The organism is Nitrincola schmidtii (assembly GCF_008973715.1).
In the GTDB taxonomy this organism is placed as follows: Bacteria; Pseudomonadota; Gammaproteobacteria; order Pseudomonadales; family Balneatricaceae; genus Nitrincola; species Nitrincola schmidtii.
The window spans coordinates 115,343-173,013 of the sequence record NZ_WBOL01000004.1 but is presented as its reverse complement, the minus strand read 5'-3'; the positions used below and the strand labels follow the sequence as shown (position 1 = coordinate 173,013).

General features: G+C 46.2%; 56 protein-coding genes and 1 riboswitch (2 of these 57 running past the window's edge). Of the genes, 26 read left to right on the top strand and 30 right to left on the bottom strand.

The window, feature by feature from the left end; genetic code table 11:
• Positions 1-577 carry the 3' portion of a TetR/AcrR family transcriptional regulator gene (locus F7R24_RS05330; protein ID WP_151670217.1) on the top strand. 80 nt of this gene lie to the left of the window's left edge, so 577 of the gene's 657 nt are visible here — the last part of the coding sequence; its start codon lies off the left edge, out of view; its stop codon occupies positions 575-577.
• A 57-nt stretch (positions 578-634) separates the two neighbouring features.
• Here the strand turns inward: F7R24_RS05330 and F7R24_RS05325 are convergent, their stop codons facing one another.
• From F7R24_RS05325 to xdhA, 7 genes are read right to left on the bottom strand one after another with little or no spacing between them, the layout of a single operon-like run.
• Complete coding sequence (locus F7R24_RS05325; protein ID WP_151670216.1) at positions 635-1,828, bottom strand: urate hydroxylase PuuD; 1,194 nt, start codon at positions 1,826-1,828, stop codon at positions 635-637.
• 5 nt (positions 1,829-1,833) lie between these two features.
• Positions 1,834-3,135: a guanine deaminase gene (gene guaD / locus F7R24_RS05320; RefSeq protein ID WP_151670215.1), complete on the bottom strand. Its 1,302-nt coding sequence runs from the start codon at positions 3,133-3,135 to the stop codon at positions 1,834-1,836.
• 3 nt (positions 3,136-3,138) lie between these two features.
• Positions 3,139-3,480, bottom strand: coding sequence for a hydroxyisourate hydrolase (gene uraH / locus F7R24_RS05315; protein ID WP_151670214.1), 342 nt, complete (start codon positions 3,478-3,480; stop codon positions 3,139-3,141).
• Positions 3,481-3,489: 9 nt separating this feature from the next.
• Positions 3,490-4,008 carry a 2-oxo-4-hydroxy-4-carboxy-5-ureidoimidazoline decarboxylase gene (gene uraD, locus F7R24_RS05310; protein WP_151670213.1) on the bottom strand — a complete coding sequence of 173 codons (519 nt, stop codon included), beginning with the start codon at positions 4,006-4,008 and terminating at the stop codon, positions 3,490-3,492.
• Positions 3,995-4,852: a xanthine dehydrogenase accessory protein XdhC gene (xdhC, locus tag F7R24_RS05305; protein WP_151670212.1), complete on the bottom strand. Its 858-nt coding sequence runs from the start codon at positions 4,850-4,852 to the stop codon at positions 3,995-3,997. Before xdhC ends, uraD begins: the two co-directional genes overlap by 14 nt.
• Positions 4,849-7,236, bottom strand: a complete 2,388-nt coding sequence (gene xdhB, locus F7R24_RS05300) for a xanthine dehydrogenase molybdopterin binding subunit (RefSeq protein WP_151670211.1) — start codon at positions 7,234-7,236, stop codon at positions 4,849-4,851. Before xdhB ends, xdhC begins: the two co-directional genes overlap by 4 nt.
• The gene (gene xdhA, locus F7R24_RS05295) at positions 7,220-8,692 is read right to left on the bottom strand and encodes a xanthine dehydrogenase small subunit (RefSeq protein ID WP_151670210.1); all 1,473 of its coding nucleotides are present in this window, start codon (positions 8,690-8,692) and stop codon (positions 7,220-7,222) included. Before xdhA ends, xdhB begins: the two co-directional genes overlap by 17 nt.
• A gap of 180 nt (positions 8,693-8,872) precedes the next feature.
• Here xdhA and F7R24_RS05290 point away from each other — a divergent pair, with 180 nt between their 5' ends.
• The 4 genes from F7R24_RS05290 to F7R24_RS05275 are packed head-to-tail and all read left to right on the top strand — an operon-like array spanning position 8,873 to position 13,508.
• Positions 8,873-10,399 carry an ABC transporter ATP-binding protein gene (locus tag F7R24_RS05290; RefSeq protein WP_151670209.1) on the top strand — a complete coding sequence of 509 codons (1,527 nt, stop codon included), beginning with the start codon at positions 8,873-8,875 and terminating at the stop codon, positions 10,397-10,399.
• On the top strand, positions 10,396-11,481 hold the full coding sequence (locus tag F7R24_RS05285; protein ID WP_151670208.1) for an ABC transporter permease: 1,086 nt from the start codon (positions 10,396-10,398) through the stop codon (positions 11,479-11,481). The genes F7R24_RS05290 and F7R24_RS05285 overlap by 4 nt, the downstream gene beginning before the upstream one ends.
• A complete protein-coding gene (locus tag F7R24_RS05280) occupies positions 11,478-12,410 on the top strand; it encodes an ABC transporter permease subunit (protein WP_151670207.1) in 933 nt (310 codons plus the stop codon). The genes F7R24_RS05285 and F7R24_RS05280 overlap by 4 nt, the downstream gene beginning before the upstream one ends.
• 33 nt (positions 12,411-12,443) lie before the next feature.
• Positions 12,444-13,508 carry a BMP family ABC transporter substrate-binding protein gene (locus F7R24_RS05275; RefSeq protein ID WP_151670206.1) on the top strand — a complete coding sequence of 355 codons (1,065 nt, stop codon included), beginning with the start codon at positions 12,444-12,446 and terminating at the stop codon, positions 13,506-13,508.
• Positions 13,509-13,673: 165 nt separating this feature from the next.
• Here the strand turns inward: F7R24_RS05275 and F7R24_RS05270 are convergent, their stop codons facing one another.
• Positions 13,674-15,848 (bottom strand): glutamine synthetase III family protein, encoded by a 2,175-nt coding sequence (locus tag F7R24_RS05270; protein ID WP_151670205.1) that lies wholly within the window; start codon positions 15,846-15,848, stop codon positions 13,674-13,676.
• Positions 15,849-16,113: 265 nt separating this feature from the next.
• On the opposite strand from F7R24_RS05270, the gene gpt reads away from it, so the two are divergent.
• Positions 16,114-16,623, top strand: coding sequence for a xanthine phosphoribosyltransferase (gpt, locus tag F7R24_RS05265; RefSeq protein ID WP_151670204.1), 510 nt, complete (start codon positions 16,114-16,116; stop codon positions 16,621-16,623).
• Between the two features lie 19 nt (positions 16,624-16,642).
• Here gpt and F7R24_RS05260 read toward each other — a convergent pair whose 3' ends face one another.
• Both F7R24_RS05260 and F7R24_RS05255 read right to left on the bottom strand, forming a co-directional pair.
• Complete coding sequence (locus F7R24_RS05260; protein ID WP_151670203.1) at positions 16,643-16,798, bottom strand: DUF3096 domain-containing protein; 156 nt, start codon at positions 16,796-16,798, stop codon at positions 16,643-16,645.
• Positions 16,799-16,827: 29 nt separating this feature from the next.
• Entirely contained in the window at positions 16,828-17,067 is a 240-nt protein-coding gene (locus F7R24_RS05255; protein WP_151670202.1) for a prenyltransferase, read from the bottom strand.
• Positions 17,068-17,282: 215 nt separating this feature from the next.
• On the opposite strand from F7R24_RS05255, the gene F7R24_RS05250 reads away from it, so the two are divergent.
• The 5 genes from F7R24_RS05250 (at position 17,283) to F7R24_RS05230 (ending at position 22,205) form a co-directional block, all read left to right on the top strand.
• Positions 17,283-17,822, top strand: coding sequence for a DUF3087 family protein (locus F7R24_RS05250; protein WP_151670201.1), 540 nt, complete (start codon positions 17,283-17,285; stop codon positions 17,820-17,822).
• Positions 17,823-17,940: 118 nt separating this feature from the next.
• The gene (locus F7R24_RS05245) at positions 17,941-18,930 is read left to right on the top strand and encodes a serine/threonine protein kinase (protein WP_151670200.1); all 990 of its coding nucleotides are present in this window, start codon (positions 17,941-17,943) and stop codon (positions 18,928-18,930) included.
• 16 nt (positions 18,931-18,946) lie between these two features.
• On the top strand, positions 18,947-19,561 hold the full coding sequence (locus F7R24_RS05240) for an IMPACT family protein (RefSeq protein WP_151670199.1): 615 nt from the start codon (positions 18,947-18,949) through the stop codon (positions 19,559-19,561).
• A 16-nt stretch (positions 19,562-19,577) separates the two neighbouring features.
• Positions 19,578-20,042: a methyltransferase family protein gene (locus F7R24_RS05235; RefSeq protein ID WP_151670198.1), complete on the top strand. Its 465-nt coding sequence runs from the start codon at positions 19,578-19,580 to the stop codon at positions 20,040-20,042.
• 144 nt (positions 20,043-20,186) lie between these two features.
• A complete protein-coding gene (locus F7R24_RS05230) occupies positions 20,187-22,205 on the top strand; it encodes a TonB-dependent copper receptor (RefSeq protein WP_151670197.1) in 2,019 nt (672 codons plus the stop codon).
• 47 nt (positions 22,206-22,252) lie between these two features.
• On the opposite strand, the gene F7R24_RS05225 is transcribed toward F7R24_RS05230, so the two are convergent.
• Positions 22,253-23,557 (bottom strand): lytic murein transglycosylase, encoded by a 1,305-nt coding sequence (locus F7R24_RS05225; RefSeq protein WP_240775995.1) that lies wholly within the window; start codon positions 23,555-23,557, stop codon positions 22,253-22,255.
• A 174-nt stretch (positions 23,558-23,731) separates the two neighbouring features.
• Between F7R24_RS05225 and F7R24_RS05220 the strand changes: the two genes are divergently transcribed.
• The 5 genes from F7R24_RS05220 to F7R24_RS05200 all read left to right on the top strand — a co-directional run bounded on the left by F7R24_RS05220 (position 23,732) and on the right by F7R24_RS05200 (position 27,818).
• On the top strand, positions 23,732-24,577 hold the full coding sequence (locus tag F7R24_RS05220; RefSeq protein WP_151670196.1) for a MurR/RpiR family transcriptional regulator: 846 nt from the start codon (positions 23,732-23,734) through the stop codon (positions 24,575-24,577).
• 20 nt (positions 24,578-24,597) lie between these two features.
• Positions 24,598-25,599: an allantoicase gene (gene alc / locus F7R24_RS05215; RefSeq protein ID WP_151670195.1), complete on the top strand. Its 1,002-nt coding sequence runs from the start codon at positions 24,598-24,600 to the stop codon at positions 25,597-25,599.
• Positions 25,600-25,601: 2 nt separating this feature from the next.
• Positions 25,602-26,108 (top strand): ureidoglycolate lyase, encoded by a 507-nt coding sequence (locus F7R24_RS05210; RefSeq protein WP_151670194.1) that lies wholly within the window; start codon positions 25,602-25,604, stop codon positions 26,106-26,108.
• An 11-nt stretch (positions 26,109-26,119) separates the two neighbouring features.
• On the top strand, positions 26,120-27,049 hold the full coding sequence (gene puuE / locus F7R24_RS05205) for an allantoinase PuuE (protein ID WP_151670193.1): 930 nt from the start codon (positions 26,120-26,122) through the stop codon (positions 27,047-27,049).
• Positions 27,050-27,140: 91 nt separating this feature from the next.
• A complete protein-coding gene (locus F7R24_RS05200) occupies positions 27,141-27,818 on the top strand; it encodes a flavin reductase family protein (RefSeq protein ID WP_151670192.1) in 678 nt (225 codons plus the stop codon).
• A gap of 37 nt (positions 27,819-27,855) precedes the next feature.
• Here F7R24_RS05200 and F7R24_RS05195 read toward each other — a convergent pair whose 3' ends face one another.
• A complete protein-coding gene (locus F7R24_RS05195) occupies positions 27,856-28,581 on the bottom strand; it encodes an aspartate/glutamate racemase family protein (protein ID WP_151670191.1) in 726 nt (241 codons plus the stop codon).
• A 340-nt stretch (positions 28,582-28,921) separates the two neighbouring features.
• On the opposite strand from F7R24_RS05195, the gene F7R24_RS05190 reads away from it, so the two are divergent.
• From F7R24_RS05190 to F7R24_RS05165, 6 genes are all read left to right on the top strand, one after another.
• On the top strand, positions 28,922-30,562 hold the full coding sequence (locus tag F7R24_RS05190; RefSeq protein ID WP_151670190.1) for an ABC transporter substrate-binding protein: 1,641 nt from the start codon (positions 28,922-28,924) through the stop codon (positions 30,560-30,562).
• 66 nt (positions 30,563-30,628) lie between these two features.
• On the top strand, positions 30,629-31,582 hold the full coding sequence (locus tag F7R24_RS05185) for an ABC transporter permease (protein ID WP_151670189.1): 954 nt from the start codon (positions 30,629-30,631) through the stop codon (positions 31,580-31,582).
• A gap of 4 nt (positions 31,583-31,586) precedes the next feature.
• Complete coding sequence (locus tag F7R24_RS05180) at positions 31,587-32,492, top strand: ABC transporter permease (protein ID WP_151670188.1); 906 nt, start codon at positions 31,587-31,589, stop codon at positions 32,490-32,492.
• A 5-nt stretch (positions 32,493-32,497) separates the two neighbouring features.
• Complete coding sequence (locus F7R24_RS05175; RefSeq protein ID WP_151670187.1) at positions 32,498-33,514, top strand: ABC transporter ATP-binding protein; 1,017 nt, start codon at positions 32,498-32,500, stop codon at positions 33,512-33,514.
• Positions 33,511-34,488, top strand: coding sequence for an ABC transporter ATP-binding protein (locus F7R24_RS05170; protein ID WP_151670186.1), 978 nt, complete (start codon positions 33,511-33,513; stop codon positions 34,486-34,488). The genes F7R24_RS05175 and F7R24_RS05170 overlap by 4 nt, the downstream gene beginning before the upstream one ends.
• Positions 34,489-34,662: 174 nt before the next feature.
• The gene (locus tag F7R24_RS05165) at positions 34,663-35,175 is read left to right on the top strand and encodes a hypothetical protein (RefSeq protein ID WP_151670185.1); all 513 of its coding nucleotides are present in this window, start codon (positions 34,663-34,665) and stop codon (positions 35,173-35,175) included.
• Between the two features lie 9 nt (positions 35,176-35,184).
• Here F7R24_RS05165 and F7R24_RS05160 read toward each other — a convergent pair whose 3' ends face one another.
• A complete protein-coding gene (locus F7R24_RS05160; protein ID WP_338087088.1) occupies positions 35,185-36,423 on the bottom strand; it encodes a benzoate/H(+) symporter BenE family transporter in 1,239 nt (412 codons plus the stop codon).
• Between the two features lie 27 nt (positions 36,424-36,450).
• Between F7R24_RS05160 and F7R24_RS05155 the strand changes: the two genes are divergently transcribed.
• Both F7R24_RS05155 and F7R24_RS05150 read left to right on the top strand, forming a co-directional pair.
• Positions 36,451-36,999, top strand: coding sequence for a helix-turn-helix domain-containing protein (locus tag F7R24_RS05155; protein ID WP_151670183.1), 549 nt, complete (start codon positions 36,451-36,453; stop codon positions 36,997-36,999).
• 100 nt (positions 37,000-37,099) lie between these two features.
• Positions 37,100-37,795 carry a GntR family transcriptional regulator gene (locus F7R24_RS05150; RefSeq protein ID WP_206057476.1) on the top strand — a complete coding sequence of 232 codons (696 nt, stop codon included), beginning with the start codon at positions 37,100-37,102 and terminating at the stop codon, positions 37,793-37,795.
• Positions 37,796-37,842: 47 nt separating this feature from the next.
• On the opposite strand, the gene F7R24_RS05145 is transcribed toward F7R24_RS05150, so the two are convergent.
• The 9 genes from F7R24_RS05145 to F7R24_RS05105 form a co-directional block, all read right to left on the bottom strand.
• Positions 37,843-38,706, bottom strand: a complete 864-nt coding sequence (locus tag F7R24_RS05145) for an urease accessory protein UreD (RefSeq protein ID WP_151670182.1) — start codon at positions 38,704-38,706, stop codon at positions 37,843-37,845.
• Between the two features lie 9 nt (positions 38,707-38,715).
• Complete coding sequence (gene ureG, locus F7R24_RS05140; protein WP_151670181.1) at positions 38,716-39,336, bottom strand: urease accessory protein UreG; 621 nt, start codon at positions 39,334-39,336, stop codon at positions 38,716-38,718.
• 21 nt (positions 39,337-39,357) lie between these two features.
• The gene (locus tag F7R24_RS05135; RefSeq protein WP_151670180.1) at positions 39,358-40,023 is read right to left on the bottom strand and encodes an urease accessory protein UreF; all 666 of its coding nucleotides are present in this window, start codon (positions 40,021-40,023) and stop codon (positions 39,358-39,360) included.
• A gap of 15 nt (positions 40,024-40,038) precedes the next feature.
• The gene (locus tag F7R24_RS05130) at positions 40,039-40,602 is read right to left on the bottom strand and encodes a HupE/UreJ family protein (protein WP_151670179.1); all 564 of its coding nucleotides are present in this window, start codon (positions 40,600-40,602) and stop codon (positions 40,039-40,041) included.
• A gap of 78 nt (positions 40,603-40,680) precedes the next feature.
• A complete protein-coding gene (ureE, locus tag F7R24_RS05125) occupies positions 40,681-41,166 on the bottom strand; it encodes an urease accessory protein UreE (protein WP_151670178.1) in 486 nt (161 codons plus the stop codon).
• A gap of 84 nt (positions 41,167-41,250) precedes the next feature.
• Entirely contained in the window at positions 41,251-42,954 is a 1,704-nt protein-coding gene (gene ureC / locus F7R24_RS05120) for an urease subunit alpha (protein WP_151670177.1), read from the bottom strand.
• Between the two features lie 17 nt (positions 42,955-42,971).
• Positions 42,972-43,277, bottom strand: a complete 306-nt coding sequence (locus tag F7R24_RS05115) for an urease subunit beta (protein WP_151670176.1) — start codon at positions 43,275-43,277, stop codon at positions 42,972-42,974.
• A gap of 10 nt (positions 43,278-43,287) precedes the next feature.
• Entirely contained in the window at positions 43,288-43,590 is a 303-nt protein-coding gene (gene ureA / locus F7R24_RS05110; protein ID WP_151670175.1) for an urease subunit gamma, read from the bottom strand.
• A 425-nt stretch (positions 43,591-44,015) separates the two neighbouring features.
• Positions 44,016-47,156 carry a DEAD/DEAH box helicase gene (locus tag F7R24_RS05105; protein WP_151670174.1) on the bottom strand — a complete coding sequence of 1,047 codons (3,141 nt, stop codon included), beginning with the start codon at positions 47,154-47,156 and terminating at the stop codon, positions 44,016-44,018.
• A 321-nt stretch (positions 47,157-47,477) separates the two neighbouring features.
• On the opposite strand from F7R24_RS05105, the gene F7R24_RS05100 reads away from it, so the two are divergent.
• Positions 47,478-48,794: an ATP-binding protein gene (locus F7R24_RS05100; protein ID WP_151670173.1), complete on the top strand. Its 1,317-nt coding sequence runs from the start codon at positions 47,478-47,480 to the stop codon at positions 48,792-48,794.
• On the opposite strand, the gene urtE is transcribed toward F7R24_RS05100, so the two are convergent.
• From urtE to F7R24_RS05060, 8 genes are all read right to left on the bottom strand, one after another.
• Positions 48,791-49,492 (bottom strand): urea ABC transporter ATP-binding subunit UrtE, encoded by a 702-nt coding sequence (gene urtE, locus F7R24_RS05095; RefSeq protein ID WP_151670172.1) that lies wholly within the window; start codon positions 49,490-49,492, stop codon positions 48,791-48,793. The genes F7R24_RS05100 and urtE overlap by 4 nt on opposite strands.
• A gap of 2 nt (positions 49,493-49,494) precedes the next feature.
• Positions 49,495-50,334 carry an urea ABC transporter ATP-binding protein UrtD gene (urtD, locus tag F7R24_RS05090; protein WP_151670171.1) on the bottom strand — a complete coding sequence of 280 codons (840 nt, stop codon included), beginning with the start codon at positions 50,332-50,334 and terminating at the stop codon, positions 49,495-49,497.
• Positions 50,331-51,416, bottom strand: a complete 1,086-nt coding sequence (gene urtC / locus F7R24_RS05085) for an urea ABC transporter permease subunit UrtC (RefSeq protein ID WP_151670170.1) — start codon at positions 51,414-51,416, stop codon at positions 50,331-50,333. The genes urtD and urtC overlap by 4 nt, the downstream gene beginning before the upstream one ends.
• A 3-nt stretch (positions 51,417-51,419) precedes the next feature.
• Complete coding sequence (gene urtB / locus F7R24_RS05080) at positions 51,420-53,048, bottom strand: urea ABC transporter permease subunit UrtB (protein ID WP_151670169.1); 1,629 nt, start codon at positions 53,046-53,048, stop codon at positions 51,420-51,422.
• A gap of 71 nt (positions 53,049-53,119) precedes the next feature.
• Positions 53,120-54,409 (bottom strand): urea ABC transporter substrate-binding protein, encoded by a 1,290-nt coding sequence (urtA, locus tag F7R24_RS05075; RefSeq protein ID WP_151670168.1) that lies wholly within the window; start codon positions 54,407-54,409, stop codon positions 53,120-53,122.
• 198 nt (positions 54,410-54,607) lie between these two features.
• Positions 54,608-55,093 carry a DUF192 domain-containing protein gene (locus F7R24_RS05070; RefSeq protein ID WP_151670167.1) on the bottom strand — a complete coding sequence of 162 codons (486 nt, stop codon included), beginning with the start codon at positions 55,091-55,093 and terminating at the stop codon, positions 54,608-54,610.
• 3 nt (positions 55,094-55,096) lie between these two features.
• On the bottom strand, positions 55,097-56,080 hold the full coding sequence (gene trhO / locus F7R24_RS05065; protein WP_151670166.1) for an oxygen-dependent tRNA uridine(34) hydroxylase TrhO: 984 nt from the start codon (positions 56,078-56,080) through the stop codon (positions 55,097-55,099).
• 99 nt (positions 56,081-56,179) lie between these two features.
• Positions 56,180-56,974 (bottom strand): phosphotransferase, encoded by a 795-nt coding sequence (locus F7R24_RS05060; RefSeq protein ID WP_151670165.1) that lies wholly within the window; start codon positions 56,972-56,974, stop codon positions 56,180-56,182.
• Between the two features lie 12 nt (positions 56,975-56,986).
• A riboswitch (TPP riboswitch) is annotated at positions 56,987-57,075 on the top strand.
• Positions 57,076-57,118: 43 nt separating this feature from the next.
• Between F7R24_RS05060 and thiB the strand changes: the two genes are divergently transcribed.
• Positions 57,119-57,671: the 5' portion of a thiamine ABC transporter substrate binding subunit gene (gene thiB / locus F7R24_RS05055; protein WP_240775993.1), read on the top strand. The gene runs 455 nt beyond the window's last position; 553 of the gene's 1,008 nt are visible here — the first part of the coding sequence; its start codon is at positions 57,119-57,121; the stop codon falls past the right edge of the window.

Below are 57,671 nucleotides of genomic sequence, written 5' to 3'. Positions count from 1 at the left end.
CCTTCGTGCTGCAGAGGCAGAGTTTGCTGAAAAAGGTTTTGCCGGTGCAAGTATCAATGCCATCGCTAACCGAGCAGGCTTGCCAAAAGCAAATATTCACTACTACTTTAAAAACAAGATGGGTTTATATGTTGCTGTATTGAGCAACATCATTGATCTTTGGGATGAAACGCTGGGAAGTATTTCGGTGGACGATGATCCTGCTGATGTGCTGCCAAACTACATTCGCCGTAAGATCGCTTTTTCTCAAGAATACCCTATGGCATCACGTATCTTTGCCTCTGAAATCATCAGTGGCGCACATAACATGAAGGCGTATTTTAGCGATGATTACCATGGTTGGTTTTCTGGACGTGTCGCTGTATTCCAGCAATGGATGGATGAAGGCAAGCTAGATGCTGAGATTACACCGGAACACTTGCTCTTTATGATCTGGTCTACGACTCAACATTATGCTGATTTTTCCGTTCAGATAGCAGCGGCACTGAATAAGCCGTGTCCTGAAGCTGATGATTTTAAAGCAGCAGAAGATACGCTGATTCATATCATCTTAAAGGGATGCGGTGTTTCGAGGTAAAATACCTATTCAAAACACCGCATCAAAACACCTATTCAAAACACCGCACGTTAAGTTTTACGATTGTCTGCGATGTTGAATCCAGCTCGCCAGTAAGCTTCGCTCCTCTAACGTCATTTCAGTTTTATTCAAGAATGGCATGTCATGGGTGAGTAACGTTCTGGCTTCTATTCTATCCAGTTGTCGAAGAATGTCAGATCCTGTTTCTAAGTAAACACCACCCGGAGAGACTCTAAAAATGTCATCGGTGGGTTGGCGGCTATGACAGGTTGCACAGCGCTCCATAACGATACCGAAGGCTTCATTGTCACTGATTAAACGCTGACTGCTATCAAAGGCGGGCAGTGGTTGAGGTTTAGCGACAATGATCAGAAGAATAAACGCAGCAAAGGCACTGACCAAAATTGAGGGTTTTACAATTCCCTTATGTTTAAGATTGAAAAAGTGTCTTGCCCAAGCGCCGATTAAGATCAAGGCGGCTAAAATTGCCCAGCCATACTCATGGCTATAGGTCATAGGGGAATGATTACTCAGCATAATAAAGACCACGGGAATGGTGGCATAGTTATTATGCGTCGAGCGGCGTTTAGCGTTTAAACCATAGATAGGATCGGGTGCTTCTCCCTTTTCAACCGCTGCGACCAATGCCCGTTGCGAGGGCATGATGGTGGTAAAGACATTCGCCGCCATGCAGGTACCGATTAACGCGCCTATGTGAATATACGCAGCACGGTTACCAATAAATTGACTCAGCATCCAAGCTAAAAAAGTAACAATAGCGACCAGTAAGAGTCCAAAGATAAGCTCTTTATCGACGAGTGGGGTGCGACAGAGGCCTTCATAAATCAAAAAGCCGATTACGATGGTACCTAATCCAATCGAAATCGCTTGCCATGCGGTTAAATCCGCTTTAGCCGGATCGATCATAAAGCTGTGCGCACCGACGTAATAAATCAATATCAGCAGGAACATCCCGGTAATCCAGGTCGAGTAGGCTTCCCACTTGAACCAATGCAGATGTTTCGGCATCTTCTCTGGGCCTAATTGGTATTTAGCGACTTCGTAAAAGCCACCCCCATGAATAGACCAAAGATCTCCTTTAATGCCTTTATCTTTTTTCCATTGCGGAGGATCCTCTAATGAGTTATCTAACCAGACAAAGTAGAAGGATGCTCCTATCCATGCGATGGCGGTAATGACGTGCAGTAGTCTTACCAGCATCTGTATCCAATCGTAAAAATACGGATCCATAACGATTATTGCTCCTGACGGTAAACCAGGTTACCGAGTACATAAGTGGCTGAAATGAGTCGATCGTCTCCTAGAATGGCGAACACAAAGAGCTTTTCTGTGATGTCTTGGCAGTGTTCCATTCGAAAACGCATCAAAGGTGTGGTTGAGGGGTCAAGGACAATAAAGTCGGCTTCTTTGCCCGGTAGAAAATTACCTATGCAGTGATCCAGCGAAAGCGCTTTGGCGCCCCCAAGTGTTGCAAGGTAAAAGGCTCTATCTGGGTGTAAAGAAAGATCTTGTAGTTGTTGTATTTTGTAGGCTTCCGCCATGGTGCTGAACAAAGAGAAACTGGTTCCTCCGCCTATATCTGTTCCTAATGCGAAACGCACTCCTTGATCCGTTAGGCGCGACATTTCGAATAATCCCGAACCTAAAAATAGGTTAGAAGTAGGGCAATGAGCTAACACGGTGCCGGTCTCTGCAAGTCGTTGACAGGCAGAATCACTTAAATGAATGCCATGAGCATAGATACTCTGTGGTCCCAGTAATCCTGCCTGTTCATAGGCATCTAAATAATCACGAGCATTGGGAAATAGAGCAGCAACCCACTCCAGTTCCTGTTTGTTTTCAGCGAGATGACTCTGAAGATAAACACCCGAATATTCTTGTAATAAGCGTCCTGCAAAGTTTAGCTGTTCAGGTGAACTAGTCGGCGCAAAGCGGGGCGTAACGGCGTAAGACAGTCGTCCTTTTCCATGCCATTGCTCAATAAGTTCAGCCGAATCTTCGTAGCTGCTGGCGGCAGTATCGGTTAAATAGTCTGGTGCATTCCGATCCATCATTACCTTGCCAGCAATCATGCGAAGATCTAAAGCATTAGCAGTTTCAAAGAATGCATCGGTCGAATCAGGATGAACAGTGGAAAAAACCATGGCTGTGGTGGTGCCATTGCGAAGCAGTTCTTGAATAAAAAATTCTGAAACTTCTCGTGCATAGGAGGCGTCTGAAAACTTTTTTTCAGTAGGAAAAGTATAGTTATTTAACCAATCCAAAAGTTGACGCCCATAAGCAGCAACTATCTCTGTTTGTGGATAATGGGTATGAAGATCAATGAACCCCGGCATAATGATTTTGCCTGAGTAATCGATACGGGTTGCTTCTTTAGGTAAGCTGGCAATCAGAGCAGAGAAAGGTCCCACCGCATGGATATGACCATCGTTGATCACTAATAAACCATCCTCGATAAAAGCGCGAGAGGTTTCTGGATGAGTGTAAGGATCCTCCAGGTAGTGCAAAATTGAACCACGGTAGGCCTGCATACTCATTCGTTATGACCCCCGATAAGTAGAATAGCCAAATGGACTGATCAGCAAGGGTATATGGTAATGATCGTCTTCAGCTTTTAATTGACACTCTATCTCTACTTGAGGGTAGAAGCAGGGTTGCTGCTGCTGTGCAAAATACTCTTCTAAACTAAAACGCAAACGGTAACGTGCCGTTTCAAGTTTAAGGGCTTCACTAAGAAAATTACCTACACGACCATCGTTATCGGTAGTGCCTTGATTTAGCTCTAACCATTCATTACCTTGATATATATAGAGTTGTATCCGAATGCCAGCGGCAGGTTTTCCAAGAGTTGTGTCGAGTACATGAGATGAAATGCGCTGCATATTAGGCTCCTAAGCGGCTTCATTCGGTTGTAGAAGTTTTTCTAAACGGAGTCGAGTGATTTTTTGCTGCTCAGCGGCAGCAATATTTATTTCAAACTCGGGATCGTTATTGAGTCTTGATTTGAGTAAAGACAGCATCTCTTGCGCCGATTTTCCGGTAGCGCAGACAATAAAAATGTAACCAAAACGCTGCTCATAGGCGGTATTACCTGCTGCCAGTGCATGAAGTGTGTCTTCATCCGCTTGCTTGACGGAGGATTGTTCACCCTCGGCCAGAGCTTTGGTGTTAGCATATTTGGCACGTAAACTACTGACATCGCCGATTTTGGGATGGCCTTCAAAGGCCTGCTTAAAGTCACTGGGCGCTAAGCCTAGCCAGACTCGGTCGGCTGCTGTATAGAGTGCTTGAGACGAGTCAAAAGGCATGGCATCGAGCATTCCCGCGATCCACGCCTCGCTGACACAGCATTGGCGAAAATGATTTGCAGCCATTTCTTTATCCAGCTGATTGAGTTCAGTTAAGGTCATCAGGTTTTCTCGTTAATTGTTTAGAGATATCTGTGAAATCTTGCGACGAAAGGGTGGCTTTTTCAGGCAGTGCGGCAAGGCTAGCTTGATAGCACTGAATGACCCGAGCAGCAATGGATACGGCGACTTCCATCGGTCGTTTGCCACCGATTTCGCTTAATCCTACCGGGCTTTCAATAGCGTCAATTGCCGTTTGACACAGTCCAGCATGACGCAGCCTGTGTCTAAATCGAGCGGCTTTAGTTTTGGAGCCGATCAGTCCAATAAAACCCTGGTGCTGCTGAGTCAATGCCTGTTCACAAATTTGATAATCTTGATCATGGGAATGCGTCATGATCAGCAGTAGTGCATTCGAATTTATTTGTGTGAACACGTCGGTGGGATCATCTGGATGGTGGCACTGAATTGCAGCGTTGATATCGCTGGGGAATTGATCAGCACGAGTATCCACCCAATGCACATTCAGTGGGAGTTCACTGAGGATGTTGATTAAAGCGCTGCCGACATGCCCCGCACCAAATAACCATAAGGTTTGGCTGGTCTGGCAAAAACTTTCAAACAATAGCGTGGCATGGCCACCACAGCATTGACCTAAGGCAGCCGCTAAGGGAAATTTGACTAAGTTTTGTCCGGTCACCTGTTCTTTGATCAGCTGCCTTGCTTGCTCTACCGCATGAAGTTCCAGATTACCGCCGCCGATGGTGTCAAACAGTTCCTCAGCCGTCACCAGCATTTTAGTACCACTGTTGCGGGGCACGGATCCGGCAGTGCCGATCACCGTCACCAGAACATGTGCAGTGTCAGATCGTTGACATTGAGCGAGTGCATCACTCCATCTAATCATTTGGTTAGCCTTAGGTCTGCTTGTAGTTTTTCGATGGCCATTAACACTCTTTCAGGTGTGGCAGGGGTATCTAAATCAGGACTGATGCGATAATGACTCAGGCTGCTGATCGCATCTCTTAATGCCGACCATACCGAAATCGCCAACATTAAGGGCGGCTCGCCCACGGCTTTAGAGTGATAAATCGTTTCTTCAGTATTCGCCTGATCAAAAAGTTTCACATTAAAAACAGGCGGTGTGTCACTGATTGCAGGAATCTTGTAGGTTGCGGGAGAATTGCTCAGTAATTGCCCATCACTGTTCCATACCAGTTCTTCCGTGGTTAACCAGCCCATCCCCTGAATAAAGCCCCCCTCTATCTGTCCAATATCGATGGCCGGATTCAGGCTTCTGCCGACATCATGCAGAATATCGGTACGTAGCAGACGATATTCGCCTGTCAGGGTATCTACCAGCACCTCTGAAACGGCAGCACCGGTGGCGAAATAGAAGAAAGGGCGGCCTTGCGCTTTTTCACGGTCATACCAAATTTTCGGCGTGCGGTAAAAACCCGTTGTTGAAAGAGAAATACGCGCTAGATAGGCCTGCTGAACTAATTCGGTAAAAGCGATCGAGTCCTCTTCACTCCACCAGACACGGTTATCCATAAAGCGTATCGCAGCAACATCGACCGACTTCTGTTCAGCTAAAAACTCTGCTAGACGTTGTTTTAAGGTTAGCGCGGCATTTTCGGCGGCTTTGCCATTCAAATCTGATCCGCTTGAGGCAGCTGTAGGGGACGTATTAGGTACTTTGTCGGTTCGGGTAGCGGTCACACGCACTCGCTGTAGATCTATCCCCAGTGTGCTAGCTACGACTTGAGAGACCTTAGTATGCAAACCTTGACCCATTTCGGTCCCGCCGTGGTTCAATTGAATGCTGCCATCGGTATAGATATGTACCAGCGCTCCCGCTTGGTTTAAGTGTTGCAGGGTAAACGAGATACCAAACTTAACCGGAGTCAGCGCCAAGCCTCGCTTCAATACTCGGCTTTGTTGATTCCACTGAGTGATCGCTTGGCGTCTAGCACGATATTCGCTGGTTTTCTCAAGTTCATCGATCAGTTGCTGAAGCGGTTGATAGTCAACCTGCTGATGATAGGGTGTTAAATCTCGATCTTTGCGATAGAGGTTGCGTTTGCGAATATCCAAAGGGTCGCAGCCAAGTCGACGGGCGATATCATCCATGGCACGCTCGATAATCAGCATACCCTGTGGACCACCAAAGCCTCTGAAGGCGGTATGAGAAACCGTATCAGTGGCGACTCGATGTCCGCGAATGTCCGCATGAGGTAAGCAATAGGCATTATCCGCATGAAACATAGCGCGATCGACGATGGCATCCGTCAGATCGGGTGAATGGCCGCCATTACCAATTACCTCAATATCGGCGGCGATGATCTGTCCCTGTTGATCACAGCCGATATGATAACGATTGACAAAGGGATGGCGCTTGCCCGTCATCAGCATATCTTCTTTACGGGGAAGACGAAGTTTGACCGGTAAACCCGTTTTGACTGCCATCAAGGCTGCCAAACAGGCCCATGGTGCCGCTTGAGTTTCCTTACCACCAAACCCGCCGCCCATACGTCGCATATCGACGGTGACTTTGTTAAAAGGAATATTCAGAACTTCGGCGACCAGCTTTTGCACTTCGGTGGGATGCTGGCTTGAGGTGAAAATCATCATCTCACCGTCTTCACCGGGAACCGCCATGCTAACTTGGCCTTCTAAATAAAGATGTTCTTGTCCTCCGACCTGCAGGCTCGCTGCGAGTTGAATCGGTGCCGACGAGAGCGCCGTTTCACAATCGCCTATCTGCATTCGATGGCTAGGACGAAGTAAGTGTTGCTGACTCAGCGCGACTTCAGCATTAAGGTTTGGAACCTCCGCGTCATACTCTATTTTGGCGAGCAAAGCGGCTTGTCGTGCCGCTTTTTCCGTTGTGGCAGCCACCAGTGCAATGGGTTGTCCTGCGTAGCGAATGACATCATCCGTCAGTACCGGGTCACCCGGAAATACCGGGCCGATATCGGTGTGACCCGGAACATCCTTGAGTGTTAAAAGCTCGACAAACTCAGGAGCCTTGAGCACCTGAGAAAAGTCGGTTGAACGAAGTCGACCTTTAGCGATATGACTGCCGATCACAGCCGCATAAAGCGTGCCTTTCGGCTCAGGAATGTCGTCGACATAACGAGCCGTTCCCGTGACATGCTGACGTGCACTGTCGTGAGGTATGGGTTTGCCTAGCGTTATATTGGCGCCAGTAATATTGGAGCCAGCGCTGTTGCTGTTTCTGTCGTCTAGAGTGGTGGAGTGAAGGCTGCCTTCAGTCAAGGTGCGCATAGTGCATCACCTCCAGCGATTGGTTACTTTGATATTCTAACGCCGCACGTAGCAACAAATTTTGTACACTTTTCATGCGGTATTCAGCACTGGCGCGCACATCGCTGAGGGGTGAAAACTCATCTGCAAGTGCCATTTGTGCTTCATGCAGTTCTTCGGGAATAAAATCTTTACCGATTAACGAGGCCTCAGCCTGATAAGCGCGTGCAGGGATGGCTGCCATACCTCCCAGTCCCAGTCGTGCATCCAGAATGCGAGTTCCGTCCAGCGTTAAATGCAGAGCAAGACAGACCGCCGAAATATCATCATCGAGTCGCTTGGACAGTTTATAGATACGTAAAAAACTCTTCTCACCTAGCTTAGGTAGAATAATGGATTCAATCACGCTGCCAGTCGTTAGACACGTTTGTCGATAGCCGGTAAAAAACTCATGGATCGGTATCTCGGTGACATCGTGAGCATTTCGGATGCGTAAACGGGCATCTAAAGCCAGTAATACGGGAGGCATATCGCCGATGGGCGATGCGTTGGCAATATTACCTCCTAAGGTGCCTTGATTACGCACCTGAAGAGAGCCGAGGCGATGCAGTAAATTAGACACTGCCGGAAAAGCCTGAACTAACTGGGATTCAGCTTCACTGTAGGTCACGGCTGCACCTATCTGTAAAACGTCAGCACGATCTTCAATCTGGCGCATCTCTGCGACATGTCCTGTAAAAACAAGCTTTGGCAGGGTTCGCAGTTGTTGTGTGGTTTCTAATGCCAGATCGGTTGACCCAGCAACCAAGCGAGCATCGGGGTGTTCGTTGAGTAGGCTAAGTAGCTCGTTCATGGATCGAGGGCTAGCAAAAAAGGATGAATTTTTCCCTTTCAGGGTCAATGCGGACGCATCTTTATCTGCTTGCCACTGCCGTAAGGTGTTGACCAGTTGAGTTTCTCTTTTGGCGAACTCATCGGTCTGCTCAGTCGACTGCGGGGATAAGATTAGGGCTTTCGCGGCATCAATAATCGGACGGTATCCTGTGCAGCGGCAAAGATTGCCACCCAGTGCCTGATAAATGTACTCCTCAGAGGTAAGCTTCGCAGGTTGATGCATCATCGCAAACAGCGACATGACGAAACCCGGCGTACAAAAACCACATTGAGAGGCATGATGATCAACCATCACTTGTTGAGCCGGATGCAATGCTTCTGATGATGAGCTGAGTCCTTCTACGGTGATCACTTGGCAGCCATCAACCGCCCCTAAATAAGTAATGCAGCTATTAATGCTACGATATCGCAATTGATCACCGTCTGGTTCAGCAACGACTACGGTGCAGGCTCCGCAATCACCTGAAGCACATCCCTCTTTGGTGCCTCTTTGCACCACTTCTGTGCGCAAAAACTCCAAAAGAGTCGTATCTGGTGCGTACTCTTCTAGTGTGACGGGTGTCTGATTCAGCATAAATTGCATCTGCATCCTTCCTAAAGACTGATGTTTTTGTATTTTTAACTACTATAGTTCAAATAAAACCTGACTGCTTGGTCAGAAAATTGCAGGAAGCTTGCCAACTTTTAAAAAAAATGGAGTTTGTGTGAAAAAGGTGTTTATATTTCAAGGTTTCGATAGACGGTATTTAACAAGGGGAAGGCGATGCGCAAGCCGTTGTTGTGCCTGAAGGGTTTGACTAAGGCCTATCCAGGTGTACTGGCCAATGACGATGTTTCTTTTGAAATCGGGGAAGGTCAGGTTCATGCGCTGTTGGGTGAAAATGGTGCAGGTAAGTCAACGCTGGTTAAGATGATTTATGGTTTGGTTAAACCTGATCAGGGCGAAATGATCCTGCGCGGACAGCCATATGCGCCATCACAACCTTCCGAAGCACGTCGTAACGGCGTAGCGATGGTATTCCAGCATTTTAGCTTGTTTGATGCGCTGGACGTTGCCGAAAACGTGGCGCTTGGGATGGAAAATCCTCCGCCATTACGAGACTTAGCACAGCGTATCCGCGATGTTTCAGAAGAGTATGGTTTGCCCCTAGATCCTACCCGTTTGGTCGGAGATCTATCAGCGGGTGAGCGCCAGCGTGTAGAAATTGTTCGCTGCCTTCTTCAGGACCCTAAACTTCTGATTATGGATGAGCCGACATCGGTGCTTACGCCTCAGGAAGTGGATGTGCTTTTTAAAACCCTACGACAGTTATCTGCTGAAGGTACAGCGATTCTCTATATCTCGCATAAGTTGGATGAAATTCGTGCGCTGTGTGATGAAGCGACCATTTTACGTGGGGGTCGAAAAATAGCGACCTGTGATCCACGTGAAAAATCATCACGAGAATTGGCTGAATTAATGGTAGGGCAGATACTGACCCCGCCAGAAAAACCCGATCGACCCTTGGGTGATGTGGTCTTGCAGGTGGATAAGTTGTCACTGGCTTCCAATAACCCTTTTGGTACCTCACTGAAAAATATCTCCTTTTCATTGCGCTCAGGTGAGGTCCTAGGTATAGCGGGTGTTGCTGGAAATGGTCAGGATGAGTTACTGCTGATGCTATCGGGTGAATTGACCGCACCGGCAGAACAAGTTCGATTAAAAGGTAATGCCATCGGTAACTTAGGACCTAATGCACGACGAAGCTTAGGTTTAGTGGCAGCGCCTGAAGAACGTTTAGGCCACGCCGCAGCGCCAGATATGAGCCTGACAGAAAATGCGTTACTGTCAGCTGCAGAACGAAAAAAACTTACAAAATACGGATTTATCAATTGGCGTGCGACGGATGCCTTTGCACAAGAAGTGATTGCGCGTTTTGATGTACGAACGCCAGGGTCACACGTCTTAGCACGCGCTTTATCAGGCGGTAACTTACAAAAATATGTGATAGGGCGTGAAATCGAGTTAAATCCGGATGTGATTGTCGTCAATCAGCCAACCTGGGGAGTAGATGCTGCTGCCGCTGCTTTTATTCGCCAAGCTTTGTTAGATTTAGCAGGCAAAGGAGCTGCAGTGCTAGTGATTAGCCAAGACTTGGATGAACTCTTAGAGGTTGCTGATAGTTTTGCCGCGTTGAATGAAGGGCGATTAACTCCTGTGCGACCTGCTAAAGGTTTAAGTGTAGACGAGATAGGTTTAATGATGGGTGGAGCACATGATATGCATCCAGCACATGAGGGTTCAGCATGATTCGGCTTGAGAAACGCAAAGAACCTTCAAAATTTTGGCGCATCGCCAATCCTTTTCTAGCCGTTGCGCTGACCATGTTAGCCGGTGGCATTATGTTCGCCATGCTCGGCAAAGACCCAGTTGTTGCAATACGCTTAATTTTCTTTGATCCGATTTTTTCGGAAACCTTTGGTAGCTACTCACGCCCACAGTTGCTGATTAAGTCGGCTCCTTTGATTCTGATCGCCGTGGGCTTAGCGATAGGCTTTAAAGCGAATATCTGGAATATCGGTGCGGAAGGTCAGTACATTATCGGTGCGCTGTTTGGAGCTGGAGTTGCATTATTGTTTTTCCCGCAACCCGGCTGGTATATCTTCCCATTGATGGTGTTAGCGGGCGCTTTTGGTGGCTTCTTGTGGGCGATGATTCCTGCGATTTTGAAAACTCGCTTTAACACCAATGAGATATTGGTGTCGCTGCTGTTGGTTTATGTTGCTGAAAAAATTCTAGCAGCCATGGCGCTGGGGCTGATGCGAAATCCCGATATTCCAGGTTTCCCAGGTTCACGCGATCTGCGACGTTATGAAGCAGCGCATAATGCAGAACTTTTTGCAGGATCAGGAGTTCACTGGGGTGTCGTGGCAGCGCTGATTGCGGTGATCTTTGCCTATGCGATGATGAAACGTCATATGCTGGGTTACCATGTTCAACTGGCTGGTCAAGCGCCTCGTGCTGCTCGATTTGGTGGCGTGTCGCCGACACGACTGGTGATTATCTGTTTAGGTATTTCTGGGATGTTGGCAGGTTTAGCCGGTATGTTCGAAGTCTCAGGACCTGGTGGCCAAGTGCGCATCGAGTTTGCTTCTGGCTATGGTTTTACCGCCATCATTGTGGCGTTTCTTGGACGACTTAATCCCATCGGCATCGTTTTTGCAGGTTTATTGCTTGGTTTGACCTATATTGGTGGTGAATTGAGTCAAATGATGCTGCAACTGCCTAGTGCGTCAATTCAAGTGTTTCAGGGCATGTTACTGTTCTTCCTGCTGGCGCTTGATTTTCAAACCAACTATCGCTTGCGTTTAACCAGAGGTGTCCGCACATGATGATTGGATCAATCAATATTGCTGTGTTATTGGCCGCGCTGATGGTGGCTGCAACACCTATTTTGTTGGCCGCCATTGGTGAATTAGTAGTGGAAAAAGCCGGCGTACTGAATTTGGGTGTCGAAGGCATGATGATTATGGGTGCCTGCGTCGGTTTTATCATTGCGATCAACACCGGTAGCCCGTTAATGGGTTTCATCGGTGCAGCGCTCGGAGGAATGGCTTTGTCATTACTCTTTGCCTTATTGACCCAAGCCTTAATGACCAATCAAGTGGCATCGGGGTTAGCATTAACCCTGTTTGGTTTGGGCTTATCTGCATTGTTAGGCCAAAAGTATGTTGGTTTGACCCCTCCTAGAACACCCAAGCTTGATTTAGGTCCATTGTCAGAAATCCCGTTTTTGGGTCGCGCACTATTTTCACATGACATTATGGTTTATTTGACCATCGCCTTAGTCGCCGCAGTCTGGTGGTTTTTGAAATACACTCGAGGCGGTATGATTTTAAGAGCTGTCGGTGAAAATCATGATGCCGCTCATGCGCTTGGTTACCATGTTAAACGTGTTCGTGTGCTTGCCATTATGTTTGGTGGTGCCTGTGCGGGTTTGGGAGGAGCTTACCTGTCACTGATTCGAGTTCCTCAATGGACCGAAGGCATGACCGTCGGTATTGGTTGGATCGCTTTAGCATTGGTTGTGTTTGCCAGTTGGCGCCCGTGGCGTGCGATGGCAGGTGCCTATCTGTTTGGTGGGATCGTGGTTCTTCAGCTTAATTTACAAGCGGCGGGTGTCAAAATACCGGTTGAGTATTTGTCGATGTCACCCTATTTGATCACGATTGCTGTATTGGTATTTATTTCGTCGGGCAAGGCACGAGGGTCGCTCAATGCACCCGGATCGCTGAACCGGCCTTTTCACGCCTCAAATTGAGGCATTATGCTGTTAATGGGGAGACCTAAACTCATGAAAAAACTGCTAACTGTCGGTGCACTTTGTGCTGCGCTTGCTGCGCCTGTCATGGCCGACACCACTAAGGTCGGATTCGTTTACATCGGCCCTGTCGGAGATCACGGTTGGACCTATACCCATGATATCGCTCGTCTTGCGCTAGAAGAGAAGTTTGGCGATTCAGTACAAACCAGCTTTGTAGAAAATGTTGGCTATGGTGCTGATGCTGAACGTGTAATGACGCAAATGGCGCTATCAGGTACGGATCTGATCTTTGCTACCTCGTTTGGCTATGGACCCGATATGAACACGGTTGCAGCCAGATTTCCGAATGTGAAATTTGAGCACGCTACGGGTTACATTCAAGAAACCGACAATGTCAGCCTTTACAATGCGCGCTTTTATGAAGGTCGTGCTGTGATAGGTCATATCGCGGGTAAGATGACAGAGACGAATAAAGTAGGCTACATCGCTTCTTTCCCGATCCCAGAAGTGATTATGGGTATCAACTCTGCGTATCGCCATGCAAAAGCGGTTAACCCAGATGTTGAATTCAACGTTGTTTGGGTTTATAGCTGGTACAACCCAGCTCAAGAAGCCGCTGCTGCTGAAGCGCTGATTGAACAAGGTGCTGATATCATTATGCAACATACTGACTCAACCGCGCCGCTGATTGTTGCGCAAGATGCCGGTATCATGGCATTTGGTCAGGCTTCTGATATGTCAGCCTTTGCGCCAGAAGCGCATTTAACCGGTATTCTAGACGTCTGGACACCTTACTATATTGAACGCGTTCAAGCAGTCAAAGATGGTACTTGGGAAGCTGGTAATGTTTGGCATGGTATCGTTGACGGCATGGTTGGCTTCGCACCGATGAGTGACCGAATCCCTGAAGAGGTTCGTGCAGAAGCGGAAGCGATGATCGAGGCGATTGCTGCCGGTGAATACCATCCGTTCACAGGTCCTATCAATAAGCAAGATGGTACGCCATGGTTAGCTGAAGGTGAAGTTGCACCGGATAGCGATCTACTGACGATGGATTTCTACGTTGAAGGAATTACTTCCGATATCCCTAACTAATAGGCAGCTTAATAAAGGTAGCGACTAATTTAGTTAGCTACTTAGATCGCTACTTAGTTAGATATCAGAAATTTAGATAGCAAAAGTAAAACTAAAAAGCCCTTGAGCAGTTCGCTCAAGGGCTTTTGTTTTTAAGACTCGTGAAGAGTTTTAAGGCGCTACAGACTACTTAATAAATAGCATTTCTCTGTATTTAGGCAATGGCCATAGTTCGTCTGAAATCAGTGTTTCTAGCGTATCACCATAACCGCGAAGTTCTGCCATTAAAGGACAGACAGTGTCAGCTAAGAAGCGCATATGATCTTGAACGCTGTCGAAGTCATGGCGCTCATAAGCCGCTTTTAATTGACTGGATGTTGCCATCAGTGAACTGGCTTCTTTAGCGATGTCCTTGGCTACACTATTGTCTAGCTCGATACCTAGCTCTTGAAGCGTGGCTGAAGTAGCTGAAAGCTCTGATAAATAGCTGACTGCAGCTGGGTAAATCATTGTAGTGGCCATATTAACCATCAATTTTGCTTCAACATCGATACTGTTGATGTACTGCTCGGCGTAGACTTCGAAACGGCTATGCAACTCAGCAGGTGTTAATACGCCAGTGCGCTCAAAAAGACTGACCACTTCAGGACTGATCAATTCTGGTAGTGCATCAGCAGACGTGGGTAAGTTTTTCAGTCCGCGCTCCTTAACTGCAGCAGTGTGCCATTCAGAGGAATAGCCATCGCCACCGAAAATAACCGTACCATGCAATTCCATGACTTCTTTCAGCACTGCTAACGAAGCGGTAGCAACATCTTTACCGCTATTGAGTTCAGACTCTAGTTTGTCAGCAATCCAGCCCAAAGAATCGGCTAGCATGGTGTTCATAGCAACTAATGGACCTGAAACGGACTGAGACGAACCGACTGCGCGAAATTCAAAACGGTTGCCCGTGAACGCAAAAGGTGAAGTACGGTTACGGTCACCAGGATCACGATCAAATTTTAGAATCTGTGAAAGACCCAAATCCATTTGACCACCTTTAACCGTTTTACTAATTTTGCCATCTTTAATCTCATTGAAGACTTTTTCCAGCTGATCACCTAAGTAAACCGATAGAATGGCTGGTGGTGCTTCATTTGCGCCTAAGCGATGGTCATTAGAGGCTGTTGCGATAACCGCTCGAAGTAATGGTCCGTACAAATGTACACCTCGAATCACCGCCGCACAAAATACCAAGAAATGTAGATTGTCTTCTGGAGTCACACCTGGATCGAGAAGATTGCCCTGGGTGCTGTTACCGACAGACCAGTTAACGTGTTTACCCGAACCATTGACACCCGCAAACGGCTTCTCATGCAGCATACATAAAAAGCCGTGTGCTTTAGCCGTGGTTTTCATGATCACCATTAACAGCTGCTGGTGGTCAGCGGCAATATTGGATGCTTCAAAATATGGCGCTATTTCAAACTGACCCGGTGCCACTTCGTTGTGATGTGTTTTAGCAGGAATGCCGAGACGATAGAGTTTGTCTTCAAAGTCTTGCATGAACACTTGTACACGCTCTGGAATCGCACCGAAATAATGGTCATCAAATTGCTGACCTTTTGCAGGTGGAGCGCCATACAATGTTCTTCCTGACTGCATAATATCTGGACGAGCATAAGCGTAGGCTTCATCGATGAGGAAGTATTCTTGCTCCGCACCACAGCTTGAGTTCAGTGTTGTAATCTCGGTTTCACCCATCAGCGTCAATACACGTTGAGCTGCACTGTCCATCGCCGAATTTGAGCGTAACAAAGGAATTTTTTTATCGAGAGACTCACCTGTCCAAGAGAGAAACACACAGGGAATCATCAGCGTAGCACCATTAGCGGTATGCATGATATATGCGGGGCTAGTGGGGTCCCATGCGGTATAACCGCGTGCAGAGTTAGTTGCACGGATACTTCCGTTAGGGAAAGAGGAACCATCTGGTTCACCCTTGATCAACAAGCTTCCGCTAAAATCGGTAATGGCATTACCTTCTGGACTGGTAATAATAAAACCATCATGTTTTTCGGCCGTGACATTGGTCATGGGGTAAAAAATGTGTGAGAAAAACTTCGCACCCTTAGAGATTGCCCACTCTTTCATGGCTGCTGCAACGACATCGGCAGTAGCAGGGTCAAGTAATGCACCTGTTTGAAAGGTTTTTTTCATCGCTTTAAAAGCGTTTTTAGAAAGAGACTCTTCCATGCGTGCTAGATTGAAAACGTCACAAGCCCAAATCTTGCTCAAAGGCTCTGTCTTACCCAGATCCATTGGAGCACGTTGGCTAATGGTTTGGAGTGCTTGGGAACGCGCTAAATTGCTGCTCATCTAGTAACCTCAATGTTGAATCGGAAATAAACTATAATTGATGCAAGTATTAAGCCATGGGTCACTTTAAAGGCTTAGCGCTATCGTTTCTGTTAATTACGTAGAAAATGGGTTTTTATTAACACCAAAATAGTTCTTTTGATAAACTTTGTGCACTATTTTGGTGAGTAACAATGAAAAACCCATTACGTTACTCGATTAGTTAACCATTTTACTCAACGGCTCTAATTAGGCTCGTCTTGACGACGTTCTGGAGAAATACAGCATGACTGAACATCACTACCGCATGGACTTCCCTGTAGGCTGGGAGGAACTGCACCGTAATGCGCGTGCATTAGCATGGCGCCTGCTGGATAAAGGTGAATGGAAAGGAATTATCGCGATAACACGGGGTGGATTAGTTCCTGCAGCCATTTTGGCGCGCGAGATGGATATCCGTTTGATCGATACTATTTGCGTGGTGAGTTATCAAAAAAGTGATGAATCAGGCACGGCTGCAGCTCAGGGCGAACTGTCGGTTTTGAAAGGTGTGGCAGGTGACGGCGAAGGGATGATCTTAATTGATGATTTAGTCGATACCGGCAAAACCGCTCGTCATGTTCGTGAAATGTTGCCCAAAGCGCACTTTGCCACTATCTATGCTAAACCCGCTGGTAAGCCCTTGGTCGATACTTTCATCACTGAAGTAAGCCAAGATACTTGGATACGTTTTCCTTGGGATATGGAGCATATCTTCTCGACACCTTTAGCAGAACGTCCTAAAAAGTCTGAGTGACATGCTCCTGTAAGGGTATTCAGCGAAAGTTAAAATTACCCGCGCCAAAAATGCCGATTACGCCAATAAGAATCAAATAGATGGCAACAATGTAGTTGAGCAGGCGCGGCATCAGTAATATGAGGATGCCTGCAATCAGCGACACGATTGGGGTGAGTGCTAAGTTAATGTTCATAGGTAGGCCTCTTAACGTAAGTTAATCAATTACTCGTCGATTTCATGACCAATAACGCCACCCACTGCCGCGCCACCAACAGCGCCTGCTGCGCTACCTCCAGTCAGTATTGCGCCACCTACCGCGCCGATACTTGCACCCGCGGCCGTGTTTTTGTCTTGATTTGACATACCACTACAACCCATCACCAGCAGTGTTGTTGCAATAAATGTAAATCCAATCAATCGTTTAGTAATTGAGTTACCGTGTGTTTTTGTTGAAATATTCATGTTGATACCTAAATGAATGATTTAATGAGCTTAAACTGCCAAGAGTGTTAGCTTGCACAGATGCTTGCCTCTGTCGCTAATCAGTATGATAGAAGCGCTAGCCTTCTGTCGGTTCTCTAGCGCACATAACAACAAATGCTGTAAATCTTGCCAGGCTGTGACTTGAGGGTATGATGAGCGGATAAGACCTTACTAACTGATGACAGGAAATAACGGTGTCTGACTTTTTTGAAATTGAACAACGAGATCCAGAAGCTTTTCGCCAAGAAACGCGCAAAAGTACCTGGATACTGATCGCGATCTTTGCCGTGTTAGGTATGGGGTTATCGACCTTAAGTGTGTCTTATTTCGGCACCCCGGATGGCAATAATTTTGTCTGGAATGTGGCAGGCGTTTTTGCAGGCTTTGCCCTGACAACGATTATTTTTAAAACCATTTTGTGGAAGCACCCGATCATGGAAGCATCGGCATATAGCTGGAAGTTAAAGCGTTCTTTAATGAAAGTAACCAATATTATGCATCATGTGGAAGCAGGCGTAGAGCAAGATAACGTCACGGCTATTCAGCTATTACGCTTTTATCATCTCGCGTTGACCCAGATGCATAAACTAGAAGGAAATGATTCGGGTATCAGTGAGCTACAAAAACCCATGCAAAAACTGATGACTAAAATTGAATCCTTAGGGTTAGATCCAGAGCAAATACGCTTGGATCCTGAGTGGATAGAGGTGGTCAAAAAGCTTGGCAAGACATGAATAACTTTATGAAGTTATTCGCTTTAATCGATGGCTTTAGCGATCAACTCTGTCAGTTCCGAGGTGTTTAGGTTACTCTGATCGCTATAGTCATTTTTTGAACGCTACGGAGTATTCAGTGAACACATCTTCTCATCCTTTTGAAACCCTGACACCAGACTTTATTCTGGATGCCATTGAGGCGCAGGGTTTTCTGTCGGATGGCCGTATTCTAGCGCTCAACAGCTATGAAAACCGAGTGTATCAGGTGGGTATTGAAGATGAAGTCCCCATCATTGCGAAATTCTACCGTCCCGGTCGCTGGTCAGACGCCCAGATTTTAGAAGAACATCAGTTCTGTTATGAACTTGAAGAACAAGAGCTATCAGTTGTTACCCCATTAAAAAATAGTCAAGGTGAGAGTCTATTGCGTTATCAAGACTTTCGCCTAGCTCTGTTTCCAAGACGCGGTGGTCGCGCCCCTGATTTAGATAACCCAGATCATCTTTACCAGTTAGGTAATACCTTGGGGCGCATGCACCAAGTTGGCGCAGCCAAACCGTTTATTGAACGCCCAGCCCTCGACTTAGCTTCCTTTGGCTATAACAGTATTGAGCTGATAGCACGTGATTTTATGCCAGCCTCGCTGCGTGAAGCTTACCTATCGCTGACTCGTGATCTGATGCAGAAAATAGAAGAGGCTTTCCATCGCTTTGACGATATCAAAAGCATACGAGTCCATGGCGATTGCCACGGCGGTAATCTGTTGTGGCGTGATGATCTTGCCCATTTCGTTGACTTCGATGATGCGCGAATGGCACCTGCAATGCAGGATTTGTGGATGCTGCTAAGTGAGAATGAACGCCATCTGCGAGAACTTCAGTTGGCTGAAGTGCTGGCGGGCTATCAAGAGTTTGCTGACTTCGATCCACGAGAGCTGCATCTGGTTGAACCGCTTCGTACTCTGCGAATGCTTCACTATAGCGCATGGCTGGCTCGTCGCTGGGAAGACCCCGCGTTTCCACTAAGTTTTCCATGGTTTAATACCGAGCGCTATTGGGGAGAGCATATACTGCAATTGCGTGAACAGCTCTCAGCATTGCAGGAACCGGTATTACGGGTGTTATAAATCGAATACTTGTCTTATGTCACACTCTATAACACTTGATAACTCAGTATTCAGTGATTTTGAAATCAAAAAATCGCGTTTTATCGGTCGAGTGGAACCTATCTATAGTCATGCTGAAGGTCTGGCGATAGTCGACTCTCTCTGGCAGCAACACCCTGACGTACGCCATATCTGCTATGCCATGCTCGTTAACGGACAAGTGCGTCAATCCGATGATGGTGAGCCATCTGGAACCGCAGCTCGCCCTATGCTGAACGTATTGCAGCATAAAGGCTTAGATAATGTATTGGCGACAGTGGTGCGTTATTTTGGCGGGATAAAGTTAGGAGCTGGTGGTCTTGTGAGGGCATACAGCCAAGCCATCAGTGAACCGCTAAATAGTGCTGAACTTATCGAAGTTCGTCCGCAATCCTCTGTCGTTGTCCGCATTGATTATGAACATGAGTCATTACTTAGACATCTATCGGATCAATACGAACTTAGCCTAGAAATACACTATGCTGAAAAAGTGACGGCTGAAGTGAGGGGTGACATGGAGCAGATACAACCTTTTCTAGAAGCACTAAAAAATCAGTCGCGGGGTGAATTGGATATTCACGAAAATTCTATTGATCAAGATAGTAACCCATAAAGAATACGAGCGATGTATGCGCAATCGATTGAAAACTCTGATACCACCACCAGTCTACTTACTATTGTTCGCGGCTTTGATGTGGCTGCTGAATCGTTATTTTCCGCTTTATCACTGGCTAGAAATGCCTTGGCGTTATGCAGGATTGGTATTGATTGTGCTGGCAGGTTTATCTGATCTATGGTCCTTAAGCTTATTTTTAAAGCTTCATACCACTCCCAATCCCATGCGTCCCAGTGCTGCCACACATCTGGTGACCACTGGACTTTATCGCTACTCCAGAAATCCTATGTATTTCGGCATGCTAGTGATGTTAGTCGGTTGGTGGATTTGGTTAGGTAGTGTGACACCTATCCTGATGTTACCGATCTTTATCTTGGTGTTAGTTAAAATGCAGATAGAGCCAGAAGAAGAGGCGTTGGAAGTGCATTTTGGCAATGAGTATCTTAACTATAAGAGGCGTGTGCCGCGTTGGTTTTGATGTTGGTTATTTTAAGCTAGCCAACATCAACTAAGGTTGCTTTCATATTTTGCTGCGACATCATGTCACATTTTATATAAGTAACATTTCATCTAGTCTTTCCGACCATCAACATTACTAGTAGTACACCCAAGGAAAGATGTTATGAAATCGTCTAGGTTATTAACTCCTTTAGCTATAGCTGTCAGTGCAGTAGTTGCATCGTTTGCGAATGCTGAAACCTCAACTCAACCGCTTTACACCATTGAGGTTACGGCACCTATTCCTTTAGGTAGTGGAGTTTTTTCTCAACCTGTCCCATCCATTCAAGCTTCCCCTACCAGTGATGGTGGAGATCTATTACGGGCCATTAATGGTGTTTCTGGCTCTCGAATGGGAGGCAGAGGGATAGATCCGGTGATCCGCGGTCAAAGCCAGAATCAGCTTAATGTTATCTTAGATGGTGCTTTCTTATATGGAGGTTGTCCAAATCGCATGGACCCTCCAACCACTTACGCATCTCCAGCAACCTTTGACCGCGTTACCTTGATTAAAGGTAATCGTGATGTAATTTATGGACCTGGAGGAAGTGGTGGTACCGTATTATTTGAACGAGTACGCCCAGTTTTCTTTGCTGACAAACAAACACGTGGAGAAATCTCAGCTGCCTATACGGGTAATAGTGATACGACCCAATTAGCTGCCGATTTAGCGGCAGGGACAGAAGAAGGTTATGTTCGCTTTATTGCTGGACATACAGGTGCAGGAAACTATAAAGATGGCAGTAGCAGAACCATTCGATCTTCTTTTGAATCTGAATCCTATGCGTTGCTAGCTGGGCTCAAGGTAGCAGACTCGACATGGCTTGAGGCGAGTGTAGAGCAAGCCAATGAAAAAGATGTTCTCTTCCCAGGCGCAGGGATGGACTCGCCTTATAGTGACTCAACAACCTATCGGTTAAAACTAGATCATGTGACTCAGGGTGGCGTGATCGAAAGAGTCAGAGCCGAGATATATCGTGCTGAAGTAGATCATTTAATGGATAACTTTTCACTGAGAAATCAAACCGCACCGATGGCGATGAGAGCACCAACGAACTCTGATACGTCGGGTGCAAGGTTGCTGTTTGATAGTCATCTGAGTAGCACCGACATACAATGGGGTTTGGATTACCAGAAAAATAATCGTAATGCCTCTGCAATCATTGGAAAGGGTCCAATGAAGGGAAGGGTCACAGGTATTCAATGGCCAGATGTCAATTTGGAACAAACGGGTCTGTTTGCACAACTCACTCATGTTTTGACAGAGCGAGATTTGCTTCAAGCGGGTGCTCGATATGATCATGTTAGTGCAAAAGCAGGCAGGGCAAATGAGACATTTACAGGTGGTATGCTCAATGGGCAAACACCCAATGATCTTTTCGGTGCTAATGCTAAGAACCGTAGTTCTGAGAATAATCTGAGTGGCTTTTTAAGTTGGATACACAAGCTTGATGAGCAGTATCGTGTTGAAACAACTGTGTCACGCAGTGTGAGAACATCTGATGCAACAGAGCGCTATATCGCGATGGGTAATTGGCGTGGCAATCCATCCTTAGATCCAGAAAAGCATCATCAGTTAGAGCTCGTCTTAGCCTCGGAAACTTCGGATTTAAGTTGGTCACTAGCCGGTTATTACAATCGTGTAGACGACTACATTCTCAGAAAAAATAACCGTTACTCCAATATAACAGCTGAAATCTATGGTGCTGAAGCGGATCTGGTGTGGCAGATGACACCTAATTTACAATTCAGTAATGGTATTGCTTGGGTAAGAGGAAAGAATCGTGATGACAATTCGAATCTGTCACAAATACCGCCTTTAACGGCCACACTGGGTTTAACTTACCAGCAAGATGCTTTAACCGCTGGTTTGGACTGGTTGATTGCGGCGAAACAGGACAAGGTATGTCTAGCTGGAACCAGTTGCGGTGGTCAGGACTCAAGAAAAACGTCTGGTTACGATGTTGTTAATGCTCACTTGGCCTATCAGTTAAATCCAGCCTTTACCTTGAGCGCTGGTGTGAATAACTTATTGGATAAAACCTACGCTAACCATCTCAATCGAGAAGATGTGTTTGGAAATAATACGCAAGTGAATGAACCGGGTCGATCTGGCTGGGTCAAGTTGACAACTAGATTCTAAAACCAAAAGAGTGAGTTGGATGAGAGCATCCAACTCACTCGGATATCCTAACGACCTCTAATTCTCTCTAACAGCGACTGGGTCGCAAAACCATCAGGCACAAGTCCTTGGTCGCGCTGAAAAGCTCTTAAACCATTGCGTGTATTTGGCCCCATAATGCCATCGGCGACGCCAACATTGTAACCACGGTTGTTGAGTGCTTCTTGCAATTCACGCACTTGAGCACGTGTTAAAGGCACTTGATCACGAGGCCAAGATTGCTGAATACCGGGTCTGCCCATGATGGCATCAGCCAGAGTAGCGACCGCTAAGGCATAGCTGGTGGCGTTGTTATAGCGAAGAATGGCATTGAAATTAGGTCCGACCATAAACGCAGGGCCTTGTGCACCCGCGGGAACAATCACTGCAGCACTAGCGAAATTGGGAAGGTTGCCACTGATGGCTCTAATACCCTGAGCTGACCATTCAGCACTGCTGCGACGATCGGTTTGGGTAAAATCAAAGTTGGCGGGTAAGATGACCTCTATCCCCCAAGGTTGATTGGCTTGCCAACCTGCTTGTGCCAGATAATTGGCCGTGGATGCCATGACATCAGGAATACTACCCCAAATATCTCGACGACCATCGCCATCACCATCTTTAGCGTAAGATTCAAAGCTGGATGGAATAAATTGAGTATGCCCCATTGCACCCGCCCATGAACCGATCATCTCATCAGCAGCAATCTCGCCACTATCAATGATGCGTAATGCGGCCAATAGCTCTGTTCGCGCAAACTCACTGCGGCGACCATCGTAGGCTAGGGTGGCAAAGGAGCTTAATGCTGAAAAGCTGCCAAAGTTACGACCATAATCACTTTCAATGCCCCAGATAGAGACAATAATTTCAGCCGGCACACCATAGCGTTGCTGCATTTGCAGCGCGGTTTGACGATGTTCATCTAATCTGTTTTGGCCGTTGGAGATGCGAGTTCTGGAGACAGCACCATCCAAATATTCCCAAATAGGTCTGACAAATTCGGGCTGGTGACGATCAAGTTCTATGATCCGTTCAATATAGCGAACATTGTCCAAGGCCGACAGAGCTCGCGCACTGATACCCTGACTCGCAGCATCACGACGAAAGTCAGCTAGCCAAGCATCAAAGCTTTCGTGGCGTTGCTGTGGCTGTGCCGGCTGAGGGGTGTTTTGTGCCACTGTCTGCGTTACAGCAGTAGAGGTATTGGATGCTTCAACCTGTTCCTTTTCGATTTGCGTCGAAGCACAGGCAGAAAGCATGGTCAGTGGCAGTATTAAAGTGGCGCTCAGTATGAGTGAACGACAAGGAGAAAAAAGATAGTTAGATCGCATCATTCAAAATTCCTTTAAGAAACTTTCAACATTCTACTCTTTAGGATCAGCCAGTACGATAGATGCTTTGTCTTCTGTAACTTTCGTTTCAATTGGATATTTTTATGGTTCTAAAGTTGCAAAAAAAGCAGTTTCATATCAGAATGCCGTGACATCACTCGTTTTATTGAGAACCACATGCGTCGAATTTCAGCACAAATACGTCAAGAATATGATCAGCTATCGCCTACAGAAAAACGTGTAGCTAGCTTTATACTCGATCATCTTGATGATTTAGCAACCTATAATTCGGTAGAACTGAGTCGCCAATGTGATACATCAAAAGCAACCATTAGCCGGTTGTTTCGTCGCTTAGGTTACTCCAATTTTAAAGAGGTGCGTGAAGATTTACGTCGTTTACGTCAGTCCGGTGTGCCGTTACCGGGTCCTAAACTCAATAGTGAAGCTAGTTTGGTCGATCGGCACCTTGCAAGCGAAATGAAAAATCTAAAGCGTCTACAGGCCTTGGCTCAAACTTCGTTACTAGCGGACATTACCGAGCAGTTAGATGCTGCTAACCGTATTGCGGTGATTGGCTTTCGCAATAGCTATCCCGTTGCGCTGCATTTGCGTCAACAGCTTATTCAAATTCGTCCAGCCGTTTTGTTGTTACCGCAACCGGGTCAGACCGTATCAGAAGAGGTTGCAGATTTTACCCCACAGGATGTCGTAGTGTTATTGGCGTTTCATCGTCGCCCCGCTGGTTTTAATGCCTTACTGAAAACGTTGCAAAAACTAAATGTTCCCGTGTTGTTAATTAGTGAAGAACAGAGCGGTCTAGGGAAAAGTAAACCTAAATGGTTTCTGGAACTTCCACTGGACACCATCTCTGCCTTTGACAGCTACGCACTGCCCATGAGTGTGGTGAGTTTACTCAGTAACTTGCTGCTTCATTATCAGCTAGATAAAGGCCGCGCGCGTATTGAGAAAATTAATCAGTTATATGATTCAACCGAAGAATTGGATATCAATCTATCCTACTAACCTTATTTCGAGAGGCCATCATGCAGTCCGTTGAAAACCCTTATAAACGCAGTATTAACCTTGCCGACGCCCGTTTGGGTACACGTGCCGTTTTTGTCACGGATGATTGGTTTGCCGATGTTAATCGGTTGTTTAATCCTGAAGCACCGGTATGGAAAGAGGGTGTATTCGATGACAATGGTAAATGGATGGATGGCTGGGAAAGTCGCCGTAAGCGCTTTGAAGGCTATGATCATGCGATTATTCGCTTAGGTGTGCCGGGTTATATTCAAGGTGTTGATATCGATACGTCTTATTTTACCGGTAACTATCCTCCTTCCGCATCTTTAGAAGCGTGTTTCTGTGAAACGGGTGATCCCGATGAGCAAACACGCTGGACTCAGATTCTTCATTCCGTTGATTTGCAGGGCAATAGCCATCATCTGCATGAAACCTTGCATTCCGACCAAGCTTGGACGCACTTGCGTTTCAATATCTACCCTGATGGGGGTGTGGCTCGCTTACGAGTCTATGGTATTCCTTACCGTGATTGGTCATCGGTCAGCGAAACAGAAGCGTTAGATCTTGTCTCTGTGCTAAACGGTGGTCGAGCGCTGGCCTGTTCTGATGAGCATTACGGCAGCATCAGTAATCTGATTAATCCAGGTCGTGGAATCAATATGGGTGATGGTTGGGAAACCGCTCGTCGTCGCACGCCTGGGTATGATTGGGTGATTCTGTCGTTAGGGCATCCTGGCGTGGTCGAAAAGATTATTGTGGATACGCTACACTTTAAAGGTAACTATCCCGATAGCTGCTCTATTCAGGCGGCGTATGTGAAAGGCGGTACCGAAAGTCAGATCGAGACCCAAAGTCTCTACTGGAAAGAATTGCTACCCTCACATAAGCTTCAGATGCACCAAGAGCATACGTTTACCACAGAACTGCAGGATCTAGGCCCGATTACCCATGTGCGTCTGAATATTTTCCCGGATGGGGGTGTTAGCCGATTACGTTTACTAGGCCATATTGCGAGGCGCTAAGCATGTCGATTCAACTGACGCCGCAACCTTTAACGGCAAAAAACTTTGCTCCTTTTGGTCAAGTGATTGATCGACAACAGCACAGTCATTTTCTGATTAATGGTGGTAGTACTGAGCGCTATCACAATATGGCTCAGGTCGAAACAGGTCCAGACGATGGGCAGGTGATTATTAGTATTTTTCGCAAACCCAAGGCGGATCAATTTCCTTTAGACATTAAAATGCTTGAACGTCATCCTTTCGGTTCTCAAGCCTTTATTCCGTTAAAAGGAAAGCCGTTTCTAATCGTCGTTGCACCGCCGGGAGATCAGCCAGACCTGAGTCAAATGTGCCTGTTTATCAGCGATGGTTCGCAAGGAGTGAACTATGCAGCCGGCGTTTGGCACCATCCTTTGATCGTTACAGCCGATGAAGACGAATTGCTGGTTGTAGATCGAAGCGGTCAGCTACCGAATTGTGATGAATTTACCCTCGAGCCTGATCAGGTTCGTAGTATTGATTGGGCGTAAAGGAGAAGTCGATGCAGAATAATCAACACTACCCGCGTGATTTAGTCGGTTACGGTGCCAATCCTCCCAATCCTCGTTGGCCCAATCAAGCACGTATAGCACTTAACTTTGTGTTGAACTACGAAGAAGGTGGCGAAATGTCCGTGTTGCATGGTGATGCCCATGCAGAGACCTTTCTGTCAGAAATTGCCGGTGCAACGCCTTATCCTGATCGACATTTAAGCATGGAGTCGATCTATGAATATGGATCGCGAGCGGGCGTCTGGCGCATTCTTCGGGAGTTTGAGCGTCGCAGTTTGCCCATGACGATTTTTGGTGTTGCCATGGCACTGCAGCGTCATCCAGATGTCACGGCTGAGTTTCAGCGCCTCGGTCATGATATCTGCTGTCATGGATTGCGATGGATTCACTATCAAGAGATGCCGGAGGCCAAAGAGCGTCAGCATCTGAAAGAAGCGATTCAGATCTTTGAACAACTCACCGGAAAGGCTCCATTGGGTTGGTATACGGGTCGCGATTCTCCCAATACTCGCCGCTTAATCGTCGAGCAGGGTGGTTTTCTTTACGATTCAGATTACTACGGTGATGACTTACCTTTCTGGACTCAAGTTGAAACAACGCAGGGGGAGTCGAAACATCACTTAGTTATTCCTTACACCTTAGACTGTAATGATATGAGGTTCTCATCACCAACTGGTTTTGCGGATGGGGAAGAGTTCTTTAACTATCTTCGTGACAGCTTTGATGTGCTGTATGCCGAAGGGGCTGATGCTCCTAAAATGATGTCCGTTGGATTACATTGTCGTTTAGTGGGTCGTCCTGGGCGCTTTAAGGCGTTACAGAGATTCTTGGATTATGTGCAAGCACATGAGGGTGTCTGGGTGACACGACGTGAAGATATTGCGCGACATTGGATTGCGGAGCATCCGGTTCGTAAATAAGAGTTTCCATTATGAAGCTTCGAGCAGATATCGTGGTTGAGCGGATAATTTTCATAAAACTTAAATGCATGTCCAACAACAGGAGTGTTCAATGACATCAAAAAGCGATACGCATTATGGAATTGATTTCTCTCAACTAACGCCTCATGAGTGCTACAAGGTGCTTATAGGTAGTATTGTTCCGAGACCTATTGCATGGATAACCACTATTGATAACTCTGGAAGAGTTAACGCGGCTCCTTTTAGTTTTTTTAATGCTTTATCCGCTGATCCTCCCTTGGTAGGTTTTGGTATTCAACGAAAAGCAGATGGTGTAGAAAAAGATACCTTGCGAAATATACAAGAAACGGGTGTTTTTACGATCAATATTGTTAACAACTCTCTTGTCGAAGCAATGAGCATATGCGCTATCGCCTTTCCAGAACAAGATAGTGAATTGGTCGCTGCAGGTTTAAGTTCAGAAAATGGTATTTTGGTACCATCACCCAGAATATTAGACGCTCCAGTGTCTTTGGAATGTAATAAAACTATGATAATACCTACCGGACCGAAGGGCGAGATCGTCCTCGGTGAAGTAGTTTTTGCGCATATCCATCAAGATCTTTGTGACCCTGAAAAACTTCATATTGACCAACAGTTATTGGATGCTGTGGGCCGAATGGGAGGTCAAGGCTATTCTCTCACTCGAGAGTACTTTGACTTATCAGTAAAGTCTGTTGATGAATGGGCTGCTTCTCAAGACAGTGGTGAGCGAATCTGGTCTAAATAAACAGAAGCAATAACAAGAGTCTAGTCGACTGATTTTGCTATAAGTTATTGGCCCACCCTGTATATTTTTTGGCTAAGGGTGGTGCATAGCAACCACGCTTTCCGGTCGATAGTCCGCAGCGTATTAACATTTCGGCTATACCTATTGCGCTAGCAACACCATCAATCACAGGGATGCCAAGCGCATTAGTGAGGTTCTTTTGTAAGTCAGCCATTCCTGCACAACCTAAAACAATCGCATCTGCTTTATCTTTTTGAATGGCTTCTTGGCAGGATTCCAAAATTTTCCGATAGGCGTCTGACTCGGGATTATGCAAATCCAGTACGGCAATATCGACGGCTCTGATACTGGCACACTGATGTTCCATTCCATACTTAATCAATAGATGTTCTGTCATTGCTACGGTACGACATAAACTGGTGACGACACTGAAACGATGTCCAAGAAAGGTTGCGGTATGCATTGCGGCTTCAGCAATACCTATGACTGGGGAATTAGATACCTCTCTTGCAGCATCGAGCCCAGGATCACCAAAGCAGGCAATGATATGCGCTTGGCACCCCTCTTTTTCACCAAGTTTTATTTGTTCGATGACGCCTGTTGCAGCGATCAATTCATCCAAAAAACCTTCGATAGATGCTGCGCCATGTAAAGGGTGACAACTGCGTAGATGAGTCTCTGGAGAGGCAACAAGTTGGGCTGCTTCTGCTATGCAGGATGTCATAGATTCAGAAGTGTTGGGATTAATTAGATTGATGATCATTTGATTGGTCTCTGTATACATTAATTGATATTAAGGTATACAAAAAAGCACATTTCGACTAGCTGTTGTTTAAAAAATTAGAAAAATTTAGTTCAATTAAAGGCGCTAGCGAAAGATGTTTATTGCACTTTTATTGTGCATTTTACATCAATCTATCCAAATTGGTGCGATCAATAGACTGTTTTTAAGAGATTTTAAATCGATGGTTATATGAATAGGTGTTGTGTCTGGCTACATAAATGCATGTAAATATTGAATACAATAGAAAATACAAAAAATATTATATGTTGTGGCACGAGTTATGCAAAAGGTTATTTAACACACTCAAAGGAGCACTGTTATGAAATCTAAGACAACTTTTGCACACAATTCACTGAAAAGAGTTTTTCCACTCAAATCACTTGCCATTGCTACGCTGGCCACATTGATACCGATTACGGCGATGGCTCAGGGTGGTACGGTACGTATCGGAATGACAGCTTCGGATATTCCATTGACGTCAGGTGCACCAAATTCTGGATTTGAGGGTGTTCGTTTTACTGGTATGACCCTTTACGATGCCTTAGTCAGTTGGGATCTTTCCGTAGACGATAAGGTAGCACCCTTAGTGCCACAGTTGGCGACAGCCTGGCATGTTGATGAAGCAGACCCTCGTAAGTGGGTTTTTCAATTACGTGAGGGTGTCACGTTCCATGATGGTTCTGAATTCAATGCAGATGCTGTCGTGTTCAACTTTGATAAGGTTTTCAATGACCAGTCGCCTCAATATGATGCGCGTCAAGCAGCCCAAGTTGTTGCTCGTTTGCCTGCCTATGAAAGTATTCAAAAGTTGGATGAATACACTGTAGAGATTACGACCAAAACTCCCAACGCAATGTTTATCAATCAATTACCTTTTATGTTTATGTCGAGTCCTGCTCACTGGGAAGCATTAAATGGTGACTGGGAAGCCTTTGAGAAAAACCCTTCAGGAACCGGCCCTTTTTCACTGGACGTTTTAGTACCACGTGAGCGTGCTGAATTGATTCCATTTGCTGACTATTGGGATGAATCTCGCCGTGCAAAAGCAGATCGCTTGGTTTTAATTCCAATTCCAGAAGCTAATACTCGAGCCAATGCTTTGTTGTCTCGTCAGGTTGATTGGATCGAGAATCCACCGGCCGATACCTTGCCAATGTTACAAAGTCGTGGTTATCAGATCACCAGCAATGGTTATCCTCATATTTGGCCATGGCAGTTCAGCTTTTTAGCGGATTCTCCGTGGTTGGATAAGCGTGTACGTCAGGCTGCAAACCTAGCGGTTGATCGTGAATCCATTCAGCAGTTACTCGGTGGTTATATGGTTCCAGCACAAGGGCTATTATTACCTGACGATGCAGGCTTTGGTGAGCCTGAATTTAACATCGGTTATGATCCTGAAGCTGCAAAAGCGTTGCTTGCCGAAGCAGGGTTTGGTCCGAACAATCCTGTCAAAGCCAAAGTGTTAATATCTGCGTCTGGTTCAGGTCAAATGCAGCCTCTTCAGATGAATGAGCTGATTCAGCAGCAGTTGAAAGAAGTGGGTATTGAGATTGAGTTTGAAGTCTTAGTATGGGAAACGCTGTTCAATAACTGGCGTCAAGGCGCGGCTGATCAGGCCTCTTTAGGTGCCCATGCAACCAATATCACCTTTGCAACTCATGATCCTTTTGCAGCGATGATTCGTTTTATCGATTCGAAAAATGTAGCACCTGTGTCGCTTAACTGGGGTCATTACAACAATGTTGAAGTCGATGGTTTGATTGCAGAACTGCAAACAGCGTTTGACCCTGAAGAGAATCTTCGTATCTATCGCCAGTTGCATGAAACTCTCGTTGAAGATGCACCTTTCTTGTTCGTAGGTCATGACACAGGCCCACGAGCCATGGGACCAAAAGTGGCTGGTTTTGTTCAAGCTAAAAGCTGGTTTCAGGATTTAACACCTGTCTACATGGAAGAATAATTCAGCTTGAATAGAGGTGATCAAGCCTTCTTTCGTTGATCACCTCGCTGACTGCGGGTAACCATTATGTTTGTCTTTATCATTCGGCGTTTTCTTTATGCCATTCCAATCGCTTTAGCCGTTGCAGCTGTGTGTTTCTCACTGGTTCACCTAGCACCGGGTGATCCTTTAACGGCAATTATTCCAGCGGATGCACCGGCCGAAGTCGTGATCGCCATACAGCAAGCCTACGGAATGGATCGACCTTTATTGGTGCAATTTGGTAGTTGGATACAGCGAGCACTCCAAGGAGATCTAGGGGTTTCCGTTGCCACAGGGCGCCCTGTCATGGGTGACATAGCCCTAGCCTTGAGTAATACCCTATTATTGGCATTTGCGGCGGCTTTGCTGGGTTTTTTGGGAGGCATTCTCTTAGGTGCTTTAGCGGCCATCTATAACGGTACTTGGATTGATAAGCTGGCGACAGCTCTGGCTATTACAGGAGTATCTATACCGCACTATTGGTTGGGCTTATTGTTAGTAATTATCTTTTCTGTACACCTAGATTGGCTTCCTTCAATGGGTGCAGGTCCAGGAGGATCATCTGACTGGCGTTTAGATTGGGCGCATCTGCGTCATTTAGTGTTGCCAGCAGTCACTATGTGTTTTATTCCTATGGGTATTGTTACTCGTACAGTTCGTGCAACGGTTTCTGAGATCTTGAACTCCGAGTTTGTTACTGCGTTGTATGCGCGAGGCTTGCGTGGACGTCGTATTGCCCTGCATGTGGCTAAAAATGCCGCACCTACCGTGTTGTCTGTTATGGGATTGCAGTTTGGTTATTTGTTAGGCGGCTCGATTCTGGTCGAAACGGTGTTTTCTTGGCCCGGCACCGGATATTTGTTGAATACAGCAATCTTTCAGCGCGATATCCCCTTGTTACAGGGCATTATTCTGGTATTGGCAATGTTTTTTGTTGGTCTGAACCTATTAGTGGATGTTCTACAAACACTGATGGATCCACGGATCAAGCGAGGGTAATCGGATGACCACCATAGCTTCCACTACTTCAAAAGAAAAATTTGCACTTGCAGCAGAAACAGCAGCAGTCTCAAGAGGTTACTGGACAACCGTTTGGACAAGACTGGTTAGAGATCCCGTATCCGTTGGCTGTGCTGTTGTATTACTACTAATGGTGTTAATTGCAGTCTTTGCACCTTTGCTGGCACCCTATGATCCTAGTCAGGGTACCATGTTGAAACGCTTATCTCCTATAGGTACAGAAGGGCATTGGCTGGGTACAGATGAATTGGGTCGTGACATGTTATCGCGACTGATGCACGGCGGACAGATGAGCCTAATGATGGGTTTACTCCCTGTATTTATCGCCTTTGCAATAGGCACATCGTTAGGCTTAATTGCTGGTTTTTTTGGTGGTTGGATCAACTCACTCATCATGCGTACCACTGATGTATTCTTTGCATTTCCTGCGGTGCTCTTGGCGATAGCTATTTCAGGTGCCTTGGGGGCAGGTTTTATTAACGCCATTATTTCGCTCACTCTGGTGTTTATTCCACCGATAGCTCGTGTGGCTGAAAGTGTGACCACATCAGTACGAAATTTGGATTTTGTCGAGGCGGCTCGTGCTTCTGGTGCAGGTAACTTCACCATTATTCGTGTGCATGTTTTAGGCAATGTTCTGGGACCTGTGTTTATTTACGCCACAAGTCTCGTCTCTGTTTGCATGATTCTGGCAGCGGGATTAAGTTTTCTTGGGTTAGGAGTTAGACCACCGACCCCTGAATGGGGATTGATGCTGAATACTCTGCGGCAATCAATTTACATCCAGCCTTGGATCTCTGTTCTCCCCGGGCTAATGATTTTTATCACCTCACTGTGTTTTAACCTGCTGTCTGATGGATTGCGCAGTGCCATGGATATCAAGAGGTAATATTGATGACTGCCTTATTGCGTGTACAGGATTTGAAAAAATATTTCCCAGTAGGTAAGGATCTGCTTGGACGCCCGACACAAGTGGTTCAGGCGGTTGATGGCGTTAGCTTCAGTGTTGAAAAAGGGAGAACCCTTGGTATTGTGGGAGAATCTGGTTGTGGTAAATCCACTACGGCTCGTTTACTCATGCATCTTATTGAACCAGATGAGGGGCGTATCAGTATTCGTGGCAAAGAGTTTGGTAACATCAGTGGCCGCCATCCCGTTGCTGAACTACGTCGTCAGATGCAGATGGTATTTCAGGATTCTTACGCCTCTTTAAATCCGCGCTTGACGATAGAAGACAGCATCGCTTTTGGTCCACAGATACACGGTGTTAGTGAGCGTGAAGCACGTCAGCAGGCCAGAGATTTACTAGAAAAAGTGGGTTTGAATCCAAATGTCTTTGTACGTCGATATCCACATGAGTTATCGGGTGGTCAGCGGCAGAGGGTGAATATTGCCAGAGCGCTCGCCATCAAGCCGGAAATTGTGCTTTTGGATGAAGCAGTTTCTGCATTGGATAAATCGGTTCAGGCACAAGTGCTAAACCTCTTATCTGATTTGAAGAAAGAGTTTGGTTTGACCTATCTTTTTATCTCTCATGATCTCAATGTTGTTCAGTATATCAGTGACGACGTCATGGTGATGTATTTGGGACAAGTCGTGGAATCAGGTCCTGTCGAGCAACTGTATCAAAACCCAGCTCATCCCTATACCCGTGCACTACTAAGTTCGGTGCCCTCACAAACGCCACATGAACGCAAACAACACAAAGTCCTAGAAGGCGATCCACCCAATCCAATTGCTCCGCCTTCAGGTTGCCGATTTCATCCACGTTGTGAGCATGCTCGTGCCATCTGTTCTTCACAGCAGCCAGAGACCACAAGAGTTGAGGGTTTGCATCAAGCCGCTTGTTTTATGCTGCCAGCAAATCCTAATCATGAAAAATACATTCAGTTACAGGAGGTGTCAGCATGAGTGCTGATAAATTAATAGACGTTCGTAACCTGAATGTAACTTTTAAAGGTGAAGAGGGACCTGTTTATGCTGTGTCAGATGTCAGTTTTGATCTAGCGGCTGGCGAAACCTTAGCATTATTGGGTGAATCAGGTTGTGGTAAAAGTGTCACTATGAAGTCGTTGATGCGTCTGCATCCTGCACATAAAACCCGCATTGAAGGACAGATAAATATTGACGGTGTGGATCTATTGTCGATGCGCCCTGCCGCCTTATCGGCGATGCGAGGAAAAACGGTTTCGATGGTATTTCAGGAACCTATGTTGGCGTTTGATCCTGTATATACGGTGGGTGATCAAATTATTGAATCGGTGATGCGACATGAAGGTTTTAGTCGAGTTGATGCGCGTAAGCGAGCATTAGAAATGTTAGAACGTGTTCGTATACCTTCAGCGGCTAAGCGTTTGGATGCTTACCCTCATGAAATGTCGGGTGGTATGCGTCAGCGAGCCATGATTGCATTGGCTCTTGCGTGTAAGCCTAAGATTTTGCTTGCAGATGAGCCAACTACGGCACTTGATGCTACTGTTCAGATACAGGTGTTATTGTTGTTAAAAGAGCTTCAGCGTGAGTTAGGCATGAGTATGATTTTTGTCACTCATGACGTTGGTGTTGCTATTGAAGTGGCTGATCGAACTGCGGTGATGTATGCCGGGCGTATTATCGAAGAAGGGCCTGTTGATGATGTGTTATCTAATCCTTGGCATCCATATACACAAGGTCTTCTCGGTGCTACCGTTCATCCTGGGATGGATCGTAAGCAGGCACTGCCAGCTATACCCGGATCACCGCCGCAGCTTACACGGCAAATTACAGAGTGTGCGTTTGCTGCACGCTGTAGTTACCGAACCGATGAGTGTATGAAACCAATGCCAGCAGCTTATCAGGCGCAAACTCGTGCAGTACGTTGTATTCATGCATTAGCTGAGGTTTAATCATACAAGAAGCTTGATCAAGACTTGCATACAGATCAAGCTTCAACGCATTTGAGTTTAAACATTTACTAAATTGTGATGAGTTTGCCTTTGAGCCTGGTCAGGTTCGTAGTGTTGATTGGGCATAAAGGAGAAGTCTATGCAGAAAGTCCAGTTCGTTAAACGATAGTCGTCATGAAGCTTCGAGCAGATATCACTATCAATGGACGACTTTATAAAAAGGGTGAAGAGATAGCTTGGTACAAGATCTATCCGTTCTTTCTAGTCCATATGCTGGCGTTTGGCGGTTCGGGTTTTGTGATGGCTTATGCGGATACCCCTGAGAATATTCTTTTTTTATATTTTCATGGGGGAGTCGCGATTCTTGTATACGTCATCTTTTACTTATTCATCTTCGGAATGGACGAAGTAAAGTGGATGTTTATCAACGCAGGGCTGGGTGCTTTAGGGATCTTCACGCAAATGGGCTGGTTGCTCGCGCTATTTGGTCGAGATATCAGTGACTATCCCTTCCAAGTCCATGTCATTCCGTTTTTGTATTTTGTGCTTTATACCTTTCTTCTTCACCAAGCAGTGCTTGATCTGACAAATTCTAGAGAAGACGAAACCAAGCGTCGAAGAGTAGAAAGCAGTTATATCGTCATTCTTGCAGCCGGTTATTTACTATCCTACTTGATGACTAGGTAGGTTCTCTGATCACTTGATGGATGGTTTACGCATCAAATGCCAAGCCAGCACGCCTGCTAATAACCCCCAAAAAGCACTGCCAATACCAAACAATGTCATGCCTGATGCGGTGGCTAAAAAGGTGATTAAGGCTGCTTCACGCCCGTCAGGGTTGGCTAACGCAACCGATAAGCTATTGCCGATGGTGGATAACAACGCTAGTCCCGCTAGGGTTAAGACCAAGGCTTGAGGAAAGGCAAACATCAAGGTCGCAACGGAGGCAGCCAGAAGCCCGCTTAAGATATAAAAAATACTGGCGGCAACAGCAGCGGTATAACGACGCTGCTTATCAGGATGTGCCTCTTCACTCATGCAGATGGCAGCGGTGATGGCGGCTAAATTAAGTGCGAAAGCACCTAAAGGAGCCAATAGCAGAGTGGTGATGCCTGTCCAGGTAATAATGGGTGATAAAGGAGGGAGATAACCCGATGCTTTAATGACGGCAATGCCGGGCATATTTTGAGATGCCATGGTGACGATAAACAGTGGAATGCCGACACCGATTAACGCTGTCAACGAAAAAGAGGGCAGAGTCATGATCGGTGTAGCGAGTTCAAAGCTCAGTCTATCGAGTTGTAATTCACCCATCAGATACACCAGTGCTACCGATCCAAAAAGAACCATCAGAATCGCATAACGTGGAAAAAAGCGCTTGCCCAATAGGTAAAGTGCAAACATGCTTATCACTAGTATTAAGTGGGTTTCGGCAGAGTGAAAGGCGGCTAAACCAAATTGAAGCAGTACCCCCGCCAGCATCGCTGTGGCTAATTCTTGCGGTAAAAACTTCATCAAGCGTTCAAACCAACCCGTGATCCCTGCCAGCGTAATTAAAGCGCCACAGAAAATAAACGCTCCTATCGCCTCCGCCATGCTCAGACCCGGTAAGCTGGTTACTAGCAATGCCGCACCTGGAGTTGACCATGCGGTTAAAATCGGGGTTTTGTAATACAACGATAGCCCTAGCGTTGAAAGACCCATGCCGATTCCCAGTGCGAAAAACCACGAGGTCACTTCCGCCTGAGAGGCTCCCGCTGCAGCGGCGGCTTGAAAGATAATGACCGCTGAGCTGGTATAACCCACTAACACCGCAACAAAACCTGCGGTGAGACTGGAGAGTGAAAAGTCTTTCAGTAATGACATAGAGCACCTTTGGCTGTGCGTTATAGCGCATAATTTGGTTAGCTTAGCATTGTGCGTTATAGTGTACAAATAGAAAATCTACAGCAGGCTATCGTGATGGAAAATCAACCCAGCAGTTTAGGCAAAGGATTACGCGAACTCAGGCAGTCAAGGCAATGGAGTTTAGATCAAGCGGCAGCGAAGTCTGGCGTCAGTAAAGCGATGCTGGGTCAGATAGAACGTGGAGAATCCAGTCCCACGTTGGCAACTTTGTGGAAAATTGCCACAGGCTTTCAAATCTCATTCACGCATTTGATCAGAGGGTGTTTTTACCAACCCAATGACCTGTCATCCGTGCGTCCGGTCAATGAACCTAAAGTAACCTCTGGTATTGATGTTAGAGTACATTTTCCATTTGATGAAACCGTCAACTTTGAATGGCTGGAACTTCATCTAGCACCAGGCGCTGAATCTCATTCTGAGCCTCATCAAGGAGGTGTCACAGAACGTATTCTTGTCATAGAAGGGATTCTAGATCTATGTTTATCAGGCCAGTGGTATCAGTACTCCGCCGGTGAGACTGTCAGCTTTAACGCAGACCAACCACATGGCTATCGAAATTCGGGTTTAGGAGTGTTGGTATTTCAGGATGTGATACATTATTAGTGCTTATCTTTAATACAATAAATTACTATATTGTAGGTAGAAAATTTAATAAAGTGTATGCACTTAATGCGGTCTATTGTTTGCTTATAAGGAATAGCTTGTGGTGGTTAAATCAAAAACAGTGACAGATAACCAAAGCATATATGACCTAATGTTTGCTGCGATTGCCAATCGTAAATTACCACCCGGGCTAAAGCTGTCTGAAGAGCGTTTATGTCGTGTTTTTGGAGTCAGCCGTACGCGACTTCGCGAAGTGTTTTTTCGCTTAGCGCAAGACCGCATCATTACCTTGAAACATAATCGAGGTGCTTATGTGACGCGTCCAACGGCGCGTGATGCAACAGAGGTGTTTGCTGCACGTCGAGCAATAGAGGTTTCTGTTGTGGAACAGTTGGCCAATTCGGCTGGCGCTCAAGTCATCAAACGTCTTCAACAACACCTTGCTGAAGAAGCCTCTGCACGATCTGAAAAGGATCATGCCCGTTTAACCCAGCTTACGGGGGACTTCCACTTACTTTTGGCAGAACTTAGCGGCAATAGCATCTATCATGATATTGTGCGACGTTTAACGGCTTTGTCCAGCTTGATAATCTATTTGTATGACTCACCTTCGGCGTCTGCATGCAAGGATAATGAGCATAATAATATCGTCGAAGCGATTTCTTCTGGTGATGCAATTACAGCTAGATCACTGATGCTAGAACATCTAGAGCATGTCGAAAAATCTCTAAAAATTGACGACGAAGAGCAAGATGATTTTGATATTGAATCGGTGTTCAAAGAGATGCTTAGCTAACGTCTAGTATGATTGGCTGAAAATCTTATCGGTAATTTAGAGCTGTCTTAAGTCGCCCATATCCTAGGCAAACACGCTTCACGTCCCATTACACTGGGTCGTACTGTTTGCCAAACTTTCACCATTTGCTGCAATAAAGGCTCGGTTTGCGGGCCTAAAAAGCGAACCACGATCAAGTTATCTAATCGTGTGGCACCGCTAACAATCTGGTCATGCTTGAGGCTTAACAACGTGTCACGTATCTGTTCCAACAGCACATCGTCTGAAGAGGTGATGAACATCGTCGCTTGCATCGGAGATCCGCGTAGCCCGCTGCTAGAGCGTTGCAGCTCATCATTTAGTGAGTTGAAATGTTCTATCAGTAACGGTTTTCCATCGATGCTAAGTTTCAAGGAAGAACGAATCTGCCCTCGGTCGAAATGTTCATTAATCACAGGGCGACCTAAGCATTGAATTTCCCAACCGATAAAGCGGGAGGTCGCACCAAGATCTATCTCTGTTTGCATCCTTAACTGACTGTCGGGGAAGAAGATATTTTCTTGGGGTAACCACTCTAGTGCCGCATCTTCATCGACCTGCAAATGTTGATGGTAATGCGCTAAGCGTCCGCCAGAGCGATAAAACTTGGTCGCTCCCGGGGTGGTGATCAGTGCATGAGCTTGGGAATTGACTTGAACCTTTACGTACAAGCGATCACCGCCGACCACGCCTCCGGGGGGGTGTAACAAGTAACTGTGACAGACTGAATCTTCTGGGTAAAAAGCACGTTGAACCGATAAGGGTCCCAAGCGCTGAGAAGCGATGACACGCGTTTTTTCTCGACGCACACCAAAGGTCAATGCAATACGCGCACGCCATCCATCTGAAGTAGTCGAGTTGGGCGGTAGTGTTGGAAGATTCAGATCAGTCATAGATCACCTTTAAGCCGCATCCAGCATGCCTTGTTTAACAACAAAGTCGATGATCACGTCCAATCCAATACCCGTCTTTAGGTTAGTAAAGACATAAGGGCGGTTGGGTCGCATACGCTGAGTATCCGATTCCATCACTTCAAGGCTGGCACCCACATAAGGCGCCAAGTCGATCTTATTGATGACGAGCAAATCCGATTTAGTGATTCCTGGACCCCCTTTACGTGGGATTTTTTCGCCTTCCGCTACATCGATAACGTAAATCGTGAGGTCTGCCAGTTCCGGACTGAATGTGGCGCTGAGGTTATCACCGCCGCTTTCAACAAACACCACATCGAGATCTTTATGAAGCTTGGCCAACTCTTCGACAGCAGCAAGGTTCATCGAGGCATCTTCACGAATGGCGGTATGAGGGCAACCACCAGTTTCCACGCCTACTATTCGGTCAGCCGGTAAGGCTTCTGCACGGGTCAGAATTTTGGCATCTTCCTGGGTGTAGATATCGTTAGTGACGACGGCAATACTGTATTGGTCACGAATTGCTTTGCAAAGCACTTCTAAGAGTGCCGTTTTTCCTGATCCAACAGGGCCACCAACACCGATACGCAAAGGAGATTTATAGTCACTCATGGGTGAATTTCCTGTAAAAAATTAAGAACGAAAGAGTCGTGTATATTGGGTTTCATGTCGTGAACTGGCGATAGCGAGTGCGGGTGTGCAACCGGCAACATCTTCATCGCGGATTTGCATCGCCTGTTGCTGTAATTCGGGTAAAGCTTCTGACAGTGTCATTAACAATTGCTGTCCTTGAGTTTGTCCTAACGGCACCAGTTTTACGCCAGCCATGACGCTGTTTTCAATCCAGCTCCATAAATAGCCGCTACATAGCTGATCTAGTGGAATTTGCCAGCGACTGGCAGCCAGTGCCATACCCGCCAGTTGAGTGAGATGAAGTGAAGACTCACTAGCCTCAGGGATCTCTATATCGAGTGAGGGCAATAGCACCGATAGGGCTTTACCACGCTGACGCTCTTCTGCACGTAATTCTGAGGTTTCGCGACTGGCGTAGAGATAGGTTGACCAATAGGTGACTTGATCCCAATCCTGTTTCTCGAAAGCATGATAAAGTCTGATTAACACTGGGAGCTCTAGGCTGGTCACACTCTGTTGCAACACGCCGAGAAGCCAGTCATGAAGTTCTTTAGCGTTGGTTACCCAGCCTGCCTCAATCGCCCATTCCAAGCCCTGTGAGTAGGTGAAAGCACCGACAGGCAGGGAAGGGCTGATGAGTTGAAAGAGACGCAAATTAGGTAACATACAACAACCTATGACTTAACCCAGAACACTGATTAGAACAGCCGCAATACCGCTGCCAGCGCCCAACCATTTAGGTTGGAAGGTTTTGCCCAGTGCATAGCCTGTGGCCATGATCACGGCAGCCATGATCAGCATACCCGGCATAAAGGAAAGAACCCCGCCTGCAGGCATTTCTAAACCATGTGCCCAACCGTGGAACATGACCAGAACCAACGCCGCAAGCATCGGTAACAAGCCACGTAAAGAGAAAAACAGACCGACAGCGATAAGGAACATTGAAGCCAGGATGATCACTTCAATTCCGTTCGCAAAGCCGGTTATCAAACCCATGACGGCACCCGCAAACATGATTCCTAGCGTACCCGTAAAAAGTTGAATGCGTTGCTTAGTCGATTGCCAAGCACCTAAGGCACCAATACCCAATAGCATGGCTAGATGGTCTAAACCGGTCAGTGGGTGAAGCAGTCCGGATAAAAAGCTGCTATACGCGTGATCATGGCCATGACCTGGGTGTGCAAGCGCCATTGATGAAAATAGAATCAAAGCAAATCCTGTCAGTAAACGATATCGTGTATTCATGATGATGGTTCCTTCGGTCTAAAATGGTTTGTTTGGACGCTTTTGAAAAAGCTTCTAAACATGTTTCTTAAATATCAGTCAGTGTGAATGGGAAGGGTCGTGATCATGTGAGTGGTGATGCGAGTGGTTATGACCACCTCCCTCGCTGCTGTATGCACCGGCTTCTGGCTCAAAGGGTTGCTGTTCGCAAATGACCTTTGCGCCCAAGCCTTCAACCATGGCATCCAGCACATGATCATGCTGGTAACGAACAAATCCGGGTGCAATTTGCAAAGGAACATGACGATTACCAAGATGATAACTGACCCTAGCGAGTAGCAGCGTGTCATCACATTGAACCGTCGAAACGGTTTCTACAGAGGCTTTCACTTCAATGGTCAGGCCACATTCGCTTCGCAGGCAATCACCCCCGCGTAAAATCAGACCACGAGGCAGAAATAGACCTGCATCACGTCCATCGTCTAAGGCGACTTTCAGGCGACTTTTGATGCGCTGATCAATGGTCAGACTTAGGCTGGCGTCTGCAGTTTGTGGCTTGTCTAGTTTCTCGGTTAATCGAATCATGGGGCGTTCCAAATTGATCTCGTTAAAATAACTCTGTTTGTAAAAGAGCTGCTTTTAAAATAAATGCTCTTAAAACAAATGCTCTTAAAACAAAAAGTAACGCTGTGTCATCGGTAGCTCCGTAGCCGGTTCGCAAGTCAGTAATTCCCCATCTGCCATCACCTCATAGGTCTGTGGATCGACGCTAATGTTGGGTTGATAGCTGTTGTGAATCATTTTGTCCTTGGTCGCGGTTCGGCAATCGCGAACTTCACCAATCAGGCTTTGCAGTCCTAATTGCTCAGGCACACCGGCAGCAATGGCAGCCTTGGATAAAAACAGCATCGAGGTTTTTTGACTCGCTTTACCATAACTACCAAACATAGGACGATAGTGAACGGGTTGAGGCGTTGGAATTGATGCGTTGGGATCGCCCATCGGTGCAGTGGCAATAAAACCACCTTTCAATACCAAGCTCGGTTTCGTGCCGAAAAACGCCGGTTTCCATAACACTAGATCAGCCAATTTGCCTGCTTCAATCGACCCGACTTCGTGACTGATTCCCTGTGCGATGGCAGGGTTGATGGTGTATTTAGCGATATAACGCTTGATTCGGTAGTTGTCATTTTCCGCAGAATCCTGCGCTAATGGACCTCGTTGTACCTTCATTTTATGTGCGGTTTGCCAAGTGCGAGTAATCACCTCTCCAACACGACCCATTGCTTGTGAATCAGAGGAAATAATCGAAAACGCACCAAGATCATGCAGAATATCTTCAGAGGCAATCGTCTCGCGACGAATCCGAGATTCTGCAAACGCCACATCTTCTGCAATAGAAGGATCTAAGTGATGACATACCATCAACATATCCAAATGTTCATCGACGGTATTAATGGTGTAGGGACGAGTCGGATTGGTTGAAGAGGGCAGAACGTTGTTTTCGCCACAGGCTTTAATGATGTCAGGTGCGTGACCACCACCGGCCCCTTCCGTGTGATAAGTGTGAATCACACGACCATTAATCGCAGCCAGAGTCGATTCGACGAAGCCGGATTCATTCAGAGTATCGGTATGGATGGCAACCTGAATATCCATCTCATCCGCGACACTTAAGCAGCAGTCGATGGCCGCGGGTGTGGTTCCCCAGTCTTCATGCAGCTTAAGCCCCATGGCACCTGCTGTAATTTGTTCACGTAACCCTTCTGGAAGACTGGCGTTACCCTTGCCTAAAAAACCGATATTCATGGGTAATGAATCTGCCGCTTCCAGCATGCGATGAATATTCCAAGGTCCGGGTGTGCAGGTCGTTGCATTGGTTCCTGTCGCGGGCCCCGTTCCACCACCAATCATACTGGTAACACCAGAACACAGAGCTTCTTCAACTTGTTGAGGACAAATAAAGTGAATGTGCGCGTCTATGCCACCTGCCGTCAGGATCTGACCTTCACCGGCAATGACCTCAGTACCGGGACCAATGATGATATCCACACCGGGTTGAGTATCGGGGTTGCCCGCTTTACCGATATGCTGGATACGCCCCTCTTTAATGCCCACATCTGCTTTGATAATGCCCCAGTGGTCAATAATGAGAGCGTTGGTGATGACTAGATCGGCTGTTTTGGCACTTGGACACTGCGCTTGCCCCATGCCATCGCGAATGACTTTGCCACCGCCAAATTTAACCTCATCGCCATAAATGGTGAGATCCTCTTCAACCTCTAACCAGAGTTCAGTATCTGCCAGCCTGAGTCGATCACCTTTGGTAGGACCGAACATTTCTGCATAGGCTTGTCGTGAAATCGTTGCCATGGTGTTTTCCTACCTCGTTATAGATCGCCTTGGATTTTGCCTTGGAAACCAAACACACGCTTCAAGCCTGCATAGGCAACCAACTCGACGGTTCGGCTTTGTCCGGGTTCAAAACGTACAGCGGTACCTGCGGCAATATTTAAGCGAAAGCCACGAGTGGCTTCACGATCAAAGACTAACGCGTTATTGGCTTCGTAAAAGTGATAATGAGAGCCAATTTGCACCGGTCGATCACCTGTATTTGCGACGCTGACTTGGCGTGTTTCGCGACCGACATTCAGCTCGATTTCACCTTCCGCTACTTTCATTTCGCCTGGGATCATAAAGCCTCCGTTAAACGATAGGATCGTGGATAGTGACCAGTTTAGTGCCATCCGGAAAAGTGGCTTCGATTTGAACTTCAGGCAACATATCGGGAATGCCATCCATCACATCATCACTGGTCAATAGGGTGCGGCCATAGTCCATTAATTCGGCAACGGTTCGTCCGTCACGCGCACCTTCCATAATGGCGGCACTGATATAGGCGACGGATTCGGGATAATTGAGCTTTACGCCACGAGCCTTGCGACGCTCAGCCACTAAGGCTGCGGTAAACAGAAGCAGCTTATCTTTCTCGCGGGGTGATAATTCCATCGTAATGACTCTCTTAAAAAATCTGGCTTGTACATCTGGCACTTGGCAGATGTTCGCAAAGCGCTTGTCAGTAGTTCAACAGATTTTTGCAAGGAGTGTGCCAGTTATCCTGACCCTGCAAATAAGGTGTTCACGCTCGGAAGGGGTGCATTGAGTGCGCTTGATTGGTTCGAAGGGGGTGTTTTTGCGCCATTGTGGTGCGTTTTGGTTTTATTGAATCCACTCGGGTTACGTTAATCCAAAGCGTATCGGATTAAATGCGTTAAATCTGTATATAGCGCTTATTGCATAGCGTAACAGAGCATTACTCCATATAACTTCAAGATTTATGAGGCTGTGTACCGATAATCCCACACGGGCTAAGATGTTTGCAGGAAGACGCACTGCAGCACTTTTACCCCATTTTTTAATTTGTGTTTGCATTATTACCCCACCGCTAATTTGGCCGCTTGTTGCCACATAAAGTTCGGCATCGGCTCTTTTAGTTTCCAAGTAATGCTCATCGGTTGAGAGTCTGTGTGCGACACATATTCCACCTCGCCGTAATTAACAAAACCCATGGTACGGCCGTATTCATCCTTAGTTTGCTCGCGCACAAATAAAAACAAACGCTTACCGATTTTTTTATGCTGGATGTAATCCAAACCTCGACCTCTGTCGGGTCTGGCACTATTTTGCGACTGCCAATGAAAGAGGTGTTCGTTTATCGCGTAATCGTGATACATGGTGGTGGGTGAGAACTGTTTTTCGTTTTTGTCTAAGGTGACAAACATCAGCTCAATATTCTGAGCTTTAACAACAAATACTCCTTCACGAGCGGCTGGTTGTCGCTCAAAAGTTGTTGCTCCAAAGGCTACTAAGATTTGCTCTCGGGCATAACGAGCGTGCAATCTTAACGGAACCTCGGGCAAAGCATGCATGGGTGGTTGTTGATGTTTGGTCTGTGCCAGTTGCCAGTTTAGAACGTCCAGTAATTCCGCTTTTAATTCGAAAACATTCAGTTTTGCAAGGCTCTGTGTAATCGAATCGAAGCCAGATTCTGGGCCTGTTTTCTGCCAAAAATCGTAATGACACATCAATGCATGACGATGAAAAAGATCTTCCATTGCAAAGTTAGTTTGGCAAAGCTGCTTTAAAAAGCTGAGATAGCTGTGATCATCACAGGTCAAAATTCTGTTATGGATTGCCTTTTTGAACATTTTTAGCAGGCTTGCGTCTATCGCATTGTCGTTGATGTGATCTTGCGCTTGCTGCACAAGATCGGACCAACATCCACGCTTATAGAGTTCGTTTAAGTCGATGTCAGGGTTTAGGGTCAAGAAATTAGACAGTGTTAAGGGTAACAAGGAATGCTGTGGATACTGTCGTATCATCGATACTAGGCGCTTCAATGTCAGTGAAGCCTGCCGAATATTACTCAGCACCATCTCTTGCGTACGTTTACTTAATTCGATGCGGCAACCCAGTGGAACATGCGGAAAGCCCTGCTTTATCTCATCACTGATGGCTCGATTACTTTTACCGACCAAGGCTCTAAATTTATTGGCGAAATCATACTCAGGGCGGGAATTACCGACAAAGTCCAGCACGGTACAGCACTCTTTGCCTTCCGCTAAACGCAAACCTCGTCCTAACTGTTGCAAGAAAATCGTTAAGCTTTCTGTGGGTCGCAAAAACAATAAGGTATCCACTTCGGGAATATCGACACCCTCGTTAAATATATCAACGACACAGAGCACGTTGATGCTGCTAGAACGAATGGCTTGCTGCTTTTGTTGCCGCTCGTGGCTGTTATCACTGGTCAATACATCAGCTTTAATGCCTTTCAATAAGAGTTGCTGTGCCATGTATTGCGCATGTTCTTTACTCACACAAAAGGCTAAAGCTTTCATTTTGCCTAGGTCTGTGATTATCTCCTGCATACTCAGCAAGATTTTGTTAAAGCGTGCTTGGTTATGGGTGTAAAGGTTGGTTAATTGAGCAATGTCATAACGCCCTCGACTCCAGGGGATGTTGCGTAAGTCTGTATCGTCATCAATACCAAAATACTGAAAGGGGCAAAGGTGCCGACGATTGATTGCTTCGGGTAAACGTATCTCAGCCGCAATCACACCGCCAAAATCCGCTAGAATATCACCACCATCATGTCGTTCAGGTGTTGCTGTCAGACCAAGCAATATAGTGGGTGTGAAATGCGCTAGCAGCGCACGATAACTGGATGCGGCAATGTGATGCACCTCATCAATGACGATGTAATCATAATAGTCAGGTGTCAGATTGAGCTGGCTTAGTTGATTATTTAACGTTTGGATGGAAACAAAGAGTTGTCGGTAATGCTCTGGCGTATGCCCACCGACCCATAGTTCGCCAAATTGACCGTTTCGTAATACACCACGATAAGCTGCTCTCGCTTGTTTTAAGATCTCTTCTCGGTGAGCAACAAATAAGAAGTGTGCATTTGGCTTCTCTTTAATGAAGCGGGCAAAATCAAAGGCAGAAATCAGGGTTTTTCCGGTGCCTGTTGCCGCAACCACTAAATTGCGAAAGCGCTGGTGAATACTTCGCTCAACGGCTAATTGCTCTAAGATGTCACTTTGATGGGGGAAAGGCGAAATATCAAAGAAATGTGTTTGACCTGCCTCATCGTCACCCCGTTGCTGGCTTAAGGCTTTTCTGAGTTTTGCGCGACTTGTTGCATCGCCATTAAATGATTCAAAGTCATGAGACGCCCAGTAGGTTTCAAATGTACTCAATGACTTCTTAATGATATGTGGGATTTCTTGCGAGGTAATTTTTAGATTCCATTCTAAGCCGTTTGTTAATGCAGAACGTGAGAGATTTGAAGAACCTATATAGCCAGTGTGGTACCCAGTATTGCGCAGAAACAGATAGCTTTTGGCATGTAAGCGTTCGCGCTCGATGTTATAACTGAGCTTAACCTGAGTATTCGGTAAACTGGCCAAATACTCGACTGCTTTAGCGTCGGTCGCTCCCATGTAGGAGGTGGTAATGATGTTTAGCTCGCGACCACTGGAAGTGAACTCTTCCAGTTCGTTTCGAAAAATACGGATACCTGCCCACTTGATAAAGGATACCAGCCAGCAGATTTTATCCGCTGACAAGATCTCTCGCTTCAATTCAGATTCCAGTGATAACCCTGCATTACTGCCACAAAACAACTCACTCTGGCTAAGTCCAGTTAGAGGAAAAATGTCCTGAATATAGTTTTTTAAATCGGCTGAGACAGGATTTTCGAGTTCGTATAGTGCGGTCAGAATTTTGCCTTGGCTGGCTAGTAAATTGTCTTCGATAAAATCTTTATCTTGGATTTGCGTTTTTAACCATAGTAACAATTGATTGGATAAGGCAATTTGCTGTTGCAGACGGTCATCAGTGGTAGGCACTGAATCAATGGCATACTCAAGAATGTGTGAAAGGAAACGAGATAACCAAGTGGAGGCTTCATGACTATTCAGTTCTCGTTCGCCCACATAGAATCGTTCTCGATCAATGCGACTAGCGATAAGCTGTGTAATTAACTGTTCATAAATTCCAACTTGTTGCATGCGTTCCCTTTAATGCCTACTTTGCAGCATGAATGTCAGCCTACCCCAATAAACATGCTACCGATAAAAAAATTGTAGGCTCCATAGTCGAACATCCTATCAACTGTTGATCATAGCACAAGGCTATTTCTGGTTTGGTGACGTGAATGCATTTCGAAATCATACACTCACTAATGCCACTGTAGTCAGAAGGAGAGGTATCGTAGTACGAAACACACATTTACGCGCATGAAAATGATAAAAATTACACTTTTCTGCGCATAAAAATGTAATTTTAGTTATAGTATGGGGTCATGAACAATCCCACAGGCAGGACAAGAGATGCAGCGTACTTTGCTCAATTCCTTGATAGCATGGAAAAATCAGACCACTCGTAAGCCATTGTTAATTGATGGTGCAAGGCAAACGGGCAAGACCTTCTTGCTGCAAGAGTTGTTTGGTGACACCTTTGCTAAGGTTCTGCGTATCGACTTCTTAGAAAACCCCTCCTTCAAAGAAGCATTCGATGGCTCACTGTCGCCAGACGAGCTAGTGATGAATATTGAGCTGCTCACCAATCAAGTGTTTAATCCAGAAACGGATTTGTTGATTTTGGATGAAATTGGTGAGTGTGAACGGGCGGTGACCTCTTTAAAGTATTTTGCCGAAAAAGCACCTTCCTATTATGTGGCAGCCAGTGGTTCGAATATTGGATTGTTGAACAGTTTTCCAGTTGGCAAGGTAGAGCAGTACAACCTACGCCCATTAAGCTTTCAAGAGTTTATTTATGCTTCAGGGGAGCCTGCACTGATTAAAGCGTTTGATAGCCAAGCAAGTTCCCCAGCGGTTCACAGTAAGTTAATGGATAAATTGACGGATTACTTCTTTACCGGTGGTATGCCAGAAGCGGTGGTTACTTGGTATCACCATAAAGAGTCGAGCATTTTAGAGCGCATTGAGAAGGTCTCTAAAGTTCATGCCGATCTAGTCGAAGGTTATCGTCGTGATTTTGGTAAGTATGCGGGTAAGGTTGATGCGAAATTGATCGAATCGGTATTCAATAGCATTCCATCACAGTTATCGCTGGTATCTGATGAGTCTGTGAAGCGCTTTAAATTTAAAAACGTTCATGAGCGTAAATCTCGTTACAATGATTTCGACACCGCTATCCACTGGTTAAGGTCTTGCCGCTTGGCGTTAGCGAATTATCCCATTGAAGGGCAGCCGAAAGCGCCGCTTGCGGCCTATAAAAAAGAGAATAAGGTAAAGCTGTTTCTGTTTGATGTGGGTTTGCTCAACCATATGCTTGGCAGCAGTTACAAGGAAATTAAACAGCAAAACTACGAATACAAAGGTTACGTTGCCGAAAACTTTGTTCAACAGGAGTTCACAGCGATAGGTATTGATCCGAGTTATTCTTGGAATGACGCTCGTGCTGAAATTGAGTTCATTTTGGCTACGGATGAAGGCGATATAGTCCCCGTTGAAGTCAAAAGTGGAAAACGCACACGAGCCAAATCGCTGGCGTCCTATATTGAGAAGTGCAGTCCCAACAAAACGTTTAAGTTAACGGGCACTCAAGGCTCTTCAGCAATGGAACAAACTCATATCGTGATGCCTCTGTATTTTGCTCAGTATTTGCCATTACACAATGACTAAACCGTCAAATACTGCTTAATCAGTCCCTCATCCAGTGTCGCCATCTCGCCTTCAGCGACCTTGCGTCCACGATCCAGAATGCAGAAACGGTCACCGACTTTACGAGCGAAGGGTAGCTTTTGCTCGACCAGTAATACGGTCAGCCCCATTTCACGGTTAAGTTTACGAATGATGTCGCCAATTTCCTGTACCACGTTCGGCTGAATGCCTTCGGTGGGCTCATCAAGGATTAACAGTTTTGGATCGACAACTAACGCCCGGCCAATGGCTAACTGTTGTTGTTGACCGCCGGATAAGTCACCGCCGCGTCGATGCATCATGTCGGCAAGAACGGGAAAGAGTTCGAAGATGTAGTCGGGTATTTTGCGTTGTCCTCTGGGCAAAACGGGCAAGCCGATTTGCAGGTTTTCCTCGACCGTCAGTAGCGGGAAGATTTGTCTTCCTTGAGGGACATAGCCAATGCCTAATCGAGGGCGCTGTTCAACGGAGACTTTCACTAAGTCCTTATTCAGCGGGTTCAGCAGAATGCTACCTGAAGCCACTTTTTGATGCCCCATAATGCATTGCAGTAGTGTCGTTTTACCCACGCCATTGCGTCCCATCAATACGGTGCATTGTCCTTCGGGTATCTGCATGTCGACATCCCAGAGGGTGTGGCTTTCGCCATAAAATTGATTGAGTCCCTGAATTGTGATCATGGTTATTCCCCTAGATAGACTTCAATCACTTTGCGATTATTCTGAACTTGATCCATGCTGCCCTCGGCAAGAACGCTGCCTTGATGAAGAACGGTGACGGTTCGATCTTTACCTGCCAGCTGGCGCACAAAATCCATATCATGTTCTACGACTACGACGGAATGGTTGCCTGACAAAGACACTAAGAGTTCAGCAGTGCGATCCATCTCTTGATGGGTCATGCCTGCAACTGGTTCGTCGACCAGTAACAAACGGGGTTTCTGCATCAGCAGCATGCCTATTTCTAGCCATTGTTTTTGACCATGAGAGAGACTACCGGCTCGCATCGCTTTATTTTCTTTTAGGCCAATTAAGGTGATCACTTCATCAATGCGGTCACTTTGTTCGCCATTCAATTTGGCAAACAACAGACTAAAGACTTTACGCTCATCTGGCATGGCTAATACGAGATTGTCGTAGACGCTGAGCGATTCGAACACGGTCGGTTTTTGAAATTTACGTCCAATCCCCGCTTGCGCGATGGCGGGTTCATCCAGTTCTAGCAAGTTGATGGTTTGACCGAACCAGGCTGAACCCGTATCTGGCTTGGTTTTACCGGTAATAATATCCATCATGGTGGTTTTACCGGCGCCATTAGGGCCGATAATGCAGCGCAATTCGCCGTCTCGAATATAAAGATTCAAGTCATTAATTGCTTTGAATCCGTCGAAACTTACGGATAACCCTTCAAGATACAGCAGAATCTGTTTATCAACGTTCAGCATCGGTGATGCTTGAGATTGCATAAACGAAAACACACGGTTTTTATCTTTTATTTCGCTCAATAAGGATGGTTGACTCATGTGCTGCTCTCCTTACGACGAAGAAGTCCAACAATACCCTTAGGCATCAGGACGGTGACCAGAATGAAAATAGCACCTAGCGCAAATAGCCATACATCAGGTAGTTCGGTGGTAAACCAAGTTTTGGCGTAGTTGATAAAAATAGCACCTGCCACCGCACCATAGAGCGTGGCGCGTCCACCGACAGCCACCCAAACCACTATTTCGATAGAGTTCAAAGGTGAGAATTCGTTCGGGTTGATGATACCGACTTGCGGTACATAAAGCGCACCGGCAACCCCTGCAATCATCGCAGATAAGGTAAATACCCAGAGTTTTACATTTTCAACACGATAGCCCATGAAACGTGAGCGTGATTCGGCATCACGAACGGCGACACAGACCTTACCTAAGCGACTTTGTGTGACGGCACGGCAGAGTAGATAGCCCAACGCCAGTGCAACTGCGGAGGCGACAAATAAGCCGACGCGAGTTTCACGGGCTTGTAAATTAAACCCAAGCATGTCTTTAAAGTCGGTTAAGCCGTTATTGCCACCAAAACCCATTTCATTTCGGAAGAAAGCGAGCATCAACGCAAAGGTCAGCGCTTGAGTGATGATGGATAGGTAGACACCGGATACCCGTGAGCGAAAGGCTAGCGCGCCAAACACATAAGCCAATACCCCCGGAACCAGCACGATCATAATGGCGGCAAACCAAAATTGATCCAGCCCCGTCCAGTACCAAGGTAGGCTATCGTAATTTAAGAACACCATAAAATCAGGCAGTTCTGGGTTGCCATACACACCTCGATCACCAATTTGGCGCATCAGGTACATACCCATCACATAACCACCTAGGGCGAAGAAGGCACCATGTCCAAGAGTCAAGATGCCGAGATATCCCCAGACCAGATCCACCGATAAGGCTAATAATGCCAATGTCAGGTATTTACCCATTACCGCCACCACATAGGTGGGGATATGCAAAGGATGATCCGAGGGCAAGCTATTTAGGATTGGGACAATAATGATAGCCAGTGCCAACAAGGCCAGTAACACCTGTCCACCACGATCTTGTTTAATAAGATTCCATAGAAACATGACTTAATCCTCGGCGGCACGGCCACGTTGCGGAAAGAGTCCGCGTGGCTTTTTCTGAATGAAGAAAATAATGAAGACCAGCACTAAGATCTTGGCCAACACCGCTCCAGCCCAAGGTTCGACCAGTTTAGTGGCGACTCCAAGAGTCATACCGGCAACCAGCGTTCCCCAGATATTGCCGACACCACCAAACACCACCACCATAAAGGAATCGATGATGTAAGCTTGCCCCAGGTTGGGTCCCACGTTGGTGATTTGAGACAAGGCGACCCCCGCAATCCCAGCGACCCCTGAACCTAGACCGAAGGTCAGCATGTCGACACGTTCCGAGCGGACACCCATCGCTCTTGCCATGGCTCGGTTTTGTGAAACGGCACGAACCTGCAAGCCTAGCGCGGTGCGTTTAAGGATCAGTAACAACGCAAAGAAGACGATGAAGCAGAAAAAGATGATGTAAAGACGATTGAGGGTGATGGCAAAAACTGGATTAAATTCCAGCATACCGCTCATCCAGCTAGGTGTCTCAACGGTTCTGTTTAGCGGTGAAAAGATCGAGCGTACCGCTTGCTGCAGTACCAAACTGATACCAAAGGTTGCCAATAGTGTTTCTAGAGGACGACCGTATAAGAAACGTATGACACCCCGTTCAATGGCGATGCCGACGAGTCCTGACACAATAAAGGCCGCTGGAATCGCCACAAACAAAGACATTCCAATATGGTTCGGCATCATTTGTTGAATCACAAAGGTGGTATAGGCACCAATCATGATCAACTCTCCATGTGCCATGTTGATCACACCCATGACCCCAAAGGTAATGGCTAGGCCTATGGCGGCAAGAACAAGCACCGAGCCAAGGCTAAGACCAAAGTAAAGAGTTTCTAATCCCTTATAAAACTTCACTTTTTGATCAATCTTAGTTAAAGCAAGTTGGCTAAGCTCTTGAAGTGCAACATTTTCGGTGACGTTAGCAAATTGCACTAGACTGTTTCGTGCTCGCGGCTCTAAAGAGGCAGCAAGTGTGTCGATGGCATCTCTCTTTAAAGCCTCATTATCACTTGATGCTAGGGTATTAATGGCCAGAACCACTGACATAAGTTCACGCACTTTTTCGTGCGTTTCTCTAGGATAAGCGTCTTCAATCAAGGTAATGGTAGAGTCATCGACATCCCGCATCAACTGACGCACTGCTTGCAGGCGAGTTGCAGAGGATTCAGCATTCAAGCCAGTTAAGGCCATGACTCGTCGAATTTGTGTACGTTGGGCATTATTAACAGCGACACGACGAAAATCTCGAACACGCTCAATCGTGATTTTCTCATCATCTAGCAAGCGCTCTGCAATGCGACCTTCTTCATGGCGAGGTACGAAATAAAGATGGCTATCGCCTCTGAAGGTGAAAAGATTGCCATCCAGCAGTTCTGCTAATAAAGACAAGGTTTCTGGGTGCATAGAGTCGGCAAGCAGTGTAATTGCCTTCGCTCTGTCTTGAGCTGATGATGAAACCAGCAATGATTCGAACTCTGTCAAGATAGGATCACTGTCGGAGGCATGAACACTCGACAGGCAACCGAGAAGAATCAGGGTCAAGAGCCCCATACAGCGCAGTTGGCGCAGGATTCGGCGTGTCATAATGGTGTTTCCTGAGACTAGACTGAAGAGACCGACCTGATTAGCTCAGGTCGGTATATCGAGCAGTAGGTTTACTCGTAGCTTTGACCTGAACAGGTTTTAGTGACTACGTTGTAGTTACCGCAAAGTAACGGTCTGCGCCAATCAGAAATGATGTCTTTAGATCCTTCTAAATAATCAGACCAAGCGTCACCGACAACAGTGCTAGGTGTTTGCCAGACCACTTCAAATTGTCCATCTGCCTGAATTTCACCAATCAGCACGGGCTTGGTGATGTGATGGTTAGGCATTAATGCAGCAAAGCTGCCTGTTAGGTTAGGGACAGTGACACCAATAATCGCTTCTTGGACAGCTGCAGTATCAGTTGTACCTGCTTTGTTGACCGCTTCTACCCATAAGTTAAAGCCGATGTAGTGAGCTTCCATGGGATCATTGGTTACACGGTTGGTATCACCGATAAAGTCATGCCATTTTTCAATGAAAGCGTCGTTTTCTTCAGTATCCACACTCATGAAGTAGTTCCATGCAGCCAAGTGACCGACAAGTGGTCCTGTATCGATGCCTGACAGTTCTTCTTCACCTACCGAGAATGCAATGACAGGAATATCTTCCGCAGAGACACCTTGTGCAGCTAGCTCACGATAGAAAGGAACGTTAGCGTCACCATTGATAGTAGAAACAACAGCCGTCTTCTTGCCAGCAGAACCGAAGCGACGAACATCAGAAACGATGGTTTGCCAATCTGAATGACCAAACGGTGTGTAGTTGATCATGATGTCTTCATCAGCGACACCCATTTGTTTCAGGTAAGCTTCCAGAATACGGTTAGTGGTACGTGGATATACATAATCAGTACCAGCAAGAACCCAACGTTCGATTCCTAACTCATTCATCAAATAATCAACGGCAGGAATGGCTTGTTGGTTAGGTGCTGCACCGGTGTAGATAACGTTACGTGAAGACTCTTCACCTTCATATTGAACAGGGTAGAACAACAATCCATTAAGTTCTTCAACCACCGGTAATACCGATTTACGAGAAACAGAGGTCCAAGTACCAAAAATAGCTGCCACTTGATCACGCTCAAGCAATTCACGTGCTCGCTCTGCGAATAATGGCCAATCTGATGCAGGGTCAACGACTACGGCTTCAAGCTGTTTGCCGAGTAAGCCGCCTTTGGCATTTTGCTCTTCAATTAGCATCAACATGGTGTCTTTCAGTGTGGTTTCACTGATCGCCATGGTTCCTGATAAAGAGTGCAAAACACCAACCTTGATAGTGTCAGCCTGAGCAGTAATCGCGGCAATCGATAATGCAAGTGCACAAGACGCAGTGGCCAATTTGGTTTTGATCTGTTTCATGGGTTTGATCCTATTTAATTGATACTTCGAATCAATCAACAGCAGGTTCTATGCCAACTTAATCAAAGTGAAGCATTTCAATAGATTCAAACAGTCGTTAAGAAATAGAGAAGGGTCGTTTGTGGAAAAGAAATGGATGTTTGCCTTAATATGGTGCAGTGCAACAACGAAAAGAACTTAAAACGTGCATCACGACGATTAACGTAGTGTGGCTTCCAAATGATCACCCACCTGAATATCACGTTGGGCGAACCATCCCTGATTGACCTCAAGTGCAAAGTGAGCGGGTTCTTCTGAACAATGCAGTTCTTCAGATAAGGGCGTCATATCATTCAATTGCATAATCTTAAAATCTTGATTTAAAAAGGCTATTGTTAAAGGTAGGTAGGTGTTACGCATCCAAAAACATTGCCGCGATTGTGGCTCTAGAATGAATAACATGCCCATGTTATCGGCCATTTCCATACGCCACATTAAGCCGCGTGAACGTTGAGAAGCGGTGAGAGCGACTTCTGCAAAGAGTTGGTGCTCGCCTTTTCTGAATTCAATCAGTTCAGTGGATGCTAAGTTGTTGGTAAAGGCTAGAAGCAGGATTATCCATAACCCTCTGTGCCTGATTGCTAACCTAGGCACAAGAGTGGACAGATATTTGATCAGGTATTTGGGCTCGCGCGCTAACATCATCGTTTATTGAGACTTACGTTTTGCAGCCGCTTTGCGGGCGGCTTTTTCAGCACGATGCTTAGCTGCGGCTTCGATCGCTTCTGCACCTAAATGGGCTTCTCCGCGAGCTTTGGCTAACTCCATCTGTTGCTGCCGAGACGCATGGCGATGACGCTGTGCTTCCGTTAGTTGATCATGGCAGTGATGGCAAGAGATCCCTTCTTCATAATGAGGGTGCTGTCGATCTTGTTCCGATAAAGGCGCACGACAGCCGGCACAAAGAGAGTAATCACCCGGTTGTAACTGGTGGTTTACTGTGACGCGGTTATCAAACACAAAACACTCACCCTGCCACATGGATTCGCTTTCAGGTACTTCTTCCAAGTACTTAAGAATCCCACCTTGCAAGTGATACACCTCATCAAAGCCTTGCTCTTTAAGGTAGGCGGTGCTTTTTTCGCAACGGATGCCACCGGTACAGAACATGGCTACTTTTTTATGTTTGGCAGGGTCTAATGCTTCACTGACATAGCTTGGAAATTCACGGAAAGTGTCGGTGTTTGGGTCAATTGCGCCTTTAAAGGTACCTATCTCGACTTCATAGTGATTGCGCGTATCCACCAGAACAACATCTGGATCAGAGATCAGTGCATTCCAATCTTTCGGTTGAACATAGGTGCCCACGACATGTCGAGGATCGATCCCTTCAACACCTAAGGTAACAATCTCTTTTTTAAGCTTCACTTTGGTGCGATAAAACGGCTGGGCATCGGTGATCGATACTTTATAATCTATGCCATTGAAGCGTGAGTCTTCGGCAAACCATACCTGCAACGCGTTAATCGCCTCTGGGGTTCCGGCAACCGTACCATTAATCCCTTCTTTCGCTAATAACAGAGTGCCACGAATTTGATGTGCTTCCAGTAATGCCTGTAGCCTCGGTCGTAACGCTTGGTAATCATCCAAGTTAACAAATTTATAAAGGGCGCAAACGTGAATTTCAGACATGGAAGGACTCGTGATTTTATGGCTAGGTATTTAATTCTGGTCTTTTGAAAGACGTGTAATCGCTAGAATGTTAGTCGAATAGTTGATCAAATTAGGTCATTATTCTACCACGATCTGAGAGGATTGTGCTGCATACCAGAGTTGATCTAAGGCCTCCAACCAGCGATGCATCTCGCTCCAATGGTCATTTTTTTTATTATGGGTTTTAAAATTAGGAAGATAGCTTTCCAACTGTTGTTTTTCAGTTGGACTGAGTTTAAGCATTCGATCGAGCGCAACGGCATCTATCCATGGGTTGCCTAACGTGGTGTATTCCCAATCAATTAATAATATCCCTTGGTCAGTAATCACTAGATTGTCGGCATGAATATCTTGATGTATCAGACAAAAATCCTCTGTTTTCCAATGGCTCAGGTTATCGAGTAAGTATTTCAATTTGTCTTCAGGGTAGGTTGCAGCGAGTTGAGCATAATGGTGAATCAAGACGCTATAATCCATCGCTGCAACCGCAATGGGTTGTTGCCAAAGGGTCAGAATTGAATCAATCAATTGCTGGCGCTGTTCTTGTTTCAGTGCCGAGATGTTGGTATCCATTGGCGTCACAGCATGAAAAAGTAACCCCTCAGGTCGATCTAGCACCAGTTTAGGTGCCCAATCAAAGTGTTGTAGTTGCTTTAATACTTGCCGCTCATTGTCTCGACTGGCCCCCGGAGGAGTAGGGCCAAATTGTCGCCAGATATAGGATTGTGACTCTGTATCGATTTGCCAGTGATGATTACAGGCTCCTTGCCCTAGATAGTTAATGTTGATCACATTAGGTAAAAATGAGCGTAAAAAACGATCTATCTCATCCGTTAAGATGCTGTGATCAAGATGGTTAGAAACCTGCGTCATGCTATACTCGTATCAATCTCATCGGGGTGCCATTGGCTGAGAGTTTACCCGTTGAACCTGATCCAGTTAATACTGGCGTAGGAAATGAGGCTAAATTAAATTTCCTTTCTTTCTGCGCCGGTTTTTGATAATCCGGAGCTGTCTGTGAAAAGCCGCCATTTTATTCATGCGTTGTGTGTCAGTGGTCTATTGAGTCTGTCGACTTCTCAAGCTATCGCGAATGACTTACCCGAGCTAACGGTTTATACCTACAGCAGCTTTACCAGTAGCTGGGGACCGGGTCCTGTTCTTAAAGAAGCTTTCGAAGCGGTATGTGACTGTAAGCTTACTTATGTTAGTAGCGATGATGGTGTGTCTTTGTTGAATCGTTTGCGTCTTGAAGGCGATAGAACACGTGCTGATGTCGTGATGGGCTTAGATGATATGTTGATGCCTCAAACGAAACAGTTGGGATTAGTGCAGCAACATCATCTTGACTTAACCAACGTACCTTTAAAGCCAGCGCTGAATTGGAATGACAGTCATTTTGTGCCTTTTGATTATGGTTTCTTCACCTTTATTTATGACCGAAATCGTATCGAACAACCCGCCACTTCTATGGCTGAACTCTTAGCCAGCAATGCCAGTGTTATCTATCAAGATCCTCGTACCAGCACCCCGGGACAGGGATTGATGCATTGGATCCAATTGATTTATC

Excerpts from the sequence above, each read along its gene's own strand:
- F7R24_RS05325 (WP_151670216.1), bottom strand. The coding sequence starts at position 1,828 with ATGGATCCGTATTTTTACGATTGGATACAGATGCTGGTAAGACTACTG.
- guaD (WP_151670215.1), bottom strand. The coding sequence starts at position 3,135 with ATGAGTATGCAGGCCTACCGTGGTTCAATTTTGCACTACCTGGAGGAT.
- uraH (WP_151670214.1), bottom strand. The coding sequence starts at position 3,480 with ATGCAGCGCATTTCATCTCATGTACTCGACACAACTCTTGGAAAACCT.
- uraD (WP_151670213.1), bottom strand. The coding sequence starts at position 4,008 with ATGACCTTAACTGAACTCAATCAGCTGGATAAAGAAATGGCTGCAAAT.
- xdhC (WP_151670212.1), bottom strand. The coding sequence starts at position 4,852 with ATGATTAGATGGAGTGATGCACTCGCTCAATGTCAACGATCTGACACT.
- xdhB (WP_151670211.1), bottom strand. The coding sequence starts at position 7,236 with ATGCGCACCTTGACTGAAGGCAGCCTTCACTCCACCACTCTAGACGAC.
- xdhA (WP_151670210.1), bottom strand. The coding sequence starts at position 8,692 with ATGCAATTTATGCTGAATCAGACACCCGTCACACTAGAAGAGTACGCA.
- F7R24_RS05290 (WP_151670209.1), top strand. The coding sequence starts at position 8,873 with ATGCGCAAGCCGTTGTTGTGCCTGAAGGGTTTGACTAAGGCCTATCCA.
- F7R24_RS05285 (WP_151670208.1), top strand. The coding sequence starts at position 10,396 with ATGATTCGGCTTGAGAAACGCAAAGAACCTTCAAAATTTTGGCGCATC.
- F7R24_RS05280 (WP_151670207.1), top strand. The coding sequence starts at position 11,478 with ATGATGATTGGATCAATCAATATTGCTGTGTTATTGGCCGCGCTGATG.
- F7R24_RS05275 (WP_151670206.1), top strand. The coding sequence starts at position 12,444 with ATGAAAAAACTGCTAACTGTCGGTGCACTTTGTGCTGCGCTTGCTGCG.
- F7R24_RS05270 (WP_151670205.1), bottom strand. The coding sequence starts at position 15,848 with ATGAGCAGCAATTTAGCGCGTTCCCAAGCACTCCAAACCATTAGCCAA.
- gpt (WP_151670204.1), top strand. The coding sequence starts at position 16,114 with ATGACTGAACATCACTACCGCATGGACTTCCCTGTAGGCTGGGAGGAA.
- F7R24_RS05260 (WP_151670203.1), bottom strand. The coding sequence starts at position 16,798 with ATGAACATTAACTTAGCACTCACCCCAATCGTGTCGCTGATTGCAGGC.
- F7R24_RS05255 (WP_151670202.1), bottom strand. The coding sequence starts at position 17,067 with ATGAATATTTCAACAAAAACACACGGTAACTCAATTACTAAACGATTG.
- F7R24_RS05240 (WP_151670199.1), top strand. The coding sequence starts at position 18,947 with ATGTCACACTCTATAACACTTGATAACTCAGTATTCAGTGATTTTGAA.
- F7R24_RS05235 (WP_151670198.1), top strand. The coding sequence starts at position 19,578 with ATGCGCAATCGATTGAAAACTCTGATACCACCACCAGTCTACTTACTA.
- F7R24_RS05230 (WP_151670197.1), top strand. The coding sequence starts at position 20,187 with ATGAAATCGTCTAGGTTATTAACTCCTTTAGCTATAGCTGTCAGTGCA.
- F7R24_RS05225 (WP_240775995.1), bottom strand. The coding sequence starts at position 23,557 with ATGATGCGATCTAACTATCTTTTTTCTCCTTGTCGTTCACTCATACTG.
- F7R24_RS05220 (WP_151670196.1), top strand. The coding sequence starts at position 23,732 with ATGCGTCGAATTTCAGCACAAATACGTCAAGAATATGATCAGCTATCG.
- alc (WP_151670195.1), top strand. The coding sequence starts at position 24,598 with ATGCAGTCCGTTGAAAACCCTTATAAACGCAGTATTAACCTTGCCGAC.
- F7R24_RS05210 (WP_151670194.1), top strand. The coding sequence starts at position 25,602 with ATGTCGATTCAACTGACGCCGCAACCTTTAACGGCAAAAAACTTTGCT.
- puuE (WP_151670193.1), top strand. The coding sequence starts at position 26,120 with ATGCAGAATAATCAACACTACCCGCGTGATTTAGTCGGTTACGGTGCC.
- F7R24_RS05200 (WP_151670192.1), top strand. The coding sequence starts at position 27,141 with ATGACATCAAAAAGCGATACGCATTATGGAATTGATTTCTCTCAACTA.
- F7R24_RS05195 (WP_151670191.1), bottom strand. The coding sequence starts at position 28,581 with ATGATCATCAATCTAATTAATCCCAACACTTCTGAATCTATGACATCC.
- F7R24_RS05190 (WP_151670190.1), top strand. The coding sequence starts at position 28,922 with ATGAAATCTAAGACAACTTTTGCACACAATTCACTGAAAAGAGTTTTT.
- F7R24_RS05185 (WP_151670189.1), top strand. The coding sequence starts at position 30,629 with ATGTTTGTCTTTATCATTCGGCGTTTTCTTTATGCCATTCCAATCGCT.
- F7R24_RS05180 (WP_151670188.1), top strand. The coding sequence starts at position 31,587 with ATGACCACCATAGCTTCCACTACTTCAAAAGAAAAATTTGCACTTGCA.
- F7R24_RS05175 (WP_151670187.1), top strand. The coding sequence starts at position 32,498 with ATGACTGCCTTATTGCGTGTACAGGATTTGAAAAAATATTTCCCAGTA.
- F7R24_RS05170 (WP_151670186.1), top strand. The coding sequence starts at position 33,511 with ATGAGTGCTGATAAATTAATAGACGTTCGTAACCTGAATGTAACTTTT.
- F7R24_RS05165 (WP_151670185.1), top strand. The coding sequence starts at position 34,663 with ATGAAGCTTCGAGCAGATATCACTATCAATGGACGACTTTATAAAAAG.
- F7R24_RS05155 (WP_151670183.1), top strand. The coding sequence starts at position 36,451 with ATGGAAAATCAACCCAGCAGTTTAGGCAAAGGATTACGCGAACTCAGG.
- F7R24_RS05145 (WP_151670182.1), bottom strand. The coding sequence starts at position 38,706 with ATGACTGATCTGAATCTTCCAACACTACCGCCCAACTCGACTACTTCA.
- ureG (WP_151670181.1), bottom strand. The coding sequence starts at position 39,336 with ATGAGTGACTATAAATCTCCTTTGCGTATCGGTGTTGGTGGCCCTGTT.
- F7R24_RS05135 (WP_151670180.1), bottom strand. The coding sequence starts at position 40,023 with ATGTTACCTAATTTGCGTCTCTTTCAACTCATCAGCCCTTCCCTGCCT.
- F7R24_RS05130 (WP_151670179.1), bottom strand. The coding sequence starts at position 40,602 with ATGAATACACGATATCGTTTACTGACAGGATTTGCTTTGATTCTATTT.
- ureE (WP_151670178.1), bottom strand. The coding sequence starts at position 41,166 with ATGATTCGATTAACCGAGAAACTAGACAAGCCACAAACTGCAGACGCC.
- ureC (WP_151670177.1), bottom strand. The coding sequence starts at position 42,954 with ATGGCAACGATTTCACGACAAGCCTATGCAGAAATGTTCGGTCCTACC.
- F7R24_RS05115 (WP_151670176.1), bottom strand. The coding sequence starts at position 43,277 with ATGATCCCAGGCGAAATGAAAGTAGCGGAAGGTGAAATCGAGCTGAAT.
- ureA (WP_151670175.1), bottom strand. The coding sequence starts at position 43,590 with ATGGAATTATCACCCCGCGAGAAAGATAAGCTGCTTCTGTTTACCGCA.
- F7R24_RS05105 (WP_151670174.1), bottom strand. The coding sequence starts at position 47,156 with ATGCAACAAGTTGGAATTTATGAACAGTTAATTACACAGCTTATCGCT.
- F7R24_RS05100 (WP_151670173.1), top strand. The coding sequence starts at position 47,478 with ATGCAGCGTACTTTGCTCAATTCCTTGATAGCATGGAAAAATCAGACC.
- urtE (WP_151670172.1), bottom strand. The coding sequence starts at position 49,492 with ATGATCACAATTCAGGGACTCAATCAATTTTATGGCGAAAGCCACACC.
- urtD (WP_151670171.1), bottom strand. The coding sequence starts at position 50,334 with ATGAGTCAACCATCCTTATTGAGCGAAATAAAAGATAAAAACCGTGTG.
- urtC (WP_151670170.1), bottom strand. The coding sequence starts at position 51,416 with ATGTTTCTATGGAATCTTATTAAACAAGATCGTGGTGGACAGGTGTTA.
- urtB (WP_151670169.1), bottom strand. The coding sequence starts at position 53,048 with ATGACACGCCGAATCCTGCGCCAACTGCGCTGTATGGGGCTCTTGACC.
- urtA (WP_151670168.1), bottom strand. The coding sequence starts at position 54,409 with ATGAAACAGATCAAAACCAAATTGGCCACTGCGTCTTGTGCACTTGCA.
- F7R24_RS05070 (WP_151670167.1), bottom strand. The coding sequence starts at position 55,093 with ATGATGTTAGCGCGCGAGCCCAAATACCTGATCAAATATCTGTCCACT.
- trhO (WP_151670166.1), bottom strand. The coding sequence starts at position 56,080 with ATGTCTGAAATTCACGTTTGCGCCCTTTATAAATTTGTTAACTTGGAT.
- F7R24_RS05060 (WP_151670165.1), bottom strand. The coding sequence starts at position 56,974 with ATGACGCAGGTTTCTAACCATCTTGATCACAGCATCTTAACGGATGAG.